This is a genomic window from Pseudomonas sp. MAG002Y (assembly GCF_019400845.1).
Lineage (GTDB): Bacteria > Pseudomonadota > Gammaproteobacteria > Pseudomonadales > Pseudomonadaceae > Chryseomonas > Chryseomonas luteola.
Window position 1 is genome coordinate 170,587 of the sequence record NZ_WOEJ01000001.1, and the last position, 57,671, is coordinate 228,257.

Annotated in this window: 47 protein-coding genes and 1 tRNA gene (2 of these 48 only partly in view); 22 read left to right on the top strand and 26 right to left on the bottom strand. The window is 57.2% G+C overall.

All coding sequences use genetic code 11. The annotated features are described in order from the left end of the window. Positions 1-479, top strand: partial view of a ribosome biogenesis factor YjgA gene (yjgA, locus tag GM154_RS00860; RefSeq protein ID WP_010797276.1) — the 3' portion only. 46 nt of this gene lie to the left of the window's left edge; the window shows 479 of its 525 coding nt (coding positions 47-525); its start codon lies off the left edge, out of view; the stop codon is at positions 477-479. 21 nt (positions 480-500) lie between these two features. Here yjgA and tldD read toward each other — a convergent pair whose 3' ends face one another. The 8 genes from tldD to mreB form a co-directional block, all read right to left on the bottom strand. Further along, on the bottom strand, positions 501-1,943 hold the full coding sequence (gene tldD, locus GM154_RS00865) for a metalloprotease TldD (RefSeq protein WP_219650627.1): 1,443 nt from the start codon (positions 1,941-1,943) through the stop codon (positions 501-503). A 132-nt stretch (positions 1,944-2,075) separates the two neighbouring features. After that, positions 2,076-2,921, bottom strand: coding sequence for a carbon-nitrogen hydrolase family protein (locus GM154_RS00870; protein ID WP_219650629.1), 846 nt, complete (start codon positions 2,919-2,921; stop codon positions 2,076-2,078). 102 nt (positions 2,922-3,023) lie between these two features. Next, positions 3,024-6,878, bottom strand: coding sequence for a YhdP family protein (locus GM154_RS00875; protein ID WP_219650631.1), 3,855 nt, complete (start codon positions 6,876-6,878; stop codon positions 3,024-3,026). 18 nt (positions 6,879-6,896) lie between these two features. Continuing rightward, the gene (gene rng / locus GM154_RS00880) at positions 6,897-8,354 is read right to left on the bottom strand and encodes a ribonuclease G (protein WP_010797272.1); all 1,458 of its coding nucleotides are present in this window, start codon (positions 8,352-8,354) and stop codon (positions 6,897-6,899) included. Between the two features lie 68 nt (positions 8,355-8,422). Further along, positions 8,423-9,019: a nucleoside triphosphate pyrophosphatase gene (locus GM154_RS00885; protein WP_074827868.1), complete on the bottom strand. Its 597-nt coding sequence runs from the start codon at positions 9,017-9,019 to the stop codon at positions 8,423-8,425. A gap of 50 nt (positions 9,020-9,069) precedes the next feature. After that, positions 9,070-9,558: a rod shape-determining protein MreD gene (gene mreD, locus GM154_RS00890; protein WP_010797270.1), complete on the bottom strand. Its 489-nt coding sequence runs from the start codon at positions 9,556-9,558 to the stop codon at positions 9,070-9,072. Then, complete coding sequence (mreC, locus tag GM154_RS00895) at positions 9,558-10,616, bottom strand: rod shape-determining protein MreC (protein ID WP_233432213.1); 1,059 nt, start codon at positions 10,614-10,616, stop codon at positions 9,558-9,560. The genes mreD and mreC overlap by 1 nt, the downstream gene beginning before the upstream one ends. Positions 10,617-10,735: 119 nt before the next feature. Next, positions 10,736-11,773 carry a rod shape-determining protein MreB gene (mreB, locus tag GM154_RS00900; RefSeq protein ID WP_010797268.1) on the bottom strand — a complete coding sequence of 346 codons (1,038 nt, stop codon included), beginning with the start codon at positions 11,771-11,773 and terminating at the stop codon, positions 10,736-10,738. Positions 11,774-12,000: 227 nt separating this feature from the next. On the opposite strand from mreB, the gene gatC reads away from it, so the two are divergent. From gatC to GM154_RS00920, 4 genes are all read left to right on the top strand, one after another. Continuing rightward, positions 12,001-12,288 (top strand): Asp-tRNA(Asn)/Glu-tRNA(Gln) amidotransferase subunit GatC, encoded by a 288-nt coding sequence (gene gatC, locus GM154_RS00905; protein ID WP_010797267.1) that lies wholly within the window; start codon positions 12,001-12,003, stop codon positions 12,286-12,288. Between the two features lie 14 nt (positions 12,289-12,302). Then, the gene (gatA, locus tag GM154_RS00910; RefSeq protein WP_219650632.1) at positions 12,303-13,760 is read left to right on the top strand and encodes an Asp-tRNA(Asn)/Glu-tRNA(Gln) amidotransferase subunit GatA; all 1,458 of its coding nucleotides are present in this window, start codon (positions 12,303-12,305) and stop codon (positions 13,758-13,760) included. A gap of 19 nt (positions 13,761-13,779) precedes the next feature. Further along, positions 13,780-15,225, top strand: a complete 1,446-nt coding sequence (gatB, locus tag GM154_RS00915) for an Asp-tRNA(Asn)/Glu-tRNA(Gln) amidotransferase subunit GatB (protein ID WP_219650633.1) — start codon at positions 13,780-13,782, stop codon at positions 15,223-15,225. A gap of 281 nt (positions 15,226-15,506) precedes the next feature. After that, entirely contained in the window at positions 15,507-15,905 is a 399-nt protein-coding gene (locus tag GM154_RS00920) for a septal ring lytic transglycosylase RlpA family protein (protein WP_010797264.1), read from the top strand. Positions 15,906-16,082: 177 nt separating this feature from the next. Here the strand turns inward: GM154_RS00920 and garD are convergent, their stop codons facing one another. The 6 genes from garD to GM154_RS00950 all read right to left on the bottom strand — a co-directional run bounded on the left by garD (position 16,083) and on the right by GM154_RS00950 (position 23,774). After that, positions 16,083-17,639: a galactarate dehydratase gene (gene garD, locus GM154_RS00925; protein ID WP_219650634.1), complete on the bottom strand. Its 1,557-nt coding sequence runs from the start codon at positions 17,637-17,639 to the stop codon at positions 16,083-16,085. 549 nt (positions 17,640-18,188) lie between these two features. Next, positions 18,189-19,100, bottom strand: a complete 912-nt coding sequence (gene kdgD, locus GM154_RS00930; RefSeq protein ID WP_219650635.1) for a 5-dehydro-4-deoxyglucarate dehydratase — start codon at positions 19,098-19,100, stop codon at positions 18,189-18,191. A gap of 118 nt (positions 19,101-19,218) precedes the next feature. Further along, positions 19,219-19,974 carry a FadR/GntR family transcriptional regulator gene (locus GM154_RS00935; protein WP_010797260.1) on the bottom strand — a complete coding sequence of 252 codons (756 nt, stop codon included), beginning with the start codon at positions 19,972-19,974 and terminating at the stop codon, positions 19,219-19,221. A 73-nt stretch (positions 19,975-20,047) separates the two neighbouring features. Further along, positions 20,048-21,790, bottom strand: coding sequence for an ABC transporter ATP-binding protein/permease (locus tag GM154_RS00940; RefSeq protein ID WP_219650636.1), 1,743 nt, complete (start codon positions 21,788-21,790; stop codon positions 20,048-20,050). A gap of 145 nt (positions 21,791-21,935) precedes the next feature. Further along, positions 21,936-22,493: a response regulator transcription factor gene (locus GM154_RS00945; protein ID WP_010797258.1), complete on the bottom strand. Its 558-nt coding sequence runs from the start codon at positions 22,491-22,493 to the stop codon at positions 21,936-21,938. Between the two features lie 21 nt (positions 22,494-22,514). Then, positions 22,515-23,774, bottom strand: coding sequence for an ATP-binding protein (locus tag GM154_RS00950; protein WP_219650637.1), 1,260 nt, complete (start codon positions 23,772-23,774; stop codon positions 22,515-22,517). A 128-nt stretch (positions 23,775-23,902) separates the two neighbouring features. On the opposite strand from GM154_RS00950, the gene GM154_RS00955 reads away from it, so the two are divergent. The 15 genes from GM154_RS00955 to GM154_RS01025 all read left to right on the top strand — a co-directional run bounded on the left by GM154_RS00955 (position 23,903) and on the right by GM154_RS01025 (position 40,396). Continuing rightward, on the top strand, positions 23,903-24,652 hold the full coding sequence (locus GM154_RS00955; protein ID WP_219650638.1) for an SIMPL domain-containing protein: 750 nt from the start codon (positions 23,903-23,905) through the stop codon (positions 24,650-24,652). Positions 24,653-24,952: 300 nt separating this feature from the next. Continuing rightward, positions 24,953-26,554: an ABC transporter substrate-binding protein gene (locus tag GM154_RS00960; protein ID WP_219650640.1), complete on the top strand. Its 1,602-nt coding sequence runs from the start codon at positions 24,953-24,955 to the stop codon at positions 26,552-26,554. A 69-nt stretch (positions 26,555-26,623) separates the two neighbouring features. Further along, the gene (locus GM154_RS00965) at positions 26,624-28,222 is read left to right on the top strand and encodes an ABC transporter substrate-binding protein (RefSeq protein WP_219650641.1); all 1,599 of its coding nucleotides are present in this window, start codon (positions 26,624-26,626) and stop codon (positions 28,220-28,222) included. Positions 28,223-28,430: 208 nt separating this feature from the next. Next, positions 28,431-30,023, top strand: coding sequence for an ABC transporter substrate-binding protein (locus GM154_RS00970; protein ID WP_219650642.1), 1,593 nt, complete (start codon positions 28,431-28,433; stop codon positions 30,021-30,023). An 89-nt stretch (positions 30,024-30,112) separates the two neighbouring features. Then, positions 30,113-31,705, top strand: a complete 1,593-nt coding sequence (locus tag GM154_RS00975; RefSeq protein WP_010797252.1) for an ABC transporter substrate-binding protein — start codon at positions 30,113-30,115, stop codon at positions 31,703-31,705. Positions 31,706-31,762: 57 nt separating this feature from the next. Continuing rightward, the gene (locus tag GM154_RS00980) at positions 31,763-32,773 is read left to right on the top strand and encodes an ABC transporter permease subunit (protein ID WP_010797251.1); all 1,011 of its coding nucleotides are present in this window, start codon (positions 31,763-31,765) and stop codon (positions 32,771-32,773) included. Between the two features lie 9 nt (positions 32,774-32,782). After that, on the top strand, positions 32,783-33,700 hold the full coding sequence (locus tag GM154_RS00985; protein ID WP_074822698.1) for an ABC transporter permease subunit: 918 nt from the start codon (positions 32,783-32,785) through the stop codon (positions 33,698-33,700). A gap of 82 nt (positions 33,701-33,782) precedes the next feature. Then, positions 33,783-34,826: an ABC transporter ATP-binding protein gene (locus tag GM154_RS00990; protein WP_219650643.1), complete on the top strand. Its 1,044-nt coding sequence runs from the start codon at positions 33,783-33,785 to the stop codon at positions 34,824-34,826. Beyond that, positions 34,813-35,820, top strand: coding sequence for a peptide ABC transporter ATP-binding protein (locus tag GM154_RS00995; protein WP_219650644.1), 1,008 nt, complete (start codon positions 34,813-34,815; stop codon positions 35,818-35,820). The genes GM154_RS00990 and GM154_RS00995 overlap by 14 nt, the downstream gene beginning before the upstream one ends. 214 nt (positions 35,821-36,034) lie before the next feature. After that, positions 36,035-37,486, top strand: a complete 1,452-nt coding sequence (locus GM154_RS01000; RefSeq protein WP_122043340.1) for an anion permease — start codon at positions 36,035-36,037, stop codon at positions 37,484-37,486. Between the two features lie 94 nt (positions 37,487-37,580). Continuing rightward, positions 37,581-37,886 (top strand): nucleotide pyrophosphohydrolase, encoded by a 306-nt coding sequence (locus tag GM154_RS01005; protein ID WP_010797246.1) that lies wholly within the window; start codon positions 37,581-37,583, stop codon positions 37,884-37,886. Continuing rightward, positions 37,883-38,644: a methyltransferase domain-containing protein gene (locus tag GM154_RS01010; protein WP_010797245.1), complete on the top strand. Its 762-nt coding sequence runs from the start codon at positions 37,883-37,885 to the stop codon at positions 38,642-38,644. The genes GM154_RS01005 and GM154_RS01010 overlap by 4 nt, the downstream gene beginning before the upstream one ends. 3 nt (positions 38,645-38,647) lie before the next feature. Then, a complete protein-coding gene (locus GM154_RS01015; protein WP_219650645.1) occupies positions 38,648-39,280 on the top strand; it encodes a DUF4136 domain-containing protein in 633 nt (210 codons plus the stop codon). 73 nt (positions 39,281-39,353) lie between these two features. Next, positions 39,354-39,914, top strand: coding sequence for a DUF4136 domain-containing protein (locus GM154_RS01020; RefSeq protein ID WP_219650647.1), 561 nt, complete (start codon positions 39,354-39,356; stop codon positions 39,912-39,914). Beyond that, entirely contained in the window at positions 39,914-40,396 is a 483-nt protein-coding gene (locus tag GM154_RS01025) for a GNAT family N-acetyltransferase (RefSeq protein ID WP_219650648.1), read from the top strand. The genes GM154_RS01020 and GM154_RS01025 overlap by 1 nt, the downstream gene beginning before the upstream one ends. 12 nt (positions 40,397-40,408) lie before the next feature. Here GM154_RS01025 and GM154_RS01030 read toward each other — a convergent pair whose 3' ends face one another. The 8 genes from GM154_RS01030 to fdnG form a co-directional block, all read right to left on the bottom strand. Then, positions 40,409-40,612 carry a hypothetical protein gene (locus GM154_RS01030; RefSeq protein ID WP_010797241.1) on the bottom strand — a complete coding sequence of 68 codons (204 nt, stop codon included), beginning with the start codon at positions 40,610-40,612 and terminating at the stop codon, positions 40,409-40,411. Positions 40,613-40,745: 133 nt separating this feature from the next. Continuing rightward, positions 40,746-40,841, bottom strand: a tRNA-Sec gene (locus tag GM154_RS01035). A gap of 5 nt (positions 40,842-40,846) precedes the next feature. After that, positions 40,847-42,769 carry a selenocysteine-specific translation elongation factor gene (gene selB / locus GM154_RS01040; protein ID WP_219650649.1) on the bottom strand — a complete coding sequence of 641 codons (1,923 nt, stop codon included), beginning with the start codon at positions 42,767-42,769 and terminating at the stop codon, positions 40,847-40,849. Continuing rightward, positions 42,766-44,178 carry an L-seryl-tRNA(Sec) selenium transferase gene (gene selA / locus GM154_RS01045; RefSeq protein ID WP_219650650.1) on the bottom strand — a complete coding sequence of 471 codons (1,413 nt, stop codon included), beginning with the start codon at positions 44,176-44,178 and terminating at the stop codon, positions 42,766-42,768. Before selA ends, selB begins: the two co-directional genes overlap by 4 nt. 150 nt (positions 44,179-44,328) lie before the next feature. Further along, the gene (gene fdhE, locus GM154_RS01050) at positions 44,329-45,255 is read right to left on the bottom strand and encodes a formate dehydrogenase accessory protein FdhE (RefSeq protein WP_219650937.1); all 927 of its coding nucleotides are present in this window, start codon (positions 45,253-45,255) and stop codon (positions 44,329-44,331) included. Positions 45,256-45,383: 128 nt separating this feature from the next. After that, positions 45,384-46,007 (bottom strand): formate dehydrogenase subunit gamma, encoded by a 624-nt coding sequence (locus GM154_RS01055; protein ID WP_125887141.1) that lies wholly within the window; start codon positions 46,005-46,007, stop codon positions 45,384-45,386. 47 nt (positions 46,008-46,054) lie between these two features. Further along, complete coding sequence (fdxH, locus tag GM154_RS01060) at positions 46,055-46,993, bottom strand: formate dehydrogenase subunit beta (protein WP_219650651.1); 939 nt, start codon at positions 46,991-46,993, stop codon at positions 46,055-46,057. Continuing rightward, the gene (gene fdnG, locus GM154_RS01065; RefSeq protein ID WP_219650652.1) at positions 46,994-50,068 is read right to left on the bottom strand and encodes a formate dehydrogenase-N subunit alpha; all 3,075 of its coding nucleotides are present in this window, start codon (positions 50,066-50,068) and stop codon (positions 46,994-46,996) included. 482 nt (positions 50,069-50,550) lie between these two features. Between fdnG and GM154_RS01070 the strand changes: the two genes are divergently transcribed. Both GM154_RS01070 and GM154_RS01075 read left to right on the top strand, forming a co-directional pair. Then, entirely contained in the window at positions 50,551-52,035 is a 1,485-nt protein-coding gene (locus tag GM154_RS01070) for a SulP family inorganic anion transporter (protein ID WP_219650653.1), read from the top strand. 37 nt (positions 52,036-52,072) lie between these two features. Next, entirely contained in the window at positions 52,073-52,921 is an 849-nt protein-coding gene (locus GM154_RS01075) for a universal stress protein (protein ID WP_219650654.1), read from the top strand. On the opposite strand, the gene GM154_RS01080 is transcribed toward GM154_RS01075, so the two are convergent. The 4 genes from GM154_RS01080 to GM154_RS01095 all read right to left on the bottom strand — a co-directional run. Beyond that, the gene (locus GM154_RS01080) at positions 52,904-53,320 is read right to left on the bottom strand and encodes a VOC family protein (protein WP_219650656.1); all 417 of its coding nucleotides are present in this window, start codon (positions 53,318-53,320) and stop codon (positions 52,904-52,906) included. The genes GM154_RS01075 and GM154_RS01080 overlap by 18 nt on opposite strands. 48 nt (positions 53,321-53,368) lie before the next feature. After that, positions 53,369-54,679 (bottom strand): MFS transporter, encoded by a 1,311-nt coding sequence (locus GM154_RS01085; RefSeq protein ID WP_219650657.1) that lies wholly within the window; start codon positions 54,677-54,679, stop codon positions 53,369-53,371. Positions 54,680-54,864: 185 nt separating this feature from the next. After that, positions 54,865-57,399: a sulfite reductase flavoprotein subunit alpha gene (locus GM154_RS01090; RefSeq protein ID WP_219650658.1), complete on the bottom strand. Its 2,535-nt coding sequence runs from the start codon at positions 57,397-57,399 to the stop codon at positions 54,865-54,867. A gap of 121 nt (positions 57,400-57,520) precedes the next feature. Then, positions 57,521-57,671, bottom strand: the 3' portion of a protein-coding gene (locus tag GM154_RS01095) for a TonB-dependent siderophore receptor (protein WP_219650659.1). Its footprint extends 2,093 nt past the window's final position; the window shows 151 of its 2,244 coding nt (coding positions 2,094-2,244); its start codon lies off the right edge, out of view; its stop codon occupies positions 57,521-57,523.

A 57,671-nucleotide genomic window follows, 5' to 3' on the forward strand; every position in this document is an offset into this window, starting at 1 on the left:
AATCGCAGATCAAGCGCGAATTGCATGCCCTGCAGGACCTTGGCGCGCGCCTCGCCGGGATGAGCCCTGATCTGCTTGACCGCCTCCCCTTGACCGAGCCTTTGCGCCGCGCTTTGGCCGAGGCTCCCAAGCACAAAGCCAACGTCGCCCGGAAGCGACATACCCAGTACCTGGGCAAACTGATGCGCGATCAGGATCTTGATGCGATCATGGCCATGATCGAACAAGTCGATTCCTCGACCCGCCAGTACAACGAGCGCTTTCACGCCCTTGAACGCTGGCGGGATCGCCTGCTGGGTGGTAGCGACGAGGTCCTGCAGGCTTTTGTCGAAGACTACCCGGACGCTGACCGCCAGCACCTGCGCCAGTTGATCCGTCACGCCCAACACGAGCAGGCGCATAACAAGCCGCCGTCAGCGGCACGTAAATTGTTCAAGTACATCCGTGAACTGGATGATACCAAGCGGGGCCTGCGTTAATACGCGGCCCTTGCCTGCCTGTCAGGCACCCGTTCCTCCTACCGTGATGGCATCAATTTTCAGAGTTGGCTGGCCTACGCCAACCGGAACTGACTGGCCTTCCTTCCCGCACGTGCCAACACCGTTGTCCAGCGACAGGTCATTGCCAACCATCGATACCTGAGTCATGACTTCCGGACCGTTCCCGATCAGCGTGGCGCCCTTCACCGGCCGGGTCACCTTGCCGTTCTCGATCAGGTAAGCCTCATTGGTTGTGAAGACGAATTTACCGCTGGTGATATCGACCTGACCGCCCCCCAGGCTGGCGCAATACAGGCCATGCTCGACCGAGGCGATGATTTCTGCCGGGTCGCTTTCACCCGCCAACATATAGGTGTTGGTCATGCGAGGCATGGGCAGGTGCGCATAGGATTCACGGCGCCCGTTGCCGGTACGTGCCACTCCCATAAGCCGGGCATTGAGCTTGTCCTGCATGTATCCCTTGAGGATTCCATTCTCGATAAGTACGTTGTAGGCACCTGGCGTGCCTTCATCATCGACCGATACCGAACCACGGCGATCAGGGAGAGTGCCATCATCGACAATGGTGCATAGCGATGAAGCTACACGCTCGTTCATACGTCCGCTATAAGCCGAACTGCCCTTGCGGTTGAAATCACCTTCCAGGCCATGACCTACAGCTTCGTGCAACAGGACGCCAGACCATCCCGAGCCCAACACAACCGGTAGCGTACCCGCTGGAGCGGCAACAGCCTCCAGATTTACCAAGGCCTGCCGCACCGCTTCACGCGCGTAGCTCATGGCACGGTCTTCACGCAGGAAGTAACGATAATCCGTGCGTCCGCCACCGCCGTTATTGCCACGTTCCCGGCGACCATTCTGTTCGACGACCACGTTGACATTGAAGCGCACCAGAGGACGTACATCCGCCGCCAGCGTTCCATCGTTGGCGGCGACAAGCACCTGCTCCCAGACACCGGAAAGGCTGACCGTAACCTGTTGGATACGGGGATCCAGAGCCCGCGTGGCTACGTCAATATTTTTGAGCAGCTCGACTTTCTCCGCACGGCTCAAGACATCCAGTGGGTTTTCTTCGGGGTAAAGCCGTACCGGCTCGATGTGGCTAAATACCTGAACCTTGCCTTTATCCCCACTGCGCGAGATGGAACGTGCAGCCTGGGCAGCCTGGCTCAAGGCATCCAGCGTGATGGCGTTACTGTAGGCAAACCCGGTCTTTTCACCTGATTGAGCACGGACACCAACGCCTTGGTCCATATGAAAGCCGCCTTCCTTGACGATGCCGTCCTCAAGCAGCCAAGACTCGGAAATCATGCTTTGGAAATACAGATCGGCGGCGTCGATTCCTGGTCCCGCCAGTTGATGAAGAACCACTGGCAGGCTGTCGATTTCAAGCCCACCTGGATTGAGAAGATGTTGACTGACAGAAGTCAGGTATTGGCTCATGCTTACTCCAATAGCCGAAAGGTCTTATGCAAGGCGTGCACAACACGTTGAAACAACACAGATCTTCTTTATTGACCTTAGCGCGTCTTGCGCGTTGTGCTTAATGGAAATGCCCAATCAAGTCGATTGTGGTCATTCGTGGCTTGGCAAGGGCGATGTTGCAAAACCAAAGCGACGATGCTGAGCAATCGGCATCCGTTCGCGTAATGCTTGTTGCTGGCCAATATCACGCCGTCCAATCATGACAGCTTCCCCTGTAGGCGACTCTTCAAGGACGCGCCCCCAAGAATCGATAATAGCGGAGTGGCCCCAGGTTTCCCGACCTCGTGGATGCAGACCTCCCTGCGCAGCGGCCAGAATATAACATTGCGTTTCGATAGCCCGGGCACGTATCAAGATATCCCAATGAGCCTTTCCCGTAACAGCCGTGAATGCCGAAGGCGCAGCAATCAACTCGGCACCGGCCTCACGTAGAGAGGTGTACAACTCAGGGAAACGCAAGTCATAGCAAACCGTCAAGCCAAGCCGCCCTACAGGGGTATCCGCCACTACGATATCCTGGCCTTCCGCATAGTGATCACCCTCTCTATAGCTACCCTGCCGATCATCTACACGGGCATTGAAGAGATGCAGCTTGTCATAACGAGCTACTCGCTCCCCTTGATCATTGATCAACAGGCAGCACGCCCTTGGCTTGGCATATGGCTGATCATCCGGAGGAAGCGGTAATGTCCCGGCGACAATCCAGAGCCCCAATGCACGAGCAGAACAGCTTAACCAAGGCAGGATTGGCCCTGCTCCTAGCGCCTCTGCCTGGCCGATCATGGCTGGATTGGAGTGACCGATCGCAACGAAATTCTCGGGCAGGACCGCCAGCTGTGCTCCAGCCTTGGCCGCCTGCTCAAGCAGGCGGTATGCCGTAGCAAGATTGGCCTCTATGTCGTCTTGGCTGACCATCTGGATTACCGCAAACGTCATAGCCCACCTCGTATTGACTTGTCTATGCTACGCAGAGGATCCGCTTACGCTCAACCGACTTCTTCTGTCATGGCAGAACAGTCGCATTTCTTTGCGCAGGGTTCACTTCTTGCCCAGTGTCATCTGTGGATTTTGCCAGGGCCCGTGGATGTGATAGTTCACACTGGCCATGCGGGTTACCCTGTCACCAATCAAGCGATCCACAATGAACAGGGCTCCGCCTATGGCAGGTGCTCCTGCAATCAATGCCGCGATAGGCAGCGAGTTGGTCAAGGGCAATCCAACCTGCAAATGGGCATCGACCTGATCATGAGCCAGGTCCAGCGTCCCCTGCATCTGCATATCGGTAGAAGGACCATCCAGAATGATGGGTTTCCGGGTTAGAAAAACACCGTTTTGCGCCTCCAGTAACCCGCTAATCGTGTCGTAACTCAGGCCGCGGCCAAAAATATCGGAAAAGTCCAGCCGCAGACGCCGCCGTATGGCCTCGAAATTGAGCAGGCCAAACACCCGGAGCGCTGATGCAGAGCCTTCAACCTGACGCAACTGTCCGTTACGCAGGCTGGCATCCAGTGTGCCGGACAGACGATTCAGCCCCGCCCAGGCTGGCGATCCAGGCCAGCTGACGTTGGCATCAAGACGAAACTCGCGACTGGTCACACTGGATGCAAACTTCCAGGCCAGCAATACATCGGCAACGTTGTCACCCGAGAGACGACCGCTATACCGTGTACGCGTAGTGCCCGGCAACCCCTCCCAATCCATCGTACCTTCGACCTTCAGCCCCTTCAGATAGAGGTTCAGGTCTGAAAAGCGCACTCCTGCCGTCGTTGGCCGGATCCTGAGTCGCTGTGCGCCAACAGGCTCACCGCCCAGCGAAAGGGTATCAATCGATACGTCCATTGCCGGCAGGCCATGCGGGTCGATATTCGCCAGGGGATCAGGACTTTCGACGGGCTTGGCGCCCCCTGCCGGAGCAGCATGACTGGGAAAGTCCAAGTGTTTGAGCGCAAGCGTAATGGGTACCTTGCGGTCTTCCGGCAACCGTACCTGGCCGGCAATGACCGAGCTATCGAGCGTAAGCACCCAGACATTACTTTGTGGTTCCAGCTGAACAGCGAGGTTTTCGACGGTCTGACCGAAACCTTCGAAATGCACTACCTTGAGCTGCCCGCCCGCAAGTATTGAGAGCATGGAGTCGGGCGAGGCAGGCCCACCACCGGAGCGCGTAGCCGGTTCCTTACCAGGCGTAACGTACTTTTCGATAGCGACCTGCCATTCACTCAGCACGAGACGATCCAGGACGCCACGAACACGGACTCCCTGACCGCTCGGGAGATTGGCTGTGCCATTTCCCAGAACAACCTCACCACGGGCCTCGGTCAAGCGATCCGGCGGTGCGACGATAACGGCATCCGCCAAGCCTTGATATGTCGCCTCATAACGACGCTCGGGCCCATTGAGTGTCATACTGAAAAAACCGTCATGGGCGGTCTGCGGATCCTTGCCAAACGGTGCTGGCAGATCAATAGCTACCCCTTGAAGATTCGAGGCTACTACGATTTCGCTGGCCTCGTTTGCCAGGGTCAGGCTCATGCGATACGGAATATCGCCTGACACTGGCAAGGGCCGGCCTCCAACACCCAGCCATTGGGTAAGCTGACTGAACGCTACCTTGCCCTCAGCCACGAGGCGGGTCTTGGGATCGGTCTGGTTCCCTTCGGCGAACGCCTTGCCGTGGGCCTGACTACCCAATACCTGCGCCTTGATATCCGGTGCGCTCAAGCCTCGTGTCGTGTCATAGCGAAACGCACCGCGGATATTGGTGACATCGAGCATGGGATTTGCCAGCTGTAACCGGGCCCCATTAGCCACGAAATCTACAATCACCTTGGGCGGTAGCCCATGATCAAAAGGCAAATCCAGGTCAAGCTTACCCTTTAGAGCCCCTTCCCCCCGCCATCCCTTGAATGTCTCGGCTGTCGGTAACGGCGTCTCCTGCAAGATCGTGAGCCCGTCCTTTACACTACTGTCCAAGTCACTTTTCAGATACAGATGGACCGTACTGCCATCATGTCGCAGCGGGATGGTGACATTTGCCTTGCTGACCTGGGTATCCAGGATTCGCCCCTCCGGTACCTGAATGCGAACGGCATCATCTTCAATGACTATATCGCCGCTGGCCTCACGCAACTCTGGCCAACCCGGCTGGTAGGCAAGCAATGCGTCGTGGACGCGAAAAAAAAGGCTCATGGTACGTGCACCCGGCGGTGCATCGTGCATCAGGGAACCCTGATACTGGTAAATACCTTCATCGATATGGCCACCCTTGATCGCAGTCTTGAGCCAATCAGCCAGAGGGCCACTCATCGCAGGTGTCCGGGTAGGCAGATACTTGGCGGTATAGCGCGCATCACCATTGCGCAGCCCAACACGCAGGTCCATGTAGCTTTCAATGCCTGGCTTGCGCGCCAGCCGGATGAACATGTCACCGGCGGCATCACCCTCTTCACCCGAGACGCGCATCAACGGACTCGACAAGGTAAAGCTGTCATCGCTTAAAGACCAATTCAAGCGCGCTTTGGCTGTACGGTACTGCCACGGTTCAGGAAACAGGGTGGCCAGATGCAGCGAGAAGTTGGTGGTATCCAGCCGCAATTCGCCATGCTGCAGTCCGCCAGTTGCACTACCACTGGCATTCTCGACAGCCGGCGCACCGTGATAAGCCGAGAACCCTACCTTCTCCAGGTTGGCTGCAAACGCCAGACGATCAGCAAGACTTTTCTGGGGTTGGTAGTCCAGCGAGATGTTACGTAGCGCACCATGCGGACTAAGTGCCGATACCGCTGACGCCACATTTTCAGGTAAAGGCGCAAGTGCCTGGACGGCGGCCGTCAATGGTGCCAGATCGAGCCGGTCGGCACGTACCTGCCAGCGATCCGCTGCATCATTGCGCTGAACCGCTAATGTCACACCACTCCAGCGCTTCTCCCCAAGGCTTACCGCAAGATCAGAACCGATGGCTCGCCAGCCGTTTTTCTCGCGGGTAAATGCAAGGTTCAGGGCGAGGTCATCAAGACCAGCAGGCGCACGGGTACCATACGAAGCCACCAGCCGAGCCGCATTGAGTCGCAAGGCTGCGTCTTGAGGCACTCCATGAGCCCAGTCAAGCCAGACCTCTCCTCCTGCATGTAACTCATGCAGCCGCCACTGCCGCGTCAGAGTACGTGGCACCCACTGTGCCCAGTCCGTCTGGGGCAGACTCAAATAGCTCTTGAATCGGCTGTCCTGCCAATGCGCCGAATCGACCTGCCCCTGGACGTCCAAGGCCAAGGGCTGCCCGTCAGGTAGATTCAAACGCGCATCGAGGCGGACGTCGCCGTTACGTCTCGTAGACAGCGTTGCCTCGACATAGCGCAGCGTAAACACTTTTCCTTCATGGGATAAAACGCTGAGCTGCCCATTGAGTACTGATAGTCGCCCAAGCGAGGGCAGCCACTTGAGAAGCGGTGCGGGATCAAAAGGCTTCTGCTCATCATCACGCTGGGGCAGTCCTGCGATACGCCAGCGCCCATCCGCTTCTTCCAGCAGCTCGAGTCGTACACCGTCGAGGCTGGCATAACTCAGTATGGGCTGCCAGTGCAGGAGGCTCTGGAACATATTCGGCACAACCCTGATTCGCTCCAGATGCAGAGGTTGGCTGCCCTCACCCAGTTCCAGGTCCTGCAGGTCAATGACAGGATTGAGTCCTTGCCAGCCTCCCTTTAAGGCGCCCAGGCGCACAGGTTGCTTCAAGGCACTGCTCAAGCGCACCTCAACGTCGGCTCTATACTCGGCAACGCCCGGCATGAGTTGGCGCCCTACGCTGACATAAAGCGCCAGCAAGATCAGGATCAGAGCACACAGACCGAAACCAAGGCGCAGGAGTGTTCCGATGAAGCGGCCCAACCCTGCCATCAGCCTAAACTCAGCGGCTTACAGCAGTACAACATCATATTGCTCCTGGGAGTACATAGGTTCGACTTGAAACTTGATCGTTCGACCGATAAAAGCTTCCAGGTCCGCTACATTGCCTGACTCCTCATCAAGAAGACGGTCTACCACCTTCTGATTGGCCAACACGAGATAGGAGTTTGCCTGGTAAGCGCGTGCTTCGCGCAAAATTTCACGGAAGATTTCGTAGCAGATAGTTTCAGCCGTCCGCAGCATGCTACGTCCCTGGCACGCCGGACAAGGCTCACACAGGACCTGCGACAGGCTCTCACGTGTGCGCTTGCGAGTCATCTGGACGAGACCAAGCTCAGTAATACCAATGATGTTGGTTTTGGCGTGATCGCGCTCCAGCTGCTTCTCCAGATTGCGAAGCACTTGGCGCTGATGTTCTTCATCTTCCATATCGATGAAATCGATAATGATGATGCCGCCCAGGTTTCGCAGCCGTAACTGCCGGGCGATTGCCGTAGCTGCCTCAAGATTGGTCTTGAAGATCGTCTCTTCCAGGTTACGGTGCCCTACGAATGCACCTGTATTCACGTCTATCGTAGTCATCGCCTCGGTCTGATCGATGATCAGATACCCGCCCGACTTGAGCATGACCTTTCGCTCAAGCGCCTTCTGGATTTCATCCTCGACGCCATACAAGTCGAAAATTGGACGCTCGCCAGGATAATGCTCCAGGCGATCAGATACTTCAGGCATCAGCTCGGACACGAACTGACCAATTCGCTGGAAATTTTCCCGCGAGTCCACACGAATCTTTTCGCTACGCGGACTGACCAGATCCCGCAAGGTACGCAATGGAAGGTCAAGGTCTTCATAGATGGTCGTAGGCGCAGGCACCTTGTTCATCTGAGAATGAATCTGAGCCCACAGCCGCCGCAAGTAGCGGATATCCGCCTTGATTTCATCTTCACGCGCGCCCTCCGCCGCCGTACGAAGAATAAAGCCACCGGCTTCCTCGATACACTCGTTGGCGATGCACTTTTCAACGATGTTCTTGAGCCGTTCACGCTCGGCTTCATCCTCGATTTTCAGCGAGATGCCCACATGATTGGTCTTGGGCATGTACACCAGATAGCGTGAGGGAATTGAAAGGTGCGTCGTCAGGCGCGCCCCCTTGGTTCCGATCGGATCCTTCGTGACCTGAACGACCAGACTTTGCCCCTCATGAACCAGGGCACTGATGCTTTCGACAGCACTGCCCTCGCGGGTAGAAATCTCGGCAGCATGAATAAAGGCGGCCCTGGCCAGCCCAATATCCACAAAGGCCGCCTGCATCCCAGGCAGGACTCTGACAACCTTGCCTTGATACAGATTGCCTACAATGCCCCGGCGCATCGTGCGTTCGATATGAACCTCTTGCAGAACGCCGTTTTCAACAACCGCCACCCGAGACTCCATCGGGGTGATGTTGATCAAGATTTCTTCGCTCATAGACTTATCCATTATTCGAGGTGTCTTGCAGCTTATCGGTATCGGCGCTATCTAGGGTATTAACCTTTTCAACGAGGTACATTGGGCTGCCAGCATGGTATGCCAAACGTTGATAACAGCTCCGCTGTTTCACAAAGGGGGAGTCCGACGATGCTGCTATAGCTTCCCGCTATATGTTGAACAAAGACAGCGCCTAGCCCCTGGATTCCGTAACCGCCTGCCTTGTCGGCCGGCTCACCGCTTGCCCAATAGGCTTGACGCTCGTCTTCACTGATAGGCCTGAACGTTACTTCGCTCGACACGACGCGCGCCAGGCACAGATTTTTACTGGCTACGGCAACTGCGGTCAGAACGGTATGCGTCTTGCCGCTCAAGCGAACCAACATGTCCATGCCATGCTCGCGGCTTTCCGGCTTGCCCAGAATATGCCCATCCAACACGACGCTAGTGTCGGCTCCCAGGACGCAATCAACCGTGTCACCAGACAAAAGTGCCAGACCTGCCTGTGCCTTGCTTCTGGCAAGACGTTCGACATAGGCATCTGCCGTCTCGCCAGGCAGCACGGCCTCATCAATTTCGGCCGAAAGACGTTCGAACGGCACACCGATTTGCTCAAGCAACTCACGACGGCGTGGAGATCCGGAAGCAAGATACAGACGTGGCATAGAAGGCTCCTTGAAACGCTCACGTCAGCAGATCAGCCGCCGACGCCACGTCAACTTACATTGAAACGCGTTCGCAAATCACGTAGCACCAGATATACCCAAGGCCAGAGCAAGGCGCTGACCAGGGAGGGTGCAAGAAATACCAGGGTGGGTGGACGATTACCCGTCAACGTGTTCAGCCAGAGCTGAACCAGCTGCGAGATGCCATAGACGACCAGCAGCACAAAGCCCTGCTGCCAAATGGGAAAGACGCGAAGCCGCTGTTGTAATGATTGCACCAGAAAAACTACCAGACTCAGAATCAGGGCATTCTGGCCAAGCAGATTTCCGTACAGCACGTCCTCTGCTAATCCGAAAACCCAGGCCGTACTCAGGCCTACCCGGTGAGGCAGCGCCAACGTCCAGAACGTCAAGAACATGGACAGCCATAAGGGCCGCCCGATTTCCATGAAGTCCGGCATTGGCGCAACCGAAAGCAACAGCCCCACCAACAATGTCAGCCAGATAACCCAGCCGTTATGGCCGATCCGAAAGGCCATTAACGGGCCTCCTGGGCGCGTTGTGTCGAGGCAGCCGGGGCCTGGCTGGCCTGCGGCTTGGCGGCAGGCTTCGCGGGCTGAGTCTGGGGTTTAGCCGACTGAGCAGCCGGAGCCGCCGCGTTGGTCGCCGGTGTCTTGTTATTACCACTGGCTGGCTGAGCGGGATTATTAACCTGGGCGGGCGAGGTTGCCGCTGGCGTTGTTCCCTGCTGCTCCTGGGACACTTTGCGATCCGCTTCTTCCTGGGCCCGGGCAGCATCGTAGGCCCGTTCCTCAGGTGTACGTGGATCACTGAAGACCAATAGCACATAGCGACTGCGGTTCAGCTTGGCAGTGGGTACAGCTCGCACAATGGCAAACGGTTGCCCTGAGTCATGCACTACTTCGGTCACGGTTGCGACCGGGTACCCCGCAGGAAACCGCTGCCCCAAACCAGAGCTGACCAGTAGATCGCCTTCCTTGATATCGGCGGTATCGGCCACATGGCGCAGTTCAAGACGCTCAGGGTTACCAGTTCCCATGGCGATAGCACGCAAACCATTGCGGTTGACCTGAACAGGAATGCTATGGGTGACGTCCGTCAACAGCAGGACACGGGCGGCATAGGGCATGACTTCGACCACCTGCCCCATCAACCCACTGGCGTCTAACACCGGCTGGCCGATAAAGACCCCATCCTTCGCGCCTTTGTCGATCAGGATACGGTGAGTAAACGGATTCGGATCGACGCCGATCAGCTCGCTGACCAGCACCTTGTCGTCCACCAGGGCGGCAGAATTGAGCAATTCCCGAAGGCGTACGTTTTGCTCGGTCAAGGCCGCCAGCTTTTGCAGGCGACGCTGCATAAGCAGCGCTTCAGCCTTGAGGCGCTCGTTTTCAGCCATGATCTCAGTACGGCTGGAAAACTGATCGCGCACGGCTTGCCAGGCACGAACCGGGAGATCGGCTGCCCAATAGAATGGTGTAAGCACCAGGCCCATTTCGCTGCGCACCGGCTTCAGATAATCGAAGCGGGCATCTACCACCATCAGGCTGACAGACAGAACAGCCAGAGCCAGCAGACGGACGCCAAGCGAAGGACCCTTGGAAAATATACGCTTGATGGTCTCGTCCTCGAAGCGTCAATCATGACAACATCAAGGCCCGCCATGCAGGCCCTGATATTCATGCATGCGACTTATTCGGTGGAAAGAAGATCCATAGCGTGACGGTCCATCATCTCCAACGCCTTGCCGCCACCGCGGGCAACACACGTCAGAGGATCTTCCGCCACGATCACCGGCAGGCCGGTTTCCTGCGCCAGAAGCTTGTCCAGATCACGTAGCAGAGCACCACCACCGGTCAGGACCAGACCGCGCTCGGCAATATCCGAAGCCAACTCCGGCGGGGACTGCTCCAGACAGCTCTTGACCGCCTGGACGATGGTTGCCAGCGATTCCTGCAGGGCTTCCAGCACTTCGTTGGAGTTCAACGTAAAGCTGCGCGGTACGCCTTCAGCCAGATTGCGGCCGCGGACGTCGATTTCACGCAGGTCACCGCCCGGGTAGGCTGTACCGATTTCCTGCTTGATGCGCTCGGCAGTAGATTCACCGATCAGGCTGCCGTAGTTGCGGCGGACATAGGTCACGATCGCTTCATCGAAGCGGTCACCGCCTACGCGTACGGACTCGGCATAGACAACACCGTTCAGGGAGATCAAGGCGATCTCGCTGGTGCCGCCACCGATGTCCACTACCATCGAACCACGCGCTTCTTCAACCGGAAGACCTGCGCCAATGGCAGCTGCCATCGGCTCTTCAATCAGGAAGACTTCACGGGCGCCAGCGCCCAGAGCCGATTCGCGAATGGCACGGCGCTCGACTTGGGTGGACTTGCACGGTACGCAGATCAGTACACGGGGACTTGGCTGGAGAAAGCTGTTCTCGTGAACTTTGTTGATGAAGTACTGCAACATTTTTTCACAAACGCTGAAGTCTGCAATCACACCATCCTTCATCGGTCGGATCGCAGAAATATTGCCAGGCGTACGACCCAGCATGCGTTTGGCGTCGGTACCGACGGCAACTACACTCTTCTGATTGCCATGCGTACGAATGGCAACAACGGATGGCTCGTCAAGGACAATACCGCGATCCCGGACATAAATGAGGGTATTGGCTGTACCCAGGTCGATCGACAGATCGCTGGAAAACATGCCACGCAACTTTTTGAACATGAAGTGACCCTAGGCGGTGGCGTCAGGCACGCAGATGAAACGCGTGGGAAAAATTGCGGCAGACTCTAACAACGGCAGGGATTTTGAGCAAGGCGGTGATGTGCTAGATTGCTCGTTTCTGCGGCCCTTTTAGGCCTTTCTTAACGCGGTGCTTGACCGCCTACCGTGCAAATCTCTCGATTTATGACTTTCGCCATGGTCAAGCCCCGATATTGCTGGAGAATCCGATGGCGCTCGAACGCTCCGACGTCGAAAAGATCGCTCACCTGGCCAGACTAGGCCTTAACGATGCCGATATTGAACGGACCACCGGGACGTTGAATGACATCCTCGGCCTGATTGATCGCATGCAGGCCGTCAATACCGATAACGTCGAACCCCTGGCGCATCCGCTGGAAGCCGTACAACGCCTGCGACCCGACGAAGTCACCGAAACCAATCAGCGTGACGCCTACCAGACTATCGCCCCGGCGGTCGAAAACGGCCTGTTCCTGGTACCCAAGGTGATTGAGTAATGAAGGACACCCCTATGCATACGTTGACCCTGGCCGAAATCAGCCGTGCGCTATCGGCAAAGGAATTTTCTGCCGAGGAATTGACTCGCACCCTGCTGGACCGCATCGCCCGGGTTGATCCACAGCTCAACAGCTTTATCACCGTGACAGAAACACAGGCCATTGAGCAGGCCAAAATCGCCGATCAGCGCCGATCAGCGGGCGAAACCGGCGCGCTCCTAGGGGCACCGATCGCACACAAAGACCTCTTCTGCACCCAGGGCATTCGCACCAGCTGTGGTTCGAAGATGCTCGACAACTTCATCGCGCCCTATAACGCTACCGTCGTTCAGAAACTGGCCGATGCCGGCGTGGTAAGCCTTGGCAAGCTGAACATGGACGAGTTCGCGATGGGCTCGGCCAACGAATCCAGCCACTACGGCCCGGTCAAGAATCCCTGGGATACCTCTCGTATTCCAGGCGGTTCTTCAGGTGGCTCATCGGCGGCAGTAGCGGCTCGCCTCGTCCCGGCTGCAACCGGTACCGATACCGGCGGCTCGATCCGTCAGCCTGCGGCACTAACCAACCTGACTGGCCTCAAGCCCACCTATGGGCGCGTCTCTCGCTGGGGCATGATTGCCTATGCGTCCAGTCTTGACCAAGGCGGCATGCTGGCCCGCAATGCCGAAGACTGCGCCCTGCTCCTGCAGGCAATGGCAGGCTTCGACCCCAAGGATTCCACCAGCGTAGACCAGCCGGTCGATGACTATCTGGCCAGTCTGGAAAAGCCTCTTGCAGGGTTGCGGATCGGCTTGCCGAAAGAATACTTTGGTGAAGGCCTGGATTCTCGCATTGCCGATCTCACGCTCAAGGCTGTTGACGAGCTGAAGAAACTGGGCGCGACCGTCAAGGACATCAGCCTGCCAAACATGCAGCATGCGATTCCGGCTTACTATGTCATCGCACCAGCAGAAGCGTCTTCCAACCTGTCTCGCTATGACGGCGTACGCTTTGGTTACCGCTGTGAAGATCCGAAAGACCTTACAGACTTATACAAGCGCTCGCGTGCTGAAGGCTTTGGTGATGAGGTCCGCCGTCGGATCATGGTCGGTACCTATGCCCTTTCTGCCGGTTACTACGATGCCTACTACTTGAAGGCCCAGCGTATCCGCCGCCTGATCAAGAATGATTTCGTAGCAGCCTTCAATGACGTTGATGTCATTCTCGGCCCGACGACGCCCAGCGTGGCGTGGAAACTGGGCGAGAAAAATAACGACCCGGTCGCCGAGTACCTGATGGATATCTACACCATCACCGCCAACCTCGCCGGCGTTCCAGGTCTTTCCATGCCGGCCGGCTTTGTCGACGGCCTCCCCGTTGGCGTCCAACTGCTGGCACCCTACTTCCAGGAAGGCCGCCTGCTCAATATTGCCCACCAGTTCCAAAAAGCGACTGATTGGCACACGAAAGCCCCGACTGGGTTCCTGAAATAGAAGGCAGAGGACGACTCACATGCAATGGGAAACCGTGATCGGGCTGGAAATCCATGCACAGCTCTCCACGAACTCGAAAATATTTTCTGGTAGCTCCACCACGTTTGGTGCCGAACCCAATACCCAGGCCAGCCTGATCGATCTAGGCATGCCGGGCGTGTTGCCAGTAGTGAACCAGGAAGCGGTGCGCATGGCAGTCAAGTTTGGCTTGGCGATCGATGCACATATCGGCCAGCGCAACGTCTTTGCGCGCAAGAATTACTTTTACCCTGATCTGCCCAAAGGGTATCAGATCAGCCAGATGGAATTGCCTATCGTAGGCAAGGGCCACCTGGACATTACGTTGGACGACGGTACCGTCAAGCGCATCGGCATCACCCGTGCACACTTGGAAGAAGACGCCGGCAAGAGCCTGCACGAGGACTTCCAGGGCATGACGGGCATCGACCTGAACCGCGCCGGCACGCCGCTTCTGGAGATTGTTTCCGAGCCGGATATCCGCAGCGCCAAGGAGGCCGTCGCCTATGTAAAGGCTATTCATGCACTGGTGCGTTACCTAGGCATTTGTGATGGCAACATGAATGAAGGCTCGCTGCGTTGCGACTGTAACGTTTCGGTTCGCCCGAAAGGCCAGGCCGAGTTCGGGACGCGCGCCGAGATCAAGAACGTCAACTCCTTCCGCTTCATCGAGAAGGCGATCAACTACGAGGTCCAGCGCCAGATCGAGCTCATCGAAGATGGTGGCAAGGTTGTTCAGGAAACCCGCCTGTATGACCCGAATAAAGACCAGACTCGCTCTATGCGCAGCAAGGAAGAGGCAAATGACTACCGCTACTTCCCTGATCCCGACCTGCTGCCCGTGGTGATCGAAGAAAGCTTCCTTGAAGAGACCCGCAGCCTGCTGCCAGAGCTGCCGCAGCAGAAGCGTGAGCGCTTCGAGCGTGACTTTGGCCTATCTACGTATGACGCGACGGTCCTCTCCTCCAGCCGTGAAATGGCCGATTATTTCGAGCAGGTCCAACAGGTCAGCGGCGATGCCAAATTGGCCGCCAACTGGGTCATGGGTGAGCTTTCCAGCCTGCTCAACAAGCAGGACCTGGATATCGCCGACTCGCCGGTTTCCGCTGAGCATTTGGGCGGTATGATCCTGCGTATCAAGGACAACACCATTTCCGGCAAGATCGCCAAGATGGTATTCGAAGCCATGGCCGCTGGCGAAGGTTCTGCCGATGAGATCATTGAAAAGAAGGGGCTCAAGCAGGTAACCGACACCGGCGCTATTGAGTCCATGCTGGATGAAGTCCTGGCAGCCAACACCGCCCAGGTCGAGCAGTACCGCGCCAGTGATGAGGCCAAGCGCGGAAAAATGTTTGGCTTCTTCGTAGGCCAGGCGATGAAGGCCTCTAAAGGCAAGGCCAATCCTCAGCAAGTCAACGAATTGCTGAAGAAAAAGCTGGAAGGTTAACCTCCTCCGATAGCCATGACGCAACCTTGCGTCATGGCTATGCCACTCACGAATCTACTTCTTCTTTCTTCATTTTTCTTTTTCAACCGATGCGAAGCAGTCGAGCTTTCTGAGCGATGGACTTGGCCTGCGCCTGTAGATTACGCACGCTTATACAATCTTCAGGGCTGAATGTCGGACTAGTCCTGGAATGTGTTTCAGCACGTCATTACAGCGAAACGGCTTGAACTCAAGAGAGTCATATAGCCAATCTGATATCAAATCGCCAGGAAGCTTTCGATATGTCATGGAGCCTACGCATTGCTCTTCTATCGCTCACCATACTGTTTGCCGGGTGTGCCAACCGAGAGCCTTATTCTTCACCCATGTCACCTGCTGCTGTTCATGGTTACCAGGACTCCGGCCTCGCTTCTTACTACGCCAAACGCCATGCCGGACGCCGCACTGCCAGCGGAGAACGCTACAATCCTTCGGAGATGACAGCCGCTCATCGTACGCTGCCCTTCGGCACGCGAGTCGAGGTGACCAACCTGAGCAACGGAAAGCGTGCGGTCGTACGCATCAATGACCGTGGCCCTCACGTACGTGGACGGATTATTGATCTGTCACGCAATGCGGCCAGTTCAATCGGCTTGATTTCTGATGGCGTTGCGAAAGTCCAGATCAGGGCCTTGGACTGATTTGACTAGACGGGGCTAGTAATGCGTTGGAGCAGAGAGGTCAGCTTGCCTTATCCCTAGCTAGCGTCCTGGCATGAGGGACGCCCTTTCAATTCGCTGTCCCGAACCAGGCGCTTATCCTGATAGGCAAAAAACAGCGGAGCACCAAGCTCCGCTGTTTTGTACTTCACTTAGCCATCAGGTCACTGGAGCCGGATTGAACAGTGTCAGATCGTTATGCAGCTTGTGGTGCTCAGCCCATGTCTTTTTGCGGCCACTGGCAACATCTAGGTAGAGATGAAAAATCTCCCAACCCAACTCTTCCAGTGTCATTCGGCCCGATGTCACCCGACCGGCGTCTACGTCGATCAGATCCGGCCAGCGCTCGGCCAGCTGGGTGCGTGTTGCTACCTTGATGACAGGCACCATGGCCAGACCATAAGGCGTTCCGCGACCTGTAGTAAAGATGTGCAGGTTCATACCGGCAGCCAGTTGAAGCGTACCGCAGATAAAGTCACTGGCAGGTGTTGCGCAGTAATAAAGTCCTTTGCCCTTAACGCGCTCACCGGGTGATACGACGCCTGCAATGGCACTGGAGCCCGACTTGGCAATCGAGCCCATGGCCTTTTCCACAATGTTGTTCAGGCCACCCTTCTTGTTACCGGGCGTGGTGTTCGCACTGCGATCTGCCATACCGCGATCCAGATAGCGGTCGTACCAATCCATTTCACGAACCAAGGCCTTGGCGACTTCAGGTGTAGCCGCCCGCGAGGTCAGCAGATGGATACCGTCGCGCACCTCGGTGTTTTCCGAGAACATCACGGTAGCTCCTGCACGCACTAGCAGGTCAGCCGCAACACCCAATGCCGGATTGGCTGTTACCCCGGAAAACGCGTCACTGCCGCCGCATTGCATCCCAACCACCAGATCGGAAGCCGGACATGGTTCACGACGGCGCTCATTGAGTACCTTCAGGCGATCCTCGATCATGCCAAGAATCTGCTCGACCATACCGCTGAAACCGGTATTGGAATCCTGGAGGCGGAACAGCCATTCCTCTTCATCGATACCAGAGGGCAATTCATCGTCCGGCATGATCTGGCTGGCCTGAAGCTTTTCACATCCCAGGCTGATCACCAGCGCCTGGCCACCGAGGTTGGGATTACGACTGATGTTACGCAGCGTACGAATGGGTACGACAGCATCGGGGGCGTTGATCGCTACACCGCAACCATAGCTGTGAGTCAATGCGATGACATCATCCACATACGGATACTTGGGCAGCAGCTCCTTGCGGGCACGCTCGATGCAATGATCAAGCACACCGGTCACACATTGAACCGTCGTGGTCACACCAAGGATATTACGCGTCCCTACGCTACCGTCCGGGTTTCTGAAACCCTCAAAGGTAAAACCTTCCAGCGGAGGCTGGGTAGGCGGTACATCAGTTGCCAGCGGCAGGTTGTCCAGCGGGGGCGCCGAAGGCAGGCTGAGCAGCTCTTCCTTCACCCAGGAGCCACGTGGAATGGGCTTCAGGGCATATCCGATCACTGTGCCATAGCGCAGAACAGCACCGCCTTCAGGGATATCGACCAGCGTTACCTTGTGACTTTGCGGAACGGCCTCAATGGTCACGAGACCGTCTGGAAACTGGCCACCGGCTGCAACACCTTGCTCGTTTACAACGATTGCGACGTTATCGTCAGCATGAAGTCGGATGTAACGAGGCGAGTCCTGGTGTTCAATCAACTGCATGACTCACTCCTTCTTATACTCACTCAGGCTAAGGCATGCGAACAGAGCGATGCTCTGCCCGCGTTCTGTTATTCAACGTAAACCGGCGGTCAACTCATCCATCTCTATACCTCCGCGGTGAGTCACCTATACACACGCGGACGCTTCTCCACGCTTCGCCACTGGTTGCAATAAAGAGCACCTGATCGATCCGCCACTGGATAAATGACAGGTTCTGGCAACCCTCAGCGTTCCGATAAGGGAGCCGACCATGGCAAGCGGGATGACTAAAGATAAGCGTTCAGAAAAGCTGATCGCGCGCAGAATGCGGGGTCTGCGAATGCCAAGAGCACCGAGCAATGAAGTGCCTGACAAGGCAAGCGATGTCACACTGACTCGGTTGATATTCACTCTGCCCCCACTCGTTATTCTTGTCGCGGGTAGTCTTTTTACAGCGAGGCGAAAACATCGCCTTTGATTACACAGCCAAATGATAGCGCAATCATTTTAGAACACAATAAAACAAAAATGGCCGACTGGTCTACTAAAACCAGTCGGCCATTTACACACTTACTGCGGACCGAGCTTGTCCATCAGCGCAGCCAGACGCTCGTACTCGTCAGGCTTGAGGTCGGTCAGCGGTGCACGCACCGGACCGGCGTCGTAACCTGCGATCTTCGCACCGGCCTTGACGATGCTTACCGCATAGCCTGCGCAGCGGTTACGGATGTCCAGGTACGGCAGGAAGAAGTCATCGATCAGCTTGCCCACAGTCTCGTGGTCATCCGCAGCGATGGCCTTGTAGAAGTCCATGGCCGTCTTGGGAACAAAGTTGAACACCGCCGAGGAGTACACCGGTACACCCAGCGCCTTGTAGGCCGCGGCATAGACTTCAGCGGTCGGCAGACCGCCCAGGTAGGTGAAGCGATCACCCAGGCGACGGCGGATGGAGACCATCAGCTCGATGTCACCCATGCCGTCCTTGAAGCCGATCAGGTTGGGGCAGCGCTCAGCCAGCATTTCCAGCTGGTCAGGCTTCAAACGGCAGACGTTACGGTTGTACACCACCACGCCAAACTTGACGGACTTGCACACCGCCTCGACGTGCGCGGCTACGCCTTCGGGGCTGGCTTCGGTCAGGTAGTGCGGCAGCAGCAGGATGCCCTGGGCACCCAGGCGCTCTGCTTCCTGAGCCTGCTGGATCGCCACGCGGGTTGGGCCACCGGCACCGGCCAGAATCGGGACCATGCCCTTGCAGGTGTCCACGGCCGTTTTGATGATGTCGGAGTATTCCTTCTGGTCCAGCGAGAAGAACTCACCGGTGCCGCCAGCCGCAAACAGGGCGCTGGCACCGTAGGGCCCCAGCCATTCCAGGCGCTTGATATAGGTATCGCGGCGGAATTCACCCTGCGCATCGAAATCGGTTACCGGAAAGGACAGCAATCCGGATGAAAGGGTGTGCTTGAGTTCTTGTGGAGTCATTTTTGTTGCACCCTGGCCTGACGGCATACAGAAGTTGATGAGACGGGATATCGCCCGTTGTCAGTCATCGTACAACTATAGATTCCAGGGTACAACTCCCCTTACGCAGATTTTTTAATCAGCGTGAATTCTGGCCTGTTCCTACCTCTTCATTGGCTCGACGTAGTCGCTCGCGACTGTTGGTCAGATGCAGGCGCATCGCTGCACGTGCCGCATCAGTGTCCTGCCGAGCGATAGCGTTGTAGATGTCTTCATGCTCGCCATCCAGGCGCAGCTGATAGCGCTGCTGATCATCGTGAGCCAGATAAGCCGAGTTGAGACGGGTGCGGGGGATCAGAACGCTACTGAGGTAGGTCATGATGTCGCTGAAATAGCGATTGCCCGTGGACATGGCGATCTGCAAATGAAACTGCAGATCGAAACTGACAGCCTCGGCAGGCTGCTCGGTGCGCGCCTTCATTTGATCCAGCAGACGACGCATCTCCTGAAGCTGCTCGTCATTTCGGCGCTGCGCCGCCAGGCCGGCAGCCTCAACTTCCAGACTGATTCGCAACTCAAGCATTGCCAACACATCACGCAAGGTTGTGATGGTAGCCGGATCGATGAACAGAGGCCCCTCGGCAGGCCGCTCCAGCACAAACGTACCGATCCCGTGGCGCGTTTCGACATGCCCTGCAGCCTGCAGGCGCGAGATCGCCTCACGAACCACCGTTCGGCTGACGCCCTGCTCCTGCATGATGGCCGACTCGGTCGGCAGCTTGTCGCCGGGTTTCAGGTCGCCGTCACGAATACGAGCCTTCATGACCTCGACAACGTTTTCGGCCAGACTGCGAGACTTTTTACGTGGGCGAGGAGTCACGTTACTGTTTTGCATAAGTGTTCATTCAGGGCGTCTTGGAAATATGAACCATAATAGCGTAACCGCGTTGTAGGATGACCCTATTAATCTAAAGTTGGGCACTTTCGTAGACAGTAACGTCCTTGAGAATGCCCTCCTCCAGGCGCAAGATCCGCTGATGGAAGCGTTGCAGACTGCTTCGATGCCCTACACTCACCAGTGTCGTATCGGGTAAGTGCTCTCGTAACAAGGTGTACATGGTGGTTTGATCACGCTCATCGAGGGCAGAAGTCGCTTCATCCAGAAACAGCCAGTGCGGTTGGTACAGGATAGCCCGAGCAATGGCCAGGCGCTGTTGCTCTCCAGGAGAGAGGCGCCGTTCCCAATGGTTAGCCTCGTCCATGACAGAAACCAGATGCGCCAGACGGCATTGCCTTAGCACGCTCTCGAGGCACTCTGGCGCATGCTGAACTTCCCCAGGATAATTCAACGCAGCCCTTAATGTTCCAATAGGCAGGTAAGGTCGTTGCGGCAGAAATAGGCATCGACCAATCGGGAGACTTACTGTCCCGCTACCATAGGGCCACAGCCCTGCGATAACCCGTAGCAGGGTGCTTTTGCCACCCCCTGAGGGACCGCTGATAAGCACATGCTCGCCTGACTCAATGCGGCCGCTGATAGGGTCGATCAGTGAGTGCGTCTGGTTGGCCAGCGAAACCTGGAGCCTGTCGAATACCAATGCATCCTCGCCGCGCTCCAGCGTAATGGCGGAAGCCTGAGCCTCATGCCTGTGCATGGTGTCGCGAAAACTCAGGATACGATCAGTTACAGCACGCCAGTTCGCCAGTTGCAGGTATGCGTCAATGAACCAGCTCAAGCTGCCTTGAACATTACTGAACGAGTCGCTGATCTGCATCATGTCACCAAGCTGGATCCTGCCACTGAAATAGCGCGGCGCCGAAAGCACGGCGCCAATGATGACGGCAATCTGGGAGTAGCCGGAGGTAAAGAAGGTCAGACGCTTCTGATAGCGCATCAGCATCCAAAAGTTGCCCCAGACGTGCCTGAATCGTTCCTGGAGCCGTTGCTGCTCGTTCTGCTCCCCGTTATAGAGTGCAATGCTCTCGGCATTCTCCCGGACACGGATCAACCCAAAACGCAGATCCGCCTCATAGCGCTGCTGCTGATTGCTAAGGCCAATCAACCGTCGACCAATGTAATGCGTCAGAACGGTGCCGATGGCGGCATACAGTACTGCAGCCCAGAACATGTAATGAGGAATGGTGATGCCAAACAGCTCGATACTGCCCGACATAGTGATCAGGATGACAGAAAAGGAAATCAGGCTGATGATGGTGCGGATGAATCCCAACCCCAGGGAGAGCGTCATGTCCGTAAAGCTGTTCAGATCTTCGGCAATACGCTGGTCCGGGTTGTCTGCGCCCCCCTTCTGCTCCAAGTGGTAATAGTTGCGGTGCCTAAGCCATAGCGAGAAATGCTGCTCAGTCAGCCAGCGTCGCCACCGGATGGTAAGCATCTGGGTCAGGTAAAGCCGGTATACGGCCAGCAGAATGAACAGGGCCGCCAAGCCGCAAAAATACAAAATAAGACGCGTAAAGGACTTCAGATCATGATTTTGCAGGGCATCGTAGAAGTACCGGTTCCAGGTATTGAATACCACTGACAAGCCGACACCTGCCAGCGAAAGAGCTATCACAGCAACCAGCAACAGCCAGGCTTTCTTTCTTTCTTCACTGCGCCAATAGGGTATCGTCAATGCCCAAACGCGGGACAGGAAATGGCCCTTGGTCGAACCATACACAGGCGGTACGGGAGTCTCTTTTTCTCTCATCGCTCCAGCTCGGCAAGCACGTAATAACGTAACCAAAGGCCATCATAGGGCAGCCAAGCTGAATGGTTTCTGTCACGACAAACGTAACAAAAGATTTCTGTTCAATTTTTATCAATCCCCTTCCAGCCGGAAGGGGATCAGCTGATTAACGGCGAACCGGACGCTTCTGCAACTTGCGCTGCAAGGTACGACGGTGCATTCCAAGTGCACGTGCCGTTGCCGAAATATTGCCGTCGTGCTCGTTCAAGACTCGCTGAATATGCTCCCACTGCAACCGATCAACCGACATCGGGTTTTCCGGCACCAGACTGTCCACATCGGCATGCTGGGAAAGTAGCGCGGTCAACACATCATCTGCGTCGGCAGGCTTGCACAGATAATTCGTAGCACCACGCTTGATCGCTTCGACCGCCGTGGCAATGCTGGAATAACCGGTAAGAATCACGACGCGCATGTCGGGATGCAGCTCAAGCAGCTTGGGCAACAGGACAAGGCCGGAATCGCCTTCCATTTTGAGATCCAGCACGGCGTAATCGGGTAGATCCTGTTTGGCCAGCTCGTAGCCCTCTTCTGCCGAGCCCGCGACCGATACGCGCAGCCCGCGACGATCCATGGCCCGTGCCAGGACGCGGGTAAAAGTGGCATCGTCGTCGACCAGCAGCAGATGGGGCTGCTCATCGTCATGTTGAATGTTTTCGCTCATTGTAATCCTCGCGACAGCAGTTCAGACCAATGGATACTGACGTGGCAGACGCAGCTCGGTCAGCGTGCCGCCTTCTTCATGGTTATACAGCTTCACTGTACCACCGACACGGGTCACACTCGCCTGACTCAAGAATAACCCTAGACCAAAGCCCTTGCCCTTGGTCGTAAAGAACGGTTTACCGATCTGCTCGGCAATGGCCAGCGGTACACCCGGGCCACGGTCTCTGATGGACAGACAAATTTCCGAGGCATTCCATGAAAGGGTTACCAGCAGATTATCCGGACAGGCATCGGCAGCATTGTTCAGCAGGTTAAGAAGCGCCTGAGTCAGATCCGTGGGTGGAATCAAACGAGGCGCTGCGCCTACGCTTGGACATTCAAAGCGGTAACTGACCTCGGGCCTCATCAGATGCCAGCGGCTCAGTACGGCTTCCAGCCACTCCAGTGCCGTTTGCTCATGAATGGTCTGACGGCGATCCGCTTCAGCGGCGCGCACCAGTTGCTGCAGGGTTTCCTTACAGAGCTGAACCTGATCTTGCAGAAGCGACAGGTCTTCCTGTAGCTCAGCCTTATCGGTGTACTCCTGGCGCAGCTCCTTGAGCAGTACGCTCATGGTCGACAATGGCGTACCCAGCTCATGGGCAGCGCCAGCGGCCTGCGTGGCCACCGCCAGTAGTTGCTGATCGCGCATCCCCTGCTCACGGCGCTGGGCCTGCAGCAGTTCTTGGTGGCGGAGCGCTTCAGCCATCTTGGCGACGAAAAAGGTAATCAATGAGGCCGATAGCGCAAAGCTCAGCCACATGCCGTAACTCAGAATCTCGCCACCTGGGTTGATCAGAAGTTGCAGTGGCCGGAACCAGATCAGCATGAACGTGAAGCTGACCAAGGCAAGGCCCGCCAGCAGCAACGTGTAGAGCCAAGGCAGGGTTGCCGCCGCAATGGTCAGCGGCACCAGGTAGTAGGACACGAAGGGATTGGTTGCCCCTCCGGCATAGTAGAGCAGCACGCTGTGGATAAGCAGGTCGAAGGCAAGATGCGCCGCATACTCCTGCTCGGTTACAGGCCAGTCTCGACTCAGGCGCAGCGCGGTGATGCCGCAGAGGAATGCGGACAGACCCAATGTGGCGCTAATGGCCAGCCATGGTAGCTCGACGATATCGGAGAGCCAGGCAGCCCCTACCGAACCGGCTTGGGCAGCCAGCACCAGTACGCGAATAAGGACAAGACGACCCAGGTTTTGACGACTAGCGGATAGCCACTGCACGGGAGATTCAAACATGTATTTATCCAGGGGCGGCGAGTATAACGGTGGCTCTGGCCCATTTCTGTCCGTAAGGCGCGACATAGCGCCGCACAAACCCATAGGATAGAACGGAAGTCACTGTTAATGAACGAAAGGAGTCCACGATGCCTGTCTTTTCCCGTCTCGCCATTTCACCTGTCTTGACTAAACATTTAGCCAGGGGGGCCGCGTCGATCATGGCAGCCGGTGCACTGGTCAGTGTTTCTCATGCAGCGCAGGCCGATGAGCCTCGCTACAACCAGATCAGCCTGCGCGCCGAAGTCAGCCAGGATGTTCCGCGAGACCGCATGCAGGTAACGCTTTATACCGAACAGCAAGGTAACGACCCTGCCAAACTGGCGGCGGACATCACCAAGGCGCTCAACGAAGGGGTCGAGGCTGCGCGCAAGGTCAATGGCGTCGAGATCAGTCAGGGAGGGCGCAACAGTTTTCCGCTGTATGACGATAAACGCCAGACCATTACCGCCTGGCGCGAGCGTGGTGAGCTTCACTTGCAGAGCAGTGACTTTGCCAGCCTTTCCCGCCTGACAGCCGACCTGTTGGGTACCCTCAAAATGGGCGGCATGACCTTTACTGTTGCTGACGAGACGCGCAAGAAAAGTGAAGATGCCCTGCTCAAGGAGGCCGTCAACGCCTTCAAGGCACGTGCTCAACTAGCAACCGATGCCCTGGGCGGTTCCGGTTACAAGCTTGTGAATCTCAACCTGATAACCAACAACGCTACCGGCCCTATGCCCATGATGAGAATGAAGACTATGGCTTACGCTGAAAGCGCACCCAGCCAGGATATCGAAGCAGGTACTAGCGCAGTGTCTATCACGGCCGATGGTGTCATTGAAGTGCAGACGCCCTAAATTAAAGCAAAGACCCCGCTTGCATCGCTCCAATTTGGTGCAAAACACACCTGCGGTAACACAATTTGGTGCTGTTACCGTAGGAACAGTTTCATTTTTCCGCTCTAGCTCGCCTGTTTTTATATTTTTGCGACACAAACATTCAGTGTTACTCCACAACCTGCCACTGACTCGTCAGTCATCCTATTACAGGCATATCTCCTGCATAGCGTCCGCCCAATGACCCAAAAAGTCTCAACTGTTTCTGTATGGCCCAGACGTATCCATCGCCTGAGTCGACATCAGCCAACCGAGGTCTGCATGCATAAGAAGTTACTTTCATCTCTCATTGCGGCTGGTTTATTGGCCGGAACCCCATTTGCTCAGGCAGCCAGTAACCTGGTTTTTTGCTCTGAGGGCAGCCCGGCAGGCTTCGATCCTGCACAGTACACCACCGGAACGGACTTCGATGCCTCTGCTGAAACCATGTTCAATGGCCTGAGCGAGTTCGAACGTGGCGGCACCAAAGTGCAGCCCGGGCTTGCAAGCAGCTGGGATGTCAGCGAAGACGGAAAGACCTACACCTTTCATTTGCGCAAGGGCGTGAAATTCCATACTACGGAATACTTCAAGCCGACCCGCGAATTCAACGCAGACGATGTGGTGTTCACTTTCGAGCGCATGCTGGATAAGAACAGTGCGTTCCGTAAGGCCTACCCCACCGAGTTCCCCTATTTCACTGACATGGGCCTCGATGAAAACATCACCAAACTTGAAAAGGTGGACGACTACACGGTACGCATGACTCTGAAAGAGGTCGACGCGGCGTTCATTCAGAACCTGGCCATGCCATTCGCTGTGATCCAGTCTTCGGAGTACGCCAACCAGCTCCTCAAGTCCGGTCGGCCCAGTGATATCAACCATAAGCCTGTCGGAACAGGCCCATTCGTCTTCAGCCGCTACCAGAAAGATGCGGTCATTCGTTTCAAGGCCAACAAGGATTATTGGGATCCGGAAGAAGGTGCCAAGGTGGACAACCTGATCTTCTCGATCAGTTCCGACGCCTCGGTCCGCATGCAAAAGCTCAAGGCCGGCGAATGCCAGATTACCGTTTACCCACGCCCGGCCGACCTGGAAGGGCTCAAGAACGATCCCAACCTGAAGGTGCCTTCACAGCCCGGCTTCAACGATGGTTATCTGGCGTACAACGTTCAGCATCCACCACTGGACAAGCTCGAAGTCCGCCAGGCGCTGGACATGGCTATCAACAAGAAGGCCATCATCGACGCGATCTACCAGGGCGCTGGCCAGATGGCGGTCAACGGTATGCCGCCGACCCAGTGGTCCTATGACAACAGCCTCAAGGATGCACCCTTCGACCCGGAAAAAGCCAAGGCGCTCCTCAAGCAGGCTGGCGTGAAGGAAGGAACGGAAATCACTCTCTGGGCCATGCCTGTTCAGCGTCCCTACAACCCGAATGCACGTCAGATGGCCGAAATGATCCAGCAGGACTGGGCCAAGGTAGGTATCAAGGCCAAGATCGTCAGCTATGAATGGGGCGAGTACAACAAGCGCGCCAAGGCCGGTGAACATGACACCCTGCTGATTGGCTGGTCCGGCGACAATGGTGACCCGGACAACTGGCTGGGCACCCTGTACGGCTGCGATGCCATCGGCGGTAACAACTACTCTCGCTGGTGCCAGCCGGAATACGACAAGCTGATCAAGGCCGCCAAGCGCACCACCGATATGGACGAGCGGACCAAGCTGTATATGCAGGCTCAGCAGATCCTGAAACAACAGGTTCCGATTACGCCGATCGCGCACTCGACGGTGTTCCAGCCGATGCGCAAGGAAGTCCAGGACTTCAAGATCAGTCCCTTTGGATTGAACGAGTTCTATGGCGTAAGCGTCAGCAAGTGATTGGCGGCGGAGCGTTCGTAGGGTAAAACCCCGAACGCTCCGCTTTACTTGACTGACGGGAATTCATCCATGCGTACGTCCTTCGCCCTCTCCTTTCTTACTGCAAGCCTGCTTGCAGCCGCTCCGCTCGCCCAGGCGGCGAGCAATCTCGTGTATTGCTCCGAAGCCAGCCCGGCCGGTTTCGACCCTGCTCAGTACACATCCGGAACCGAGTTCGATGCGTCTGCCGAGACGGTATTCAATCGCCTGGTTCAATTCGAGCGTGGCGGCACTACCCTGACACCGGGGCTGGCCGAAAAGTGGGAGATTTCTCCAGACGGCAAGGTTTATACCTTTCATCTGCGCAAGGGCGTGACGTTTCATACGACCGACTACTTCAAGCCGACACGTGAATTCAATGCCGACGATGTCGTGTTCACGTTTCAGCGTATGCTCGATAAGGAGCACCCGTTCCGTAAGGCCTACCCGAGTGAATTCCCCTACTTCAGCGACATGGGCCTGGACAAGAACATCGCCAAGATCGAAAAGCGAGACGATTACACCGTTGTCTTTACGCTGAATCAGACCGATGCCGCCTTTGCCTCGGACCTGGCCATGAGCTTTGCCTCCATCCAGTCAGCCGAATATGCCGACCATTTGCTCAAGCAGGGCAAAGCGGCCGATATCAACCAATACCCGATTGGTACCGGACCTTTTGTATTCAGTCGCTACCAGAAGGACGCGGTCATTCGTTACAAGGGCAACAAGGATTACTGGAAGCCCGAGGACGTCAAACTCGACAACCTGATCTTTGCCATTACGACGGACGCCGCTACTCGCCTGCAAAAACTCAAGGCGGGTGAGTGCCAGATCAGTGGTTATCCACGTCCGGCAGATATTGCCGAGGTCAGGAAAGACCCCAACCTGAAGGTGCTTCAGCAACCCGGTTTCAACCTGGGCTATTTCGCCTACAACGTTCAGCATCCGCCGCTGGACAAGCTCGAAGTCCGTCAGGCATTGGACATGGCCATCAACAAGAAGGCCATCATTGATGCCGTCTACCAGGGCAATGGAAAGCTCGCCACCAACCCCATGCCACCGGCGCAGTGGTCCTATGACGACACGATCAAGGATGCCCCCTACGATCCGGAAAAGGCCAAGGCGCTCCTCAAGAAGGCCGGTATCAAGCAAGGCACACAACTCAACCTGTGGGCCATGCCGGTCGTTCGCGCATCCAACCCCAACGCCCGCCTGTCTGCGCAGATGGTACAGGCGGACTGGGCCAGGATCGGCATCAAGGCCAACATCGTCACGTATGAGTGGGGCGAATACATCAAGCGTGCCCGTCAGGGCGAACACGATGTAATGATCTACGGCTGGACTGGTGACAATGGCGATCCGGACAACTGGCTGGGCGTTTTGTACAGCTGCGATGCCGTCAACGGCAGCAACTACTCCAAATGGTGCGATCCGGCCTATGACAAGCTGATCAAACAGGCCAAGATCAGCAATGATCGAGAGGAGCGTATTCGCTTGTACAAGCAGGCGCAGCATGTGCTGAAGGACGCCGTGCCGATCACACCGATCGCCCATTCCATCGTTTATCAACCCATGCGCAAGGAAGTCCAGGACTTCAAGATCAGCCCCTTCGGGCTTAGCGCGTTCTATGGCGTCAGCCTTGCCCGATGAGAGGCAGGCTGTTCTGTATTGCCGCCGGCGACGTGCTCGATCAGCACGCAGGCAGCCGGTTTGCCGGATTTCCTCTGGTGCGACGCTTTACCCGAGCGATGCCAGGGACCCCGGCAGGGACACCTTCCGCCGATACCCATCGACGGGATTGCAAGCGGTTACAGTCGCAACCCGACTGTTACCGCCTCACCATGGAGCCTAACGAAAGATGAAAGCTGCATTCAGGCTGAACACCTGTCTGTTGGCGGTTGCGTTGGCAACGGCTGTACAGGCACAAGCCAAAACGTTGGTGGCATGTACCGAGGCCAGTCCGGAGACATTCGATCCGGCGGTTCACTCCTCGCGTTATACAGCCGATGCGGCAGATGAGCCTCTTTATAACCGGCTGGTGGAGTTCAAACCTGGCACGACGGAGCTTCAGCCGTCACTGGCCGAGCGGTGGGACATCAGCCCGGATGGTCTCCAGTACACGTTTTACCTGCGCAAGGGTGTGAAATTTCATAGCACCAGCTACTTCAAGCCTACCCGTGAGCTGACGGCCGATGATATAATCTGGAGCTTCGAGCGTCAGATCGATCCCAAGCACCCCTGGCACGAATTAGCCAGCAAAGGCTTCCCCTTCTCCGACTCGATGGAGATGAGCAAGATCATCGACCATATTGAAAAGGTCGACGACCATACGGTGCGCTTTGTTCTTCAACATGAAGAATCGCCCTTCCTGGCTGATCTGGCCATGGGTTTTACCTCAATTCTCTCAGCTGAATATGCTGATCAGCTGCTCAAGAGCGGAAAAACTGATGATCTGGGGTTCAAACCGGTAGGTACGGGACCTTTTGTTTTCGAGCGCTACAGCCGCGACTCGCAGGTGCGCTACAAGGCCAACTCCAACTATTGGGACGGTGCGCCAGCTGTCGATCTGGTACAAGCCATCACACTGGACTCCAGCGTGCGCCTGCAGCGTCTGAAGCGAGGCGAATGCCAGATTTCACTGACCCCCAAGCCGTCAGACGTTCCGGCGTTAAGAAAAGACCCCCATCTGAAAGTGCTGAGCGTCGAGGAGCTGACCATAGGCTTCAATGCTCTGAACGTAACGCACAAGCCACTCAGCGATGTACGCGTCCGTCAGGCCATTGCCATGGCAACCGATCAGGAGGGTACGATCAAGGCCCTGTACGGTGAAGGCGCAGCCAAGCCGGTCTGGGGTCCCTATCCCCCTGCCATGCTGGGCTATAACACCGATATCAAACCCTGGCCGTATGACCTGGAAAAGGCCAGGCAGCTCTTGGCCGAAGCGGGCTACCCCAACGGGCTGGAGCTGACCTATATGAGCTCTACCGGGTCAGGCCCCTCGGGAAATACCTTGCGAGTCGCCCAGCTGTTTCAGGGAGACATGGCCAAGGTCGGTATCAAGGTCAATATTCGTCAATATGAATGGGGTGAATTCGTTCGTCGTGGCAAGCAGGGAGAACACGATATCCTCAGCATGAGCTGGGTCAGCGACAATGCCGATCCGGACAATTTCCTGTCACCCAACCTCACCTGCTCGGCAGCCAAAAACGGCGAGAACCGTGCACGCTGGTGCAATGCCGAGTTCGACTCGCTGGTAGAGCAGGCTCGCCGTACCAGTGATCAGGACAAGCGCGCTGATCTCTACCGCAAGGCCCAGGAGATCTTTCACAACGAAATCCCCTGGATTCCTACCTCACAGCCTGTGAGGAACGTTGTGACACGCAGCAACGTCAGCGGCTTTGTCATGAGCCCTCTGGGTAAAAACGATTTTTCAACTGTGCGCCTGGATTAAGCGCTTTTCCCAAAAAGAAGACGAGCCCGATCAGGCTGATCGAGGCTCGCTCTATGCCGTAGACCGGTTACAGACCTAGGAGCATCCCTATGCATGCATTAACACGAATCGCGCTTGCCGTGAGTCTGCTTGGCGCCGCCACTCTGGCTCAAGCCAAACCTCTGGTGGTATGTACGGAGGCCAGTCCCGAAGGCTTCGACATCGCTCAGTACACTGCAGCCACGACGGCTGACGCCTCAGCTGAGACGCTATTCGACCGCCTCGTAGACTTCAAGCCCGGCACTACCGACATCGAGCCTGGTTTGGCAGAGCGTTGGGACGTCAGCGAAGACGGCATGACCTACACCTTCCACCTGCGTAAAGGGGTGAAGTTTCAGACAACCGATTACTTCAAGCCCACACGTGAATTCAATGCCGACGACGTGATGTGGAGCTTCATGCGCCAATACGATGCCAAGCACACCTGGCACGACAAGGCGCAGCATGGCTTCCCCTATTTTGAGGCCATGGGACTGCAAAACCTGATCAAGTCGATCGATAAGGTCGACGACTACACGATCCGCTTCGTGCTCAATCGTCCGGAAGCACCTTTCCTGCGGGACATGGCGATGGGCTTTGCATCGATCTATTCGGCTGAATATGCCGCTCAACTGGAAAAAGCCGGACAGTTTGATCAGCTCAACTTCAAGCCGGTCGGTACCGGTCCGTTCATTTTCTCGCGCTATACCAAGGATGCTCAGGTACGTTTCAAGGCTAACCCCGAGTATTTCGAAGGCAAACCTCCAGCTGATGGCTTGGTCCTTGCCATCACCCTCGACAGCAATGTACGCCTGCAGCGCGTGAGAGCCGGTGAATGTCAGGTAGGCGTTTATCCTAAACCGGACGATATTCCAGCCATCCGCAAGGACCCGAACCTTAAGCTGGCTGAAGGCGAAGCACTGCTAATTGCCTATGTTGCCATGAACACCGAGCATAAACCGCTGAACGATGTGCGTATCCGTCAGGCCCTGAATCTGGCCTTTGACAAGAACGCCTACATCAAGGCCTTGTTTGGTGAAGGCAACGCTGTGCCTGCCGTCAATCCGTATCCCTCTACCCTTCTAGGGTATAACCGTGATATTCAGGACTGGCCCTACGACCCTGAAAAGGCGCGGGCACTGCTGAAAGAGGCCGGCATGGAGAAAGGCCTCAAGCTGACCGTGTTTACACGTTCAGGCGGCGGCCCGACCAACCCCAACCCCGCGCTGGGTGCTCAAATGCTTCAGGCCGACCTGGCCAAGGTCGGCGTACAACTGGACATCCGCAATCTGGAGTGGGGTGAGCTGATTCGCCGGGCCAAGCAAGGCGAGCACGATCTGCTCTTCTTTGGCTGGGCAGGTGACAACGGCGATCCGGATAACTTCCTGACGCCTAACTTGTCATGTGATGCCGCAAAGTCAGGCGAAAACAGTGCACGCTGGTGCAACAAGGAGTTTAACGCCCTGTTGGACAAGGCCCGTACCAGCCAGGATGAAAATGAGCGAGCCGAGCTCTACAAGCAGGCTCAAGTGATCTTCCACAACGATGCGCCCTGGATCCCCCTGGCCTATCCCAAGCTGTTCAACGTCATGCGCAGCAATGTCGAGGGTTATCACCTGAGTCCCTTGGCCAACAACAACTTCGCTACAACGTACGCAAAATAAAAAGACGGAAACAGGCAGGGCACGCTTCCCTGCCTCCGATGAGGAGTATTCAACCCCATGTTCAGTTTTATTGCCCGCCGCCTGGGCTTGCTGATACCGACGTTTTTCGGTGTCACGCTACTGACTTTTTCCCTGATTCGCCTGATTCCTGGCGATCCGGTAGAGGTCATGATGGGCGAGCGCCGCGTCGATCCGCAGATGCATGCCGAAGCACTGCATCGCCTCGGGCTCGACAAGCCGCTCTACCAGCAATATTTCGACTATCTCAGCAACCTTGCCCACGGCAACCTGGGAGAGTCGCTGATTACCCGTGACAATGTGTGGCACGAGTTCACCACCCTCTTTCCGGCCACCCTAGAACTGGCTCTCTGCGCCATGATCTTTGCTACCGTGCTGGGCCTTCTGGCCGGAGTGATCGCAGCGCTTCGCCGCGGTTCATTGTTTGACCACGGTGTGATGGGCATTTCCCTGACGGGCTTTTCCATGCCGATCTTCTGGTGGGGCCTCATCCTTATCATGTTCTTTTCGGTACAGCTCGGCTGGACCCCGGTGTCTGGCCGGATCGATCTGCTTTACGACATCGAGCCCAAAACCGGCTTCATGCTGATCGACAGCCTGTTGTCCGATGAAGAAGGCGCGTTCATGGACGCCCTCCACCACCTGATTCTGCCCTCTATTGTGCTAGGCACGATTCCCCTGGCAGTTATCGCACGGATGACGCGCTCCGCCATGCTGGAAGTGCTACGAGAAGATTACGTGCGTACGGCTCGTGCCAAAGGCCTGTCGCCAGCCCGTGTCGTATTCATCCACGCACTGCGTAACGCGTTGATCCCGGTTCTCACCGTACTGGGCCTGCAGGTGGGCAGCCTGCTCGCTGGCGCCGTGCTGACCGAAACGATCTTTTCCTGGCCTGGTGTAGGCAAATGGTTGATCGATGCGATTTCCCGTCGCGACTATCCCGTCGTGCAGAACGGCATCCTGCTGATCGCCACCCTTGTCATCCTGGTGAACTTTGTCGTGGACATTCTCTACGGCTTTGCCAACCCCCGTATCCGCCATCAGCGCTAAGGAGGCCCTATGGAACGTACTTTGCCACAAGGCGCTCAGGTCGAAGATCAGGTTGCCCTGTATCCGTCTCCGTACAAGGAGTTCTGGAAAGCGTTTTCCCACAACAAGGGCGCCCTGGGCGGCCTGCTGTTCATGACTATCATCGTGATCTGCGCCCTGTTCGCCCCTTGGGTTGCACCCCACGATCCCAGCGAGCAGTTCCGTGAATTCCTGCTGACGCCTCCCTCCTGGCTGGAAGGCGGCACGACGCAGTTCCTGCTGGGCACTGATGAACTGGGACGCGACCTGTTGTCCCGCCTGATTCACGGCGCACGGCTATCACTGATGATTGGTTTGGCCTCGGTAATCTGCTCGCTCATCCCCGGCATTCTGCTCGGGCTGATTGCAGGCTTTTCACCCACGCGAGCCGGCCCTTTCATCATGCGCCTGATGGACATTATGCTGGCCCTGCCATCGCTGCTGCTGGCGGTAGCCATCGTGGCAATTCTCGGCCCTGGCCTGTCCAACACCGTTATTGCCATTGCCATTGTCTCGCTGCCTTCCTACGTGCGCCTGACCCGCGCCGCCGTCATGGGTGAAGTGAACCGCGACTATGTAACGGCTGCTCGACTGGCAGGTGCCGGACGCCTGCGCCTGATGTTCGTCACCGTATTGCCCAACTGCATGGCGCCTCTGATCGTCCAGGCGACCCTGAGCTTCTCCTCGGCCATCCTGGACGCAGCGGCCCTGGGCTTCCTTGGCCTCGGCGTACAGCCACCCACCCCTGAGTGGGGCACCATGCTGGCATCAGCCCGCGACTACATTGAGCGCGCCTGGTGGGTGGTTACCCTGCCCGGCCTGACCATTCTTTTGAGCGTACTGGCTATCAACCTGATGGGTGATGGCCTGCGTGACGCCCTCGACCCTCGCCTGAAGGTGCAGTCATGACCGGCTTGCCAATCATTCTTTCGTTGTCTCGATGCGGCAGCCCGTTGCCGATCGATTCCTGCTTATTGATCAAGGAGCAGCCATGAGCCTCCTGGAAATCCAGAATCTGAATGTCCGCTTTGGCGGTGAAGATGCCATCCCGGTCGTCGAAGGTCTCGATCTGACCATCGACCAGGGCGAAGTGCTGGCCATTGTAGGTGAGTCCGGCTCCGGCAAGTCCGTGACCATGATGTCTGTGATGGGCCTGATCGATGCGCCCGGTAAGGTCACGGCCAATCGGCTGAGCTTTGCAGGCCAGGATCTGCTCAAGCTCAAGGGTCGTGCCCGGCGTCAGCTGATCGGCAAGGACCTGTCCATGGTCTTCCAGGACCCGATGACCGCCCTGAACCCCAGTTACACGGTGGGTTATCAGATCGAAGAGGTAATTCACCAGCACCTGGGTCTGCGAGGCCGAGAAGCCCGCCAGCGGGCGCTTCAACTGCTTGAGCGGGTGGAAATTCCAGCCGCAGCGAGCCGTCTTTCCGCCTACCCGCATCAGCTGTCCGGCGGCATGAGCCAGCGCGTGGCAATCGCCATGGCGATTGCGGCAGAGCCCAAGCTGCTGATTGCCGACGAACCGACCACAGCGCTGGACGTTACCATTCAGGCGCAGATCATGGACCTGCTGCTCAACCTTCAGCGTGATGAGGGCATGGCCCTGATCCTGATCACCCATGACCTTGCCGTAGTGGCTGAAACGGCCCAGCGGGTCTGCGTGATGTACGCCGGCCAGGCCGTGGAAACCGGCGTTGTGCCGGATATCTTTCAGACCCCCAAACATCCCTACACGGAAGCGCTGCTGGCCGCCATCCCCGAGCATAGCCTTGGCGAACGGCTCTCCACGCTGCCTGGTATCGTTCCCGGCCGTTACGATCGACCCAAGGGCTGTCTGCTGTCGCCGCGCTGCCCTTACGCACAGCCACGCTGTCTGGAACGCCCTGCCCTCGAGCCCTATATCCACGAGGGTATCAGCGGCTCGGTCCGCTGCTTCTTCCCGCGCAACCTGAACCCTGCGCAGTGGCCGGAAGTTTTGCCGGAGTCCCAGCGTCCTAGTCATCTACCTGGAGAAGCCCATGGCCGCGCCTGATTTGAATACCAACGCTGCCAAACCAGCGGATAGCGTACTCACCGCCCGAGCATTGACACGTCATTACCATGTTTCCCGAGGTCTGTTCAAAGGCCAGGCCACCGTACGCGCCCTGAATGGTGTCTCGTTTGACCTCGTACCCGGCAAGACACTGGCGGTCGTTGGTGAGTCGGGCTGTGGCAAATCCACTCTGGCCCGTGCCTTGACGCTGATCGAGGAGCCGTCCTCCGGCTCGCTCAACATTGGCGGTCATGAGGTCAGTGGTGCCAGTGCAGAAGTCCGCAAGCAGTTGCGCCGCGATGTGCAGATGGTGTTCCAGAACCCTTACGCTTCCCTCAATCCACGGCAGAAGATCGGGGACCAACTGGCGGAGCCGCTGGTTATCAATACAAACCTGTCCCGTAGCGAGCGTCGTGACAAGGTACAGGCCATGATGCAGCAGGTAGGCCTGCGTCCCGAGCATTATCAGCGCTATCCTCACATGTTCTCTGGCGGCCAGCGCCAGCGGATTGCCGTGGCCCGCGCGATGATGCTCAACCCCAAGGTGCTGGTAGCGGACGAGCCGACGTCGGCACTGGACGTTTCCATCCAGGCGCAAGTGCTTAACCTGTTCATGGATCTGCAGCAGGAGTTTCATACTGCATACGTCTTCATCTCACACAATCTGTCGGTGGTGCGTCATATCGCCGATGACGTGATGGTGATGTATCTGGGCTATACGGCAGAAAAGGGGCCTCGCGATGCACTCTTTGAAAAGCCCTTGCATCCCTATACTCAGATGCTGCTTTCAGCCACGCCAAGCCTGCAACCGGACGCCAGCAAGCCACGCATCAAGATCCAGGGCGAGCTGCCGAACCCACTGGATCCGCCACCTGGCTGCGTGTTCCACCGCCGTTGCCCCTACGCAACTGAGCGCTGCAAGACAGAAGTTCCTGCCCTTCGTGATGTAGACAACCGTCAGGTTGCCTGCCATTACGCCGAAAACTTTCTTTGATCTAGGACAGCGCCAGACTTTTCAGTCTGGCGTCTACTCTCTCCTACGCTAATGGCCACCGGCATTTTTGTCGGTTGGCCTGCGTTTGCCTCAATTTCACTGAACCGCTAATCAATAAAAACAATCAAGTCAATTAGCGCTTAGTTTAATTAAACGATTGAGCCGTCTCATTCAGGCGCTAAGATCGCAAACTCTTTAAAGCATGGGAGTTAAAATGAAATCGCTGGCCAAGTTGATGGCGCCATTGATCGTGGCGATCGTCATTGCAGCCTTGCCGGTTCCCGAGGGGCTGGCACCGCACGCATGGCATTTCTTCGCAATATTTCTGGGCTGTGTGATCGGCCTAATCTTTGAACCCTTACCAGGTGCCGTCATCGGCCTAATTGGCGTGGTGGTTGCTGCGGTCCTGGCGCCCTGGGCTCTATTCTCGCCCGAGCAACTGGCACAGCCGGGCTTCAAGGTGGCCGACAAGGCCTTTACCTGGGCCGTTTCCGGCTTCACCAACTCTACAGTCTGGCTGATCTTTGGCGCGTTCATGTTTGCCCTGGGTTACGAGAAGACCGGCCTGGGTCGCCGTATTGCCTTATGGCTGGTTAAAACCATGGGCAAGCGCACCCTGACGCTGGGCTACGCCATCATGCTGGCGGATACCGTTCTGGCCCCCTTTACGCCCTCTAATACCGCACGCAGCGCCGGTACGCTCTACCCTATTCTGCGTAACCTGCCACCGCTGTATGACTCGCACCCCAACGATCCCAGCATGCGTCGCATCGGCACCTACCTCATGTGGGTGGCGATTGCCTCAGCCTGTGTGACCAGCACACTGTTTCTGACAGGTATCGCCCCCAACCTGCTCGCCGTTGCCCTGGTGGAAAGCTCCACCGGCATTCGCATTACCTGGGGTGAATGGTTCATGGCCACCGCGCCGGTCGGCATCCTGCTGCTCGCCCTGTTGCCACTGTTGAGCTACTGGCTGTGCCCGCCCGAGTTGAAGTCCGGTGACGTAGTGCCCAAATGGGCCGCCGAGGAGCTGGCCAAGATGGGCAGCCTGACGCGCAACGAAGTCATTCTGCTGATTCTGGTCGTCCTGGCGCTGGCCATGTGGATCTTTGGTACTGCCGTTATTTCACCCGCGCTGGTTGGTATGCTCGTGATCAGTCTCATGCTGATTATCGGCATCGTGACCTGGAACGATATCCTTAGTAATAAAGCCGCCTGGAACACCTTTGCCTGGTTCGCCACCTTGGTAGCTCTCGCAGACGGCCTGAACATGGTCGGCTTTGTGAAATGGTTCGGTATGCTGATGGCCAACTACCTGGGCCATTTCGATCCCACTGTGGCGATGGTCCTGCTCACGATTGCCTTCTATCTGCTGCACTACTTCTTCGCCAGTGCTACCGCGCACACCACGGCTCTGCTACCGGTTATGGTGGCCGCCGCCGCCAGTATTCCTGGCATCGACATGCATACCTTCGTATTGCTGCTTCTGCCCACCATCGGCATCATGGGCATCATTACGCCCTACGGTACCGGCCCTAGCCCGGTTTACTACGGCAGCGGTTATCTGCCTGGACCGATGTGGTGGCGCCTGGGTGCCATCTTTGGCTTCCTGTTCCTGGCTGCATGGCTGGGAATCGGCACGCCCTGGCTGCTGATGACACGCTAAGCCGCTACGCTTTCGCCTCAGTCCATGAAAAAATGCGGCGCTTAACAAGCGCCGCATAGCTATCCACCAGCCATGCGGCTATCAGGAGCCCTGCATGGACCTTTCCGAACTTACTGCCCGCCTGCACGCCATTCGCGATGCCAATGAGTGGCGGCGTTATCACAGCCCGAAAAACCTGGTTATGGCTGCCGGCGTTGAGATGGCCGAGCTGGCTGAAATCTTCCAGTGGAAGACCGAAGAGGAATCCCGCCATTTAACGGCTGATCACCTTGAGCATGCCGGCCAGGAGATTGCAGACGTCGTGCTCTATCTGCTGCAACTCTGCGCAGAACTCGGACTCGACATGGAGACAATCACTCGCGCCAAGCTGGCCGATAATGAGCGGCGCTTCCTGCCATGACCGATACCTTTTTCGATGACCGCGCCATCCGTTTTGCCGAGAAGATCTATGGCAATGCCAAAGGTGCTATCCGGCTGGCTGTACTCCAGGCCGACCTGAAGGAAGCCCTGCCTGAACGCTCGCTGCGGGTTCTGGATATTGGAGCAGGACTGGGCCATATGGCGCTCTGGCTGGCTGAACAGGGTCACTCCGTCACACTGGCAGAACCTTCAGCCCCGATGCTGGAGGGCGCTCGCCAACGCTTCGCCGAGGCTGGCCTTGAGGCAACGTTTATCGAGGCGCCCTGGCAGGAACTGAGCGAGCAGCTCACGACTCGCTTTGACTTGGTCATCTGCCACGCCGTACTGGAATGGCTGGCCGAGCCACATACGATTCTGCCAGTCCTCTCGCGCCTCACGGCTCCGGATGGTCTGCTTTCACTGGCATTCTACAACCGGGACGCGCTGATCTACCGGAACCTGCTCAAAGGCCATTTCAAAAAGCTCAAGCGCCAGGAATATGCGGGCGAAGGCAAGGGCCTGACACCTCAACAGCCACTTGATCCGCGGGAGCTGGAACGCGCCATGAGCAGTCGCTGGCAGATCGTGACCCGAAGTGGCGTTCGTGTTTTTCATGACTATATGCCAGTCGAATTTCAAGGTAAGGTCAACGAAGCCGATCTGATCGAAATGGAATTGGCCCATCGACGGCACCCTACATTTGCCGGGCTTGGTCGTTATCTGCACTGGATCTGCCAACCCGGCGCGTTAGAGGAGTGATCTATGCGTCGCCTGTTTGCCTGCGTGGTTATCAGCCTGGGGCTGACCGCCTGTCAGAGCCAGAATCCCTATATAGCTAGCGCTCTGCCTGAGCTTGCTGCGCCAGCACCTGCTGTTCCGGCACGCATCGACCCGGGCAGCTATCCAGCAGCCCCAGTCGACTATGGCCGCTACCGGAGCTGGGCCTGGTCACCCGAGGGCATTCGTGCCACCGGTGATTCCTCTCAATCAATGGATACCAGCACTCTTCAGGAGGCTATCAGCGCCCAGCTCGATCAGCGCGGGCTCCGACCTGCGCCAACCGGTACGCGGCCTGATCTCTATGTGAGCGCAACGGTTAGACAGGAGCAACGTGTCGTATACGATACCGATTACTACGGAGGTGGTGTCGGCTATGGCGGCGGCTATCCGTATGGCTACGATCGTTGGGGCACGTACGGCGGAACAGGCTACAGCCAGACTCGCCCTCGGTATTATCAGGTTCAGGTGCTAAGCATTGAGCTGATCGATTCGCAGAGCCGCAAGAGAATATGGAGTGGCAGTGCCGAGGAACGGGGCGGCAATGATCAGAGCGCCCGGGCCCAGGCGATCCGCGAAGCCGCTCGTCGCGCGCTGGAGCAGTATCCACCGCATTAAAGATAAAGCGCATACGGCTTGGTCCCATGAGTAATTATTGTTTCTTTTAAGCGCCCCTGGTCGGAGAATGATCATGATCCGTCGTTTGCTTGTTATCGCGTTTACGCTTGCCCTTGCCGCGTGCGAGACCAATACCGTTAACCGGGACTATGATCCCTCCCGTAACTATGCGGCCTACCGAAACTGGACCTGGGCCCAGCCTGCCGTCTCGTACAAGCCTGAAGACCCGCGGCTGAAAAGTGACTTGACCGAGCAGCGCATCAAGGATGCCGTAAGCGGCCAGCTTGATCAGCGCGGCTTACGCCCTGCCGCAGCGAGCGGACAGGCAGACCTGAGGGTTCGGGCCTATCTGTTCACGGATGAGCGCCAAGGGCAAACCATGCGCACCGATCCTTATTGGGGTGGCCCTTGGGGATACTGGGGCCCTTGGGGTGGCGGCTATACCCAGACCCAGACCTTTACCTATCAGGTAACTACGCTGCAGATCGACCTGCTCGATGACCGGGACGGAAAACTGGTATGGCGTGGCAGCACCGAGGTGTCATCTGACCAGACAGCTGATACCCCTGCGCAGCGTACTGCAACCATCCAGACAGCCGTTGGCAAGATCCTGTCGCAGTACCCACCTCACTGATGAATACCAAACTGACACATCGCGCGGCCACCCTTGATGACTTGCAGGCCGTGTGTCACTTTCCGCAAAGTCGTGAAGAGCTGTTTTATAGCTATCCCACAGCTCAGTGGCCATTAACAAAAGACCAACTGGCAGAGGCATACGCCAACCGCCAGGGCAGTACGGTTGTATTGCTGAACAATCGTCTGGCTGCCTTTGCAAACTTCTTTCGCTGCCAACCAGGCGAACGGTGCGACTTGGGCAATTTAATGGTGGCACCCTGGGCACGACGCATGGGCATAGCGCAACACCTGATCGGAGTGATGGAGCAGCAAGCCTGCCAGCAGCATGGCGTGCGTTTTCTGCATGCTGCCTGTTTCAGCAGCAATACGCCGGGCCTGTTGCTCTATACCCATTTGGGCTATTTGCCGGTATCCATTGATGAGCGACGCGATTCCTCCGGACAACGAACAGCCCTGATACACCTGCGAAAACGTCTTTGAATGCGTTACCCGCTACATGCGGGCCAGCATGGCAAAGTCGCCGCCTACCTGCATAGGCGCTGCGCAACCGTAGGGCTCATATCCATACATACAGTCTGTCGAAGCGGCTGTAGAGGCTTCAGTCGATGGAGTCGAAGCTGGGTCAAGGCCAAGCCCACCCAGCAACACCGCTAACAAGGTCAGAAAAAGAAAGGCCGCGCCGGCTCTCGTCTTCATACGTCACCTCCACTGCATAGGCTGACAGCCTGGCGCCAGCAGAACAGGAGGCGTCACGCGCTGCCTTGTCCTATCCAGTATAGGTAAGATTCAGAAAAGCAAAGTCAGGCCAGGACATTAGGTCTAAAAGAAATGGCGGAAGGCAGTGAGAGTCGAACTCACCCGGGAACGGCTGCCGTCCCCAACCGGGTTTGAAGCCCGGCCGCGCCACCGGGCACGATTGCCTTCCATCAATCAACTCGCCTGTTCGACCTGAGCAGCCAGTGCGCTGTCTGAGCGGATCTTGCGTTCATCACCCATACGGCGAGTCAAACCGATCCGATCGAAGAATTCGAGTATCTGGATTGTGCGCTTACGTCCGATCCCCAGACCATCCCTAAACGCGGCTGCACGAATGATCCCCTCTTCGCGCTCAAGACGCAACGTCAATTGTACCAAATGGTTTATCGTATTTTCAGGATAGAAGAGATCCTTGACGATCTGCTGCAGCTGCCCCAGGCGTGCCAGCTTGCGTAGCAGATGACGAACCCCTGCTTCGTCCTCACCAATTTCCCGGGCCAGATCACGTACCCAGGGGGGATCAAAGCGGCCTGCTTCGAGAAGAGGCCAGAGCTTTTCTTTCAGCGCCTCTTCGGCCTCGGTCAGACGAACCCGATGGCCCGGCAGGTGCAGCCACGGCCCGCTCGCCTCGATCTGGCTGGACGCCATCAGGCTTTCCAACAACGCAATGAACACAGGCCGCTCCAGTTGCGGCAAGGCAAATCGACGTAATCGATCACGATCAGGCCCTAGCTCATCGGGCTGTTCGACATGAAAGGTTCCGAGCCGCTCTAACAGCGTAGACTGCAAGTGCTGCCAGCGGGTCGCATCGAACAGACGGATACCCTGTCGGGTAGCAACTTCCATGACATGTTCAGGCAGTTGCCAGCGCGCCCTCGGTCGATTGAACTGGCGCTCCAGCACGGCAGGCGCTACGCCATTGTCCGCCTGTTTGAGCAACTCCGGCAGTGCGTCCTCAAAGGAGCCCTGACGCAACGCCTCAAGCTGCGCCAGTCGTGTGGGGGTACGCCGATTGCGGGCAGGCCCGAAAGGATCCAGCACACGCCCACCGCCAATGGTTCGCTGCGCGGATTGATCCCGCAGCACCAGATGGTCACCATGAGCAGCCTGTAGCGGCGAGTTGAGCACCAGCTGCGCCAGTGTGCGCCCACCAGGCGTCAATACACCCTCATCCTCCAACAGCGCCACCCGACCGGTCAGATTCTGGGCACCCAGATGCACATGGACAGGCGTCCAGTGGGCCAGCGCCTTACCTTCGCTGCCAAGCAGGTGCAAATCAATATCGACACGGGTAGACGGCGCGTAGAGGGCTTCATCGAGCAGCCAATCGCCTCGCCGGATCTGTTCGACATTGAGCCGCTCACCCGCCAGGTTTACTGCCACACGCTGCCCTGCGTGGGCAATCTGGGCCTCTCGATTTTGCGCATGCAGGCCACGCACGCGCACGCGACGCCCCAGCGCGCCCAATAACAACTCATCTCCGACTGCAACACGACCGTCGAAAGCCGTTCCCGTGACCACCACCCCGGCACCCGAGACGCTGAAGACACGGTCGACTGCAAGCCTGAAATACCCTTGGTCGCTGCGGGCCAGTGCCTGTTCAGCCTGATCCAGAAGCGCTGCACGCAGTGCCTCGATACCCACTCCCGTCTGGCTGGAGACCGGAAATACCGGAGCCCCAGCAAGGGGGCCGTCTGCTAACAGTGCATCAATTTCTTCCCGTACCGCGTTAACACGCGCAGCCTCGACCCGATCCGTCTTGGTCATGGCGACCATCGCGCGGCGTATGCCCAGCAATTCAACAATGGCCAGATGTTCGCGTGTTTGTGGCATCACACCGTCATCGGTAGCCACGACCAGTAACACCAGATCAATTCCGCTGGCCCCGGCCAGCATGTTATGAACAAACCGCTCGTGGCCGGGAACATCGATAAACCCGGTCAGCTCTCCATTTCCCAGATCCGAGTAAACGTACCCCAGGTCAATGGTGATGCCTCGCTCCTTTTCCTCACGGCGACGATCGCCCTCCACACCCGTCAGGGCTCGGATGAGGGACGTCTTGCCGTGGTCGATATGGCCCGCTGTTCCAACGATCATGCGTCCCACTCCCCAACCGATAGCGCTCCCAGCTGCGCCATAAAGCCAGCCTCGTCATCGAGCTGACGCAGATCAAGCCAAAGCGCATCGTCATCGATACGTCCGATCACGGGGATAGGCAGCTGTCGCAAGGCCTCTTCCAGCAGACGCAGCGCACGGCCTCGCAGGCGCTTGGAGCTATTCGGCCGCATGCACAACGCTGCGCTGGGCAGACGAGCCACCGGCTGGGTACCACTGCCAATCATGCCGAGCGTGAGCTCACTCGTTACCTGCCAACGCTCGCCCAGTGCCTGAGATAAAGGACGCATTACCCGCTGAACCTGACTATCAATATCCCCCTGGCCACGGGAGAGTAATCTGAGGCTGGTCAGCTTTTCACCCAAACGATCCGGGTCTCGATAAAGCGCCAACACCGCCTCAAGTGCAGCCAAGGTGATCTTGTCGACTCGCAAAGCACGTTTGAGGGGGTTTTTCTTGATGCGGGCGATCAGGTCCTTATGCCCGACGATAACTCCACACTGCGGACCACCGAGCAGCTTATCGCCGCTAAAGGTCACGATATCAGCGCCATCGCGTAGGGCTTCCTGGACGGTTGGCTCCTTGGGCAATCCCCAACGGGTGAGGTCTACCAGAGAGCCGCTCCCCAAATCCTCCAGCAAGGGGACTTCATGGGCGCGAGCAATAGAGGACAGTTCGGGAGTTGCCACACTGCTGGTAAACCCCTGCACAGTGTAATTACTCGTGTGTACACGCATGAGCAGCCCGGTACGCTCGGTAATGGCGCTCTCGTAATCCTTGGCGTGGGTACGGTTGGTCGTACCGACCTCGACCAGCCTTACATTGGCGCGCGCCATGATATCTGGAATACGAAAAGCGCCACCGATCTCGATCAGCTCGCCACGCGAAATGATGCCTTCCTTGCGAGCGCCAAGACTGTTAAGGGCAAGCAACACAGCGGCGGCATTGTTGTTGACCACCGTCACCGCTTCGGCGCCGGTCAGCTCACGGATCAATCCCGCAATCAGGTCGTCGCGGTCACCGCGCTTGCCGGTATTGAGGTCAAACTCAAGATTGAGCGGGTAGCGAGCAGCTAGGGTCATCGCATCGATGGCCTCTTCAGGCAGCAGCGCACGCCCTAGATTGGTATGGAGAACAGTTCCAGTCAGGTTGAATACGCGTCGGACCTGACGCTGGTTTCGGACAGCCAATCGCTCCCCGGCCCGGCCTGTCAGAACGGCCTCATCGACATCCGCCTCGCTGATCTGTCCCTGTCGAAAAGGCTCACGCAGCTCATCGAGCAGCTCGCGAAAGGTCTTGAGCAATGCTTCACGACCATAGCGGTCCAGGAGCGATGTCGCAGCGGGATGACGTAACAGACGATCAACAGAAGGCAAACGGACGGCTGTCATGCAGGCCTCATAACAAGAACATGAGCCTGGAGTTTACAACCGGATGCAGCATCGCGCATGCGCACGTAGTAAGACCAACACTTCAGCCCTGTAAAAGAAGGGCTGGCAGAGCCCGCCGCTATGAGCGAAGCGGACTCTGTGTATCAGGAATCAGCCGCCGGGAGCCAGCAGCAGATTAGGGGCCTGACGGTGATAACCTTCCTCATCGAGCCGCATGTCCAGCGCCAAGCTGGCCAGATCGGCTGACACGGCCTCCGCCTCGGTATCATGCTCCAGATACAGCAGCTTGAGGTAAGTTTCGCAGCTGGGACAAGCTTCCGCTCGCAGCGGTGCCTTTTCGGCCAGGACCGCATCGTTTTCCAGCGAAAAGTAACCCAACTCCTTGCTGTTTTCGCACTGGGTGCACTTTACCCGCACGTAATGCCATTCACACGAGCACAGTGAGCAACTCAGGTAGCGAAGACCATTAAGCTTGCCGCGGTGACGAATCACACCGGCAACCGGTAGTGAGCCACAGGCTGGGCAATGAGTCTGACTCTTGGACTCACGAAACTTGTCCGTCTCGATCTGAAACAGCCAATTTGTCCAGGCAACCTGTAGCGCTGCGCCCAGGAAAGGCACCAGTGCCGCTGGAACCTGGTCATACTGCCCGCTGACCAAGGCAATTGCCCACACCTTGCGCTGTCCGGCGTCCGCTGTACGAATCTGCTCAAGCGCTTCCTGTACGGCAGTATTGCCTTCAGGCACCTGATACGCCTTCAGTACGGCGTCCAATACACCCAGCCATGCTTCTTCGCGAACCAGCGTATCGCAGCTCAGCGGGGGCAGGCCGTGATGCTGGCTCTGCTCAATCCGCTTAGCCTCCAGCGGAAGGTTTTCCAGGTTGTCGAAAACCTGCTGCTGAGCACGGCAGATACCACTGACAAGCAGCAGATAATCACGGAGCGGGTTACCGTCCGCCAACTTTTCCAAACGCTCGGCACGGTAGCTGAACGCATTTTTCGGCGGCAGGTTGATGAAGGGAGGCGTTACGGCTGAGGCTTCGATCTGCCCCGGTTCGAGAATCTGACCTGACACGCAGGAAACCTCTTCGGTAATGGGAGCCGCCACAGACCTCCTGGTCCGTGGCGGCGACAACCATGCCAGGCATGGCTATACGTTTGACGCCTGTTCATGGCCTGCCGAAACAGGCCATGAAGGGGCTTTTACTTCTTGTCTCGCGTGATGTCCTTGTACCAGAGCGAGTGATGCTTCTTGGCCCACAGGAGGCTGACCTTACCGTGCAGCATGGCACCAATCGAACCCTTGATCCAGATACCGGCATAGATATGCACGATGATCGACAGGATCAACAGGAACGCTGCAGCCGCATGGGCCAGTGCCGCCAGACGGATACCACCAATCGGGAAGAAATGGCTGAAGTACTCACGCCAGATCACGATCCCGCTGAACATCAGTACCAACATGGAAGCCAGCAGTACCCAGAACAACACTTTCTGTCCCGGATTGTACTTGCCGATTTCGGGCAACTTGTCTTCCCGGTTGTTCAGCACGTCACCGATCTGCTTGACCCACTGCATATCCCGCTTTTCCAGGATATTGTGATGCCAGAAGCGGATCACGAGTCCCATGAAGAACAGGAACATCGCCACACCCATGAAGGGGTGAAGAATCCGTGTCCACGGTCCGCCGCCGAACAGGTTGGTCAGCCAGAACAGCGCTGGATGGAACAGCGCCAGCCCCGACAGGCCTGCCATGAAGAACAGTATAGCCACCGCCCAGTGATTGGTGCGCTCACTGGCACCGTAACGAACGATCTCTTTTTTCATTTGAAGGCTCCTGGAGCGTCTCCCCCGCCTGCGAGGGAGACGTTATCTCAGCGTTTGGTCGGATCGAACGTCTTCACCGACGTGTCCTGGGACTTTTTCTCCACCTGCTCGGCGGCAGCATCGTGATGCGCCTCATCCTCTTCGTCCGCACGGTTCGGTCCGATACGTACGTAGTGGAAGAAGCCCGCCAGCACCGCAGCGCCCATGGCAAGCAGCGATAACGGCTTGGTGATGCCTTTCCACAGGCTTACCATCGGGCTGATGGCCGGATCGTTCGGCAGGTTGTTGTACAACGCAGGCTGATCGGCGTGGTGCAACACGTACATGACGTGCGTACCGCCTACACCCGCCGGGTCGTACAGACCGGCGTTCTCGTAACCACGGCTCTTCAGATCGACAATGCGCTCCTCAGCATGGTGCTTCATGTCTTCCTTGGTACCAAATGTAATGGCACCCGTCGGACAGGTCTTCACGCACGCAGGCTCAAGCCCTACGGACACACGGTCGGAACACAGGGTGCACTTGTACGCCTTGTGATCCTTCTGCGAGATCCGCGGAATGTTGAACGGACAACCGGTGATGCAATAGCCGCAGCCAATGCAATGATCCTGGTTGAAGTCAACGATACCGTTGGCATGCTGGATGATCGCTCCCGGGCTCGGGCACGCCTTGAGGCAGCCCGGCTCGGCGCAATGCATACAGCCGTCCTTACGGATCAGCCACTCCAGATCGCCGGCCTGGTTCTCATGCTCGGTAAAGCGCATGAGCGTCCAGGTATCAGAGGTCAGGTCGGCCGGGTTGTCGTACGTACCATGGTTGTGCCCCACATCATCACGCAGCTCGTTCCACTCTGAACACGCCACCTGGCAGGCCTTGCAGCCAATGCACTTGGAGACGTCGATCAGCTTGGCGACCTCCTCCACCTGACGTATGGAGGAAGGCGTGGTCGTCGTCGCGGATTGGGCAACGATTTCTTGAAGTGCCATTTATGCCTTCTCCACGTTGACGAGGAACGATTTCGATTCGGGCGTTTGCGAGTTGCCATCGCCGACGAATGGAACCAGTGTGTTGGTCAGGTAACCGTGACGCGTCAGACCTGAGAAGCCCCAGTGCAACGGAATACCAATCTGGTGCACGGTTTGGCCGTTCACTTCCAATGGCTTGATCCGCTTGGTCACCACCGCGACGGCCACAATGTAACCACGCTTGGAACTCACCCGAACCTTGTCGCCTGCCGCTATGCCCTTCTCCTTCGCCAGCGCTTCGCCGATCTCGACGAACTGCTCGGGCTGGACAATCGCATTCAAACGGCAATGCTTTGTCCAGAAGTGGAAGTGCTCGGTCAGACGGTACGTGGTCGCCGCATACGGGAACTTGTCGGCCTTGCCGAACGACTCCCATACGGAGGGCAGAACACGAGCGGCCGGGTTGCTGATCACTTTGTTGTTCTTCGGATGCATCGGGTTAACCCCGATCGGCGTCTCGAAGGGCTCGTAGTGCTCAGGGAACGGACCTTCGGCCATCTTGTCGACGGCGAAGAAACGCGCCACACCTTCCGGGTTCATGATGAACGGATTCATACCGGCTTCCGGTGCGCTGTCCGGCTTGAAGTCTGGAACGTCAGCGCCGCCCCAGTTCTTGCCGTTCCACCAGACCAGCTTCTTGTCCGGTCCCCATGGCTTACCGCTTGGGTCGGCCGAGGCACGGTTGTACAGAATCCGGCGGTTCATCGGCCACGCCCATGCCCAGCCCAGACTCTGACCGACACCATAGGGATCGCTATTGTCACGGCGCGCCATTTGGTTGCCTTGCTCGGTCCAGCTGCCACAGAAGATCCAGCAGCCCGAAGCCGTTGTACCGTCGTCCTTGAGCTGAGCGAAGCCCGACAGCTGTTGGCCAGCCTTGGCCACTACCGCGCCAGAGGCATCGGTAACGTCCTTGACGGCATAACCGTTGAACTCCTTGGCCAACTCCTCGGGAGACGGCTCGTGCGGAATCTTGTACGGCCAGTACAGGTTCAGGATCGGATCCGGATAGGCACCGCCCTCCGTGCGATACATCTCGCGCAGCTTGAGGAACATTTCCGACATGATGGTCACATCGGTACGCGCCTCACCGGGTGCTTCAGCGCCCTTCCAGTGCCACTGCAGCCAACGGCTACTGTTGACCAGAGAGCCATCTTCTTCAGCGAAGCAGGTCGTGGGCAAACGGAACACTGCGGTCTTGATACTGGCGGTATCAACGTTGTTGTACTCGCCGGCATTACGCCAGAACTCGGAGGTTTCGGTTGCCAGCGGGTCCATGATGACCAGCCACTTCAACTTGGCAAGCGCAGCCACTACGCGATTCTTGTCCGGCAACGATGCGATCGGGTTGAAGCCTTGGCAGAAATAGCCACGGACTTCGCCACGAGACATCATGTCGAACATCTTCATCACGTCATAACCGGCACCCGGTACGTCCAGCTTGGGCAGATAGTCGTAGCACCAGTTGTTTTCAGCTGTCGCCGCATCGCCATACCAAGCCTTCATCAGGCTGACATGGAATTTGCCGTAATTCTGCCAATAGGACATCTGGCCAGGACGAAGCGGTTTGAGCGCACGCTTGGTGATGTAAGCGTTAAAGTCCTGCTCACCATCATTGCCCAGCGTCATGTAGCCCGGCAGAAGGTTCGACAGCAGACCCAGGTCGGTCAGACCCTGGATGTTGGAGTGACCGCGCAGTGCGTTCACACCGCCACCCGGCAGACCCACGTTACCCAGCAGCAGCTGAACCATTGCCGCTGTACGGATGATCTGGGCGCCCACAGAATGTTGCGTCCAACCCAGGGCGTACAGAATGGTCATGGTCTTGCCAGGCTGCGAGGTCTCGGCGATTTCCGCCCAGATCTTCATCATGCGATCCTGCGGCATACCGCAGATATTGCTGGCAACTTCCGGTGTGTAACGGCTGTAGTGCTTCTTCATCAGCTGGAAGACGCAACGCGGGTGTTCCAGGGTCGGATCGACCTTGGCAAAACCATCCGCGCCCTTCTCATAGCTCCAGGTGGACTTGTCGCTATAGGTGCGCTTCTCGGCGTTGTAACCGCTGAACAGACCGTCCTCGAACGTGAAGCCTTCGTTCACGATGAAGGAGACGTCAGTGTAGTTACGAACGTATTCGTGCTGAATCTTATCGTTTGTGATCAGGTAATTGATCAGGCCGCCCAGGAACGCAATGTCCGAGCCGGTACGAATCGGCGCGTAATAATCCGATACGGAAGCCGTACGGGTATAACGCGGATCGACCACGATCAGGCGTGCCTTGTTATGGGCCTTCGCTTCGGTCACCCATTTGAAGCCGCACGGATGCGCTTCAGCGGCGTTTCCGCCCATCACCAGAATCAGGTTGGCATTACGAATATCCGTCCAGGTATTCGTCATGGCGCCACGGCCATATGTCGGGGCAAGACTTGCCACCGTCGGGCCGTGTCAAACGCGAGCTTGGTTATCGAAACCGACTAGACCAAGGTTACGAACGACTTTCTGAGTCAGATAACCGGCTTCGTTGGAAGCAGCGGACGCAGCCAGGAAGCCAACGGACGTCCAACGGTTAACCGTCTGGCCCTGAGCATTCTTGGTGATGAAATTGGCGTCACGCTCTTCCTTGACCAGTTTGACGATGCGATCCATCGCCTCTTCCCAGGAGATGCGCTTCCACTCGTTGGAGCCTGCTTCGCGGACCTCGGGATACTTCAGTCGATTCGGGCTGTGGATGAAGTCCAGCAGACCGGCACCTTTCGGGCACAGCGTACCGCGGTTCACTGGGTGATCCGCATCGCCTTCGATGTGAATGATGTTTTGCGCAACGTTCTTGGCCTTATCGCCATGGCTGTACATAACCAAGCCACAACCCACAGAGCAGTAAGGGCAGGTGTTACGCGTTTCGATGGTGCGCGCCAGTTTGAAATGGCGCACCTGTTCGGCAAAAGCTGGCGTCGGTGCCATGCCTAGTGCCGCCAGGCTAGATCCTGCAAGGCCGATACCCGCGACCTTGAAGAATTGCCGACGGTTCATATCCACGTCTTGACTCCTCATCAGAAGTGAAGTGCGATTCTTCGCCGCACCCCTGAGCAAAATATAACCAATCGAAGCGGTGGCAACTAGCCAGTTATCCGATTATTTTGCTCTTTTGGGAACTTTCGCAGAGCACTTCTGTCAGAGGCGCGCTCCGAAACTTCTGATTTTGTTATCGGCCTAATACAGTAAGTCTTTAATGCTGTCTGCACCTTTTTACATTTTGTGTTAAGGTCGCTCCCTCGTTTATTTCGAAGGCTGAAGACAGGTCTGATGACACTGCTTAACCCTCTTTGCTGGCTGCCTACGCCGCCATAGCGCTTTCCCCTCCCCGCCTGTACCGCTGACGCTGGAAGCACCCGTCAGTGCGGTATTTGCTGCGCGCCTTTCAGGCCCAGCACTTGTCTTTTTTCAACGTGTCATAACCCATAGGCTTCGCATGCCGTCCGCTCGGCGTGCGGGTTTTGGCTTTTGCTTTGGTACCTGCAATGCTGCATACCCTCAAGAATCACTGGTTCTACAATCTGCGCGGCGACATTCTTGCCGGCCTGGTCGTTGCCCTTGCGCTCATCCCAGAGGCCATCGCCTTTTCCATCATTGCTGGTGTCGATCCGAAAGTCGGCCTGTATGCGTCCTTCTGTATCGCGGTGACCATCGCCTTCGCAGGGGGTCGTCCCGGCATGATCTCGGCAGCGACAGGCGCGACTGCCCTGCTCATGACCACCCTCGTGCGCGATCATGGCCTCCAATACCTGCTTGCCGCTACGCTGCTGACTGGCATTATCCAGATCATCATCGGCTTTCTGAGGCTGGGCTCGCTGATGCGCTTTGTCTCGCGCTCCGTAGTGACCGGCTTCGTTAATGCACTGGCTATCCTGATTTTCATGGCGCAACTGCCTGAACTGACCCATGTCACCTGGCATGTCTATGCCCTGACAGCGGCTGGCTTGGGCATCATTTATCTGTTTCCCTACGTACCCACGCTAGGCAAGTTCATTCCCTCGCCACTGGTCTGCATCCTGCTGGTGACGGCCCTCTCGATGTATCTGGGTCTTGATGTACGCACCGTAGGGGACATGGGTGAACTGCCTGACAGCCTGCCGGTATTTCTCCTGCCTGACGTGCCGCTCAACCTGGATACCCTGCTGATCATCCTCCCCTACTCGGCTGCCATTGCCGTGGTAGGCCTGCTGGAGTCCATGATGACTGCCACTATCGTGGATGACCTGACCGATACGTCTAGCGACAAGAACCGTGAATGCAAGGGCCAAGGGCTGGCCAATATCGTTTCGGGTCTTCTGGGCGGAATGGCAGGCTGCGCGATGATCGGCCAGTCCGTCATTAATGTGAAGTCTGGCGGTCGCTCCCGGCTATCCACTCTCGTAGCTGGAGTATTCCTGCTGATTCTGGTGGTTTTCATTGGGGATTGGGTCTCGCGCATTCCCATGGCTGCACTGGTTGCCGTCATGATCATGGTCTCTATCGGCACCTTTAGCTGGGACTCCATCCGTAACCTGAAAAAATACCCCCTATCCACCAATATAGTGATGCTGGTCACCGTGGCTGTGGTGGTTTTCACGCATAACCTCGCCTTTGGTGTGCTTACCGGTGTACTGCTGGCTTCGCTGTTTTTTGCCAACAAGGTGGCGTTCTACCTGACGGTAGAGAGTCGACTGGAAAATGGGCAAAAACGGATCTACGACGTAAAGGGGCAGGTTTTCTTCGCATCGACTACTCGTTTCAACGCAGCATTTGACCTGAAGGAAGCGGTTTCCCATGTAGTGATCGACCTGACCCATGCCCACTTCTGGGACATTACAGCGGTTTCGGCACTGGATAACGTCGTTCTCAAGTTCCGTCGGGAAGGAGCGCACGTGGAGGTCATTGGCCTGAACCAGGCTAGTGCTACGCTGGTCGACCGCTTTGGCATCCATGACAAACCGGACGCGGCCAACAAAGTGATGGGCCACTAGATATCGCGTTTTGAATGCTACTGATCGAGGAACAGTAATGAACAGGATCATCGCTTGTGTCGATGGCTCCCCTGCTACACGAGGTGTTTGCGATTATGCTGCCTGGGCCAGCCTGAAGCTGGGTACCCCCATACATCTGCTGCATGTGCTTGACCGTAAACATTATCCTGCCGATTCTGACCTGAGCGGCACTATCGGGCTGGGCAGTCGGGAGCACCTGTTGGACGAGCTGGCCAGACTGGATGAGAAGCGCAGGGGACTAGGCCTCAAGCAAGGGCAGCTTCTGCTGGAAGCTGCTCAGGAGCATGTCACCAAGCTGGGTGCTCAGGAAACCGATACGCTACAGCGGCACGGAGACTTTCTCGATACGCTGCGGGATATGCAGGCGCAAAGCGCCCTTTTCGTCATGGGTCGACTGGGCGAGGAAACCCCACCGGCACGGCTGATCGGTAGCCATCTGGAAAGCGCAATCCGCACCCTGACCCGTCCGATTCTTGTGACACCGGTAGCGTTTGAGATCCCTCAGCGCGTTATGCTGGGCTTCGATAACAGTAACAGTGCGCGAAAGGCACTCGAGCTTATGGCCGAAAGCCCGCTATTTCGGGGTCTGGAGTGCCATATCGTGACCGTCGGAAAGGATAACGCCGAAAATCGTCAGCCTCTTGAAGATGCAGCCACTATCCTGCGCTCTGTGGGTCTGAGCGCTGTGACCGCCATCGTCGAAGGCGATGTAGAGCTTGCGCTTGAGAAGTACCGCAAGCAGCAGGAAATTGGCCTGACGGTCATGGGCGCCTACGGACATTCCCGATTACGACACTTCTTCATGGGCAGCAATACCGGCAATATGCTGCGTACGGCCGGCGGCGCCTTACTGGTGGTGCGCTAACAGCAGCCCTTCGGCATGAACAAAGCATAACTTGTTGCCCTCAGGGTCGCGGCAGTACGCGCCATAGTAATCTGGCGCGTACTGTGGCCTTAGCCCCGGAGCGCCTTCATCGGAGCCGCCATGCAACAGCGCCTGACGCCATGCGGCATCCACTTTGGTCTGTGAGGGAGCCGCAAAACTTACCTGCGTTCCGTTACCCACCGAAGCGGGTTTTCCATCAAAGGGAAACTGGATAAAGAACTGCGGCCATCGCTGCCCGGGATACTGCCAGCCAGCACCCTCGGGACCACCGTCTTGCTCGTTGGGCATACGAATCATGCCAAGCTCGCTCAAAACAGCGTTGTAAAAGGCCGTCATGCGTGACAGATCGTGAATGCCAAGCTGGATGTGACTGAACATAGACGCCTCCATAACCAGGACTTCTTTCAGCCTAGCAGCAGGTTGACCTTAGCGGTTCACCACCTTGGCCGGCAGCGCCAGTACAAGCAGGCAGCTGAGCAGCAGCGAACCAGCAAAGCACCAGAGCGCTACGGCGCTACTATGGGTCAGATCCAGCACAAACCCCATCAGCGAGTTGCTGACCAGACCGGCAATGTTGGCTAGCGAACAGGCCAGGGCAAAGCCGGTCGCAGCCGCCGTCCCCTTGAGAAAGGTGGCCGGCAGGCTGAAAAAGACCGGGACGGCGCCAATGATCGCAGCCGAGGCGATTCCGAACAGCAGCACCAGCATCATGACGTCCTGGGAGAAGAAGGTACTCATGGACAGCGCCGCAGCCCCTACGATGAACGGCACGATGATATGCCAGCGGCGCTCCCGAAAACGGTCCGAGCTTGCGCCAATGGCCAGCATGCCGATCAGCCCCATGAGGCTTGGAATGGCGGTGAGCCATCCAATATGCACGGTATCGGTTACCCCAGCGCCCTTGATGAAGGTTGGCAGCCAGAATCCCATGGCATAAGCACAAAGCAGGATTGAAAAGTCGATTCCTCCCAGCATCCAGACCTTAATGTCCCAGAATCCGTCGCGAAAACGATAGGGCGTGTCGGGTCGATCGGATTCATCTTCCTCAAGTTTCTGCAACAGCACCTGTTTCTGTTCTGCGCTCAGCCAGGCGGCTTCGCTGATGGTGTTGGGCAGCACCCAGAAAGTCAAAATACCCAGAACCATTGTAGGCACGGCTTCCAGCAGAAAGAGCCATTGCCAGCCCTGCAAGCCGTTGACCTGATGGAAATGGCTCATGATCCAACCCGAAATCGGCCCGCCAATCAGGCTCGACAGCGGCAGACCAATCATGAACAGTGCAATGACGCGGCTTCGGCGATAAGTAGGGAACCACTGGGTCAGGTAAAACAGAACACCAGGCAAAAAGCCCGCTTCGGCGGCCCCTAGAAGAAAACGCAGGAGGTAGAACTGCCACGCCTCGGTCACAAACATCGTGGCGCCCGACAATAACCCCCAGGTGATCATGATTCGGGCAATCCAGATACGGGCGCCGACACGCTCCAGCACCAGGTTACTGGGCACCTCGAACAGGATATAGCCAACGAAGAAGAGCCCTGCCCCCAACCCGTAAGCCGTCTCGGAAAGATGCAGCTGATCAAGCATTTGCAACTTTGCGAATCCGATGTTGATACGGTCCAGGTAGGCAGCCAGGTAACAGAAACAGAGAAACGGAATGAGTCGCCAGATAACAAGACGGTAAGTCCCCGCCTCGTCAGCAGTGCAATGTTGGGTAGAACCGTGGCGTACGTCCGACATACACATCCCTTCTAAGCGAATGCCAGGATCCAAACCATGGCAGACAGAGTGGAAAGCTGCTTCTCAAGGGGCATCACCGCCGCTATGCATGTGCTTTCCCGAGTGGCCGGAGAGCTTATCGATTTACAGGCAAAGCGCAACTGGCCATCTCCCTCCTACAAATGGGAATGGCCAGAGGCTATCCGTCAATAAACGTCCCGCTTGTAGCGCCCCTCCTCCTGCAACCGCTCCAGGCCCGATTCGCCCAGGATCTCAACCAGGGCGGCATGTACACCTCGCGCCATGCCCTGCAAGCTGCCACAGACGTAAATGACCGCGCCTTGCTCGACCCAGGCTCGGACGTCTTCTGTGGATTCCAGCAAGCGATCCTGAACATATACCTTGTCTTCCTGATCACGGGAAAAAGCCAGATCAAGCCGGGCAAGTTGCCGATGCGCCAGCCAGTGCTCCAATTCGTCCTGGTAGAAGAAATCATGCTCACGATTCCGCTCACCGAAGAGCAGCCAGTTCCGGCTGTGTCCTACGTCGATGCGCGCCTTGAGCAGTGCCCGTAAGCCGGCTATCCCCGTGCCGTTGCCAATAAAGAGCGCAGGCCGATTGTCATGAGGCATATGGAACGCGGAATTAGGTCTTAGGCGTGCCATCAGGTGCCCACCCTCTGGAGCATGGGTGGTCAGCCAGCCAGACGCGATACCCAACTGCCCACTTCGTTTGCGCTCCTGGCGAATGATCAGTGACATAGTCCCCTCAACGGGCAGGGATGCAATTGAATACTGCCTGACCGCCAAAGGCAGCAGCGCCTCAACCAATCCCTGTGCGTGCATGCCTACCATCTGATGCACGTCTTCAGGCAGAAAACGTGTTGCCAATGCCTGACCCAACGGCAACTCGATCCCGTCCAGCCATACAAGGGAATCTGGAGAAAGTCCCAATGGACTTAGCCATTCCTGTACGAATGACACAGGATAACGCGGCAGTATTTCGATAAGGTCGCCGGCCGCCCACGAGCAATTTGCCGGCATTTGGAGATCGACCCTGAAGACGGGCCATCCCTGCCCTCTGGGGTTCAAGCACTGACGGGCCGACAGGTGATAATCCTGGAACGGAGCAGTAGCTGGTTGGATATGCGCCACGGCACCCAACTCGCCCAGGCGAGACTGCCATAGACCCAAGGCAACCTCATCGTCCCGGTTTACCTCAACCGTATCGAACAGACTGTGAGCGCCCTGCCCGCTCAGCCAGCGCTGTAGACGTCGTCCAAACGCACAGAAATCCGGGTATTGCCGATCCCCCAGCGCCAGCACACCGTAGGAGAGCTGCTTCAGGGATATCGCCTGCCGCAACACGGCGCGCTCGAATTTGCGGGCATTATCTGGAGCCTCGCCATCACCAAAGGTACTGACGATAAATAATGCCTTGCGAGCCGCCGTCAAGGCATCAGAATTGAGCTGAGCCAGCGGCTTTACCGTTGCTGGCTGGCCTGCAGCCTGTAGCTGGCCGGCGGTTTGCCAGGCCAGTTGCTCCGCCAAACCACTCTGACTGGCAAAGCCGATCAACCAGGGCTCATCCCCTGTTGCCGTAGGTATGACTTCGCGACGAGCCTGGCGAATCCCCTTTTTCTTTCGGCGGCGATCCAGATAGAGCAACCAGCCCGTGATAAAGAACAAGGGCATGGCGAGGCTGGCTAGAAACATTAGCAGCCGCCCCGGCAACCCGAAGTATTCTCCCGTGTGCAGCGCATAGATGCTGCCCAGCAGCTGCCCGCCGATGCTCTTGTCAGCGTAGCGCTCATGGCTGCGGACCGCGCCGGTTTGCGGATCCAGGTCCAGCTTGTTGAGTGCTCGTAGATGATCGGCATTCTGAAGGCGATAAAATACTGTTGCCGGCTGACCGGCTGCCGAGGGCAGGCGTAAGGTATAACCTTCCAGCGTCGGACCGGCCGCTTGCTGCACGCTTGCCCAAAGGGCCTCATGATTGATGATGGGTGGCACCCCGCTTGGCTGAGGACGTTCCGGCCTGCCGCCTTTGCGCTCGCCTCGCTGCTCGGCAGGCGCATCATCCAACAACCGGATCAGGCCGTTGCGATACCACTCATAGGACCAGAAGAGTCCAGTAAGCGCCGCCAGTAGATAAAGCACAAGGCACCAGGTGCCTGCGACCGCATGCAAGTCCCAGTTGAAGCTACGCCCCTTACGGGCCCAATCCAAAGTCAACCAGGCGCGCCAGCTGGCAACCTGCCTGGGCCAGCGAAGATAGAGACCAGACAAACAGAAAAACACGAGCATTAGGGTACAGGCACCCACAATCGCCTTGCCGGTTTCTCCCACAGCAAGAAAACGATGCAATCGCAGCATGAGCCCAAAGAAGTCGGCGCCAACCGGCTCACTCAATACCTCGCCGGTATAGGCATCAACAAAGCGCATAGGCCCGCGCCGCTCCCCTGGCGGGGGCTCGAGAAATACGCGGACATTACTGTTGAGCACAAGATCAGCCCATAGCCCGGTTACCTTTTTACCCTCGTACGCCTCGACGCGCTTGATAAGCTCATAAGGTGCCAGTGCATTTCCAGCCATTCGCTCCTCTACCGCTGCAGAACGATTGATCAGGTTCGATATCTCCGGCTCGAACGAATACGCGGCGCCGGTTACGCCGATGATGACCAGCACCAGCCCTGCCGTGATACCCATAAACCAATGCAGCTGGAAGAGAAGCTTTTTCATTTAAATCACTCGATCCACGAGCCATTCAAAAACCAGAGCGCATATGCCACCTGCGCCTGGCAAGTAAGAGATATCCATACAAAAAGCCCGGCTCACAGGAGCCGGGCCATGCGCTTTTCCATCAGAAATGGAAATTGGCACTCAGGAGCGCTGTACGTCCGGGCGCTACGTGCGCCATATGGGTTGAGTACACTTGGTCGAAATAACGTTTGTCCGTCAGGTTCTGCACATTCAACTGCAGATCCAGATTCTTCGTCACGCGGTAAGCCGCC

What these genes read in the sequence shown, in the direction of transcription:
- GM154_RS00990 (WP_219650643.1), top strand. Translation starts at nt 33,783, where the DNA reads ATGAGCCTCCTGGAAATCCAGAATCTGAATGTCCGCTTTGGCGGTGAA.
- GM154_RS01085 (WP_219650657.1), bottom strand. Translation starts at nt 54,679, where the DNA reads ATGTCGGACGTACGCCACGGTTCTACCCAACATTGCACTGCTGACGAG.
- gatC (WP_010797267.1), top strand. Translation starts at nt 12,001, where the DNA reads ATGGCGCTCGAACGCTCCGACGTCGAAAAGATCGCTCACCTGGCCAGA.
- GM154_RS00875 (WP_219650631.1), bottom strand. Translation starts at nt 6,878, where the DNA reads ATGGCAGGGTTGGGCCGCTTCATCGGAACACTCCTGCGCCTTGGTTTC.
- GM154_RS00960 (WP_219650640.1), top strand. Translation starts at nt 24,953, where the DNA reads ATGCATAAGAAGTTACTTTCATCTCTCATTGCGGCTGGTTTATTGGCC.
- GM154_RS00885 (WP_074827868.1), bottom strand. Translation starts at nt 9,019, where the DNA reads ATGCCACGTCTGTATCTTGCTTCCGGATCTCCACGCCGTCGTGAGTTG.
- tldD (WP_219650627.1), bottom strand. Translation starts at nt 1,943, where the DNA reads ATGAGCCAATACCTGACTTCTGTCAGTCAACATCTTCTCAATCCAGGT.
- GM154_RS00985 (WP_074822698.1), top strand. Translation starts at nt 32,783, where the DNA reads ATGGAACGTACTTTGCCACAAGGCGCTCAGGTCGAAGATCAGGTTGCC.
- mreB (WP_010797268.1), bottom strand. Translation starts at nt 11,773, where the DNA reads ATGTTCAAAAAGTTGCGTGGCATGTTTTCCAGCGATCTGTCGATCGAC.
- fdxH (WP_219650651.1), bottom strand. Translation starts at nt 46,993, where the DNA reads ATGGCACTTCAAGAAATCGTTGCCCAATCCGCGACGACGACCACGCCT.
- mreD (WP_010797270.1), bottom strand. Translation starts at nt 9,558, where the DNA reads ATGGCCTTTCGGATCGGCCATAACGGCTGGGTTATCTGGCTGACATTG.
- gatB (WP_219650633.1), top strand. Translation starts at nt 13,780, where the DNA reads ATGCAATGGGAAACCGTGATCGGGCTGGAAATCCATGCACAGCTCTCC.
- GM154_RS00980 (WP_010797251.1), top strand. Translation starts at nt 31,763, where the DNA reads ATGTTCAGTTTTATTGCCCGCCGCCTGGGCTTGCTGATACCGACGTTT.
- GM154_RS00935 (WP_010797260.1), bottom strand. Translation starts at nt 19,974, where the DNA reads ATGCAAAACAGTAACGTGACTCCTCGCCCACGTAAAAAGTCTCGCAGT.
- GM154_RS00940 (WP_219650636.1), bottom strand. Translation starts at nt 21,790, where the DNA reads ATGAGAGAAAAAGAGACTCCCGTACCGCCTGTGTATGGTTCGACCAAG.
- GM154_RS01010 (WP_010797245.1), top strand. Translation starts at nt 37,883, where the DNA reads ATGACCGATACCTTTTTCGATGACCGCGCCATCCGTTTTGCCGAGAAG.
- GM154_RS01015 (WP_219650645.1), top strand. Translation starts at nt 38,648, where the DNA reads ATGCGTCGCCTGTTTGCCTGCGTGGTTATCAGCCTGGGGCTGACCGCC.
- rng (WP_010797272.1), bottom strand. Translation starts at nt 8,354, where the DNA reads ATGAGCGAAGAAATCTTGATCAACATCACCCCGATGGAGTCTCGGGTG.
- GM154_RS01075 (WP_219650654.1), top strand. Translation starts at nt 52,073, where the DNA reads ATGAACAGGATCATCGCTTGTGTCGATGGCTCCCCTGCTACACGAGGT.
- GM154_RS00950 (WP_219650637.1), bottom strand. Translation starts at nt 23,774, where the DNA reads ATGTTTGAATCTCCCGTGCAGTGGCTATCCGCTAGTCGTCAAAACCTG.
- kdgD (WP_219650635.1), bottom strand. Translation starts at nt 19,100, where the DNA reads ATGACTCCACAAGAACTCAAGCACACCCTTTCATCCGGATTGCTGTCC.
- GM154_RS00955 (WP_219650638.1), top strand. Translation starts at nt 23,903, where the DNA reads ATGCCTGTCTTTTCCCGTCTCGCCATTTCACCTGTCTTGACTAAACAT.
- GM154_RS00945 (WP_010797258.1), bottom strand. Translation starts at nt 22,493, where the DNA reads ATGAGCGAAAACATTCAACATGACGATGAGCAGCCCCATCTGCTGCTG.
- GM154_RS01080 (WP_219650656.1), bottom strand. Translation starts at nt 53,320, where the DNA reads ATGTTCAGTCACATCCAGCTTGGCATTCACGATCTGTCACGCATGACG.
- GM154_RS01030 (WP_010797241.1), bottom strand. Translation starts at nt 40,612, where the DNA reads ATGAAGACGAGAGCCGGCGCGGCCTTTCTTTTTCTGACCTTGTTAGCG.
- GM154_RS00870 (WP_219650629.1), bottom strand. Translation starts at nt 2,921, where the DNA reads ATGACGTTTGCGGTAATCCAGATGGTCAGCCAAGACGACATAGAGGCC.
- GM154_RS00975 (WP_010797252.1), top strand. Translation starts at nt 30,113, where the DNA reads ATGCATGCATTAACACGAATCGCGCTTGCCGTGAGTCTGCTTGGCGCC.
- gatA (WP_219650632.1), top strand. Translation starts at nt 12,303, where the DNA reads ATGCATACGTTGACCCTGGCCGAAATCAGCCGTGCGCTATCGGCAAAG.
- GM154_RS01020 (WP_219650647.1), top strand. Translation starts at nt 39,354, where the DNA reads ATGATCCGTCGTTTGCTTGTTATCGCGTTTACGCTTGCCCTTGCCGCG.
- garD (WP_219650634.1), bottom strand. Translation starts at nt 17,639, where the DNA reads ATGCAGTTGATTGAACACCAGGACTCGCCTCGTTACATCCGACTTCAT.
- GM154_RS00920 (WP_010797264.1), top strand. Translation starts at nt 15,507, where the DNA reads ATGTCATGGAGCCTACGCATTGCTCTTCTATCGCTCACCATACTGTTT.
- GM154_RS01090 (WP_219650658.1), bottom strand. Translation starts at nt 57,399, where the DNA reads ATGAAAAAGCTTCTCTTCCAGCTGCATTGGTTTATGGGTATCACGGCA.
- GM154_RS01070 (WP_219650653.1), top strand. Translation starts at nt 50,551, where the DNA reads ATGCTGCATACCCTCAAGAATCACTGGTTCTACAATCTGCGCGGCGAC.
- selB (WP_219650649.1), bottom strand. Translation starts at nt 42,769, where the DNA reads ATGATCGTTGGAACAGCGGGCCATATCGACCACGGCAAGACGTCCCTC.
- GM154_RS01025 (WP_219650648.1), top strand. Translation starts at nt 39,914, where the DNA reads ATGAATACCAAACTGACACATCGCGCGGCCACCCTTGATGACTTGCAG.
- GM154_RS01000 (WP_122043340.1), top strand. Translation starts at nt 36,035, where the DNA reads ATGAAATCGCTGGCCAAGTTGATGGCGCCATTGATCGTGGCGATCGTC.
- GM154_RS00970 (WP_219650642.1), top strand. Translation starts at nt 28,431, where the DNA reads ATGAAAGCTGCATTCAGGCTGAACACCTGTCTGTTGGCGGTTGCGTTG.
- selA (WP_219650650.1), bottom strand. Translation starts at nt 44,178, where the DNA reads ATGACAGCCGTCCGTTTGCCTTCTGTTGATCGTCTGTTACGTCATCCC.
- GM154_RS01055 (WP_125887141.1), bottom strand. Translation starts at nt 46,007, where the DNA reads ATGAAAAAAGAGATCGTTCGTTACGGTGCCAGTGAGCGCACCAATCAC.
- GM154_RS01005 (WP_010797246.1), top strand. Translation starts at nt 37,581, where the DNA reads ATGGACCTTTCCGAACTTACTGCCCGCCTGCACGCCATTCGCGATGCC.
- GM154_RS00995 (WP_219650644.1), top strand. Translation starts at nt 34,813, where the DNA reads ATGGCCGCGCCTGATTTGAATACCAACGCTGCCAAACCAGCGGATAGC.
- GM154_RS00965 (WP_219650641.1), top strand. Translation starts at nt 26,624, where the DNA reads ATGCGTACGTCCTTCGCCCTCTCCTTTCTTACTGCAAGCCTGCTTGCA.